The organism is Kitasatospora sp. NPDC048545 (assembly GCF_040651155.1).
Taxonomy (GTDB): domain Bacteria; phylum Actinomycetota; class Actinomycetes; order Streptomycetales; family Streptomycetaceae; genus Kitasatospora.
In genome coordinates, this window is sequence record NZ_JBEZIQ010000005.1 from 227,577 (window position 1) to 274,526 (window position 46,950).

Here is a 46,950-nt window from a genome sequence, read left to right on the forward strand (position 1 = left end):
CTACGACCTGCCCGAGGCCGGCGGCTTCCACAACTGCGTGATCGTCTCGATCGACAAGAAGTACCCCAAGCACGCCCAGAAGACGATGCACGCGATCTGGGGCGCGCACATGATGTCGCTGACCAAGCTGATCATCGTGGTGGACGCCGACTGCGACGTGCACGACTACCGGGAAGTCGCCTGGCGGGCCTTCGGCAACGTCGACTACAGCCGGGACCTCACCGTCGTCGAAGGACCGGTCGACCACCTGGACCACGCCTCCTACCAGCAGTTCTGGGGCGGCAAGGCCGGCATCGACGCCACCCGCAAGCTGCCCGAGGAGGGCTACACCCGGGACGGCGGCTGGCCGGAGATGGTGTCCTCGGACCCGGCCACCGCCGCCCTCGTCTCGCGTCGCTGGAAGGAGTACGGGCTCTGATGAGTACGGCTGCTGTCGAAACCCCGGGGCGCACGAAGGCGTTCCTGCGGCTGGTGATGATCGAGCACTCGGTCTTCGCGCTCCCCTTCGCGTACATCGCCGCGCTGACGGCGATGTTCCTCGCCGACAAGCGGGTGCACTGGGGCCAGTTGTTCGTCGTCACGGTGTGCATGGTCGGCCTGCGGACCTTCGCGATGGCCGCCAACCGGATCATCGACCGCGAGATCGACGCCCGTAACCCGCGCACGGCCGGGCGCGAACTGGTCACCGGCGCCGTCTCGTTGAGGACCGCGTACGTCGGCTCGGCCGTGGCGCTGGTGGTCTTCCTCGGCGCGGCGGCGATGCTCAACCCGCTCTGCCTGGCGCTCGCGCCGGTCGCCGTGGTGCCGATGGTGGTCTACCCGTACGGCAAGCGGTTCACCGACTTCCCGCAGGCGATCCTCGGCCTGGCCCAGGCCATGGGCCCGGTCGGCGCCTGGCTCGCGGTGACGGGCCGCTGGTCCTGGGAGGCCGTCGTCCTCGGCGTCGCGGTGGGCATCTGGATCGGCGGCTTCGACCTCATCTACGCCTGCCAGGACGTCGAGTCCGACCGCCACGGCAAGGTGCGCTCGGTGCCGGCCCGCTTCGGGGTCCCGGCGGCCATTCGGGGCGCGCGCGCGTGCCACGTCCTCACCACGCTCCTGCTGGGCTGGTTCGCGGTCCTGACGGACGCCGGAGCGGCGTTCTGGATCGGCCTCGTCGTCGTCGCGGGCGCCTTCGTCTACGAGCACACCATCGTGAAGCCGAACGACCTGTCGAAGCTCAACCGGGCGTTCTTCCAGACCAACGGCTTCGTGGGCATCTCGCTGTTCTGCTTCGCCCTGCTCGACCTGGTCATCCGCGGCCTCGGGATCTGATCCCCGGTCAAGCGGGCGGCGGAGTCACCTGGCAGATGACGACGAGTTCGAGTCGGGGGACCACGTAGTAGGCGACCAGGCCCCCGGCGACGTCGAGGTAACGCATGGGCTCGCCGCTGCCCTCGTGTGTGGTGCGGTCCAAGTGGAGCGCCTCGGCCACCCGGACGAGTTCGGTGGCCTTCTGCTCGATGGCCTTCTGCTCGATGGCCGTGAGGAATGCGGCGGGTGCTCCGCCGGCGACGAGTTCCTCGCTGGGCAGGTACTCCCAGCTCCAGCTCACCCGTTCGCCGCCGCGAAGGCGGACCGGTAGATCGTGGCGACGTCAGTGGCGTGCCGACGGCACTCCTCGACGGTCGCCGCGTGGTTGGCGAGGCAGTTCGCCCGGTGGTAGGCCTGTGCGGTGGCCGGGACCCGTTCGATCTCCACTACGGCGGCCCAGTGGGCGACGAAGGCGCGGATGGGGTTGATGCTCCCGGCCTCGGGGGCTCCGGCCATGGCCCTGGTCTGTCCTTCGGCCATCTCGGGAAGCCGGTCGGCGGCCACCACGGCGAGTGCGGCTTTGAGCGAGGCGGGGGTCTTCTCGGGCCGGGGGATGAACTCGACTCCGTCCGACACTCGCTGGCTCACGGGGCGCTCCTCTCGCCCCGTCCGAGCCTACTCGTCGACGGCGGACCGGCTCAGCGGAACAGTGCGGCGTGGTCCGTCGCCCAGGTGCGGAAGCTGCGGGCCGGGTGGCCTGTGACGTCCTGGACGGTGGTGGTGGCCGGTTCGGGGGCGGCGATGCGGGCGTGGATGAAGTCCAGCGTGCCGTCGATCGCGGCCCCGGGCCGGCCGGTGGCGGACATCCGGTGGCGGGCGGCCTCGCGGGGGATCTCCTCCCACTTCACCGGGCGGCCGGCGGCCTCGCCGATGATGCCCACCTGCTCCGCCTGGGTCGGCGACTCGGGGCCGGTCAGCACGTAGCGGGCGCCATCGTGGCCGTCCTCGACCAGGGCCCGGACGGCGACCGCCGCGATGTCCCGCTCGTCCACGGGGCCGAGCCCGGCCGCGCCGCCGTAGCCCCGCACCGCGCCCGCGGAGCGGATCTCCTCCGCCCACTGCAGCGCGGCGGCGAAGCCGTGCGCCCGCAGCACGGTGTGCCGCACTCCGCTCGCGGCGAGCAGTGCCTCGATCTCGCCCTCCGGCCGGTCGGGGACGGCGGAGGACAGGAACACCACCCGCCCGACCTCCCGGGCCAGCACGCCCACCGCGTCCGCCGCCGCGTCGGCGGTCGGGTACGGCCAGCCGAGCAGCACCGCGCCAGCGCCCTGGGCGGCGGCCTCCAGCGACATCGGGTCGAGCAGGTTCCGCTGCGTCAGGGGCCGCGCCCGCACTCCCGCGGCCGCGAGCTGCAGCCCGACGTGCCGTCCGACCGTCCCGGAGACGCCGACCACCAGCACAGGCGACGCGTCGTCAACTCGCTTTTCTGTCATGTCTAGAACGTATGTGACGAAGATGAGACGCCCAATGCGTACGGGTCTCGGGTCCATTCGTCATCGTCCAGGGGGCGTGCGCCAACTCGCCTGCGCCCCCCGGTGCTTCGAGCGCCGACCATCCGTCGATCCGGTTCACACCAAGAGTGGCCGGCGTGTTGCGTTCCGTGGCGAACGTGGGCAGGAGCAACCGCTCCCCGTGCGGATCCCTCGTGGCGCGCAGACGCGCTTCTTCTCGGTCCTTCCGAACGGACTCCTCCAGGACCGTCGCCTCGGCTACACCGCCCGCGGCCTCCTCGCCGACCTGCTCTCCCGCCCCGACGGCTGGCGCGAGGACGGGCGGCCCTCGTCGCCGTCCGCGGTCCCGTCCCGTGCCCCGGCCCCGCCTGAGCGTCGTGGTGCGCGGCCCCGGGCCCGGTCGGCGCACCGCGCACCACGACCCCGGCGTCAGTCGTGCAGGAAGCCCTCCAGCGAGGCCGCCAGGGCGACCGGGGCCTCGTACATCGGGTAGTGCCCGCTGCCGCCGAGCTCCTCCAGCTCCGCGTTGGGGTAGTGGCTGAGCCAGGTGCCGCGCATGACGTCGGCGGTCAGCGCGAGGTCGTGCGCGCCGACAATGACCTTGACCGGCACCGGGTTTCCGCTGATCCGGCGCTCCAGGTCGGCGGTGGTCCAGTCGCGGACGTAGCCGCCGAAGGCCTCGGGCGTGGACAGCCGCAGGGACTGGTCGACCATCCGGTCCAGCCAGACCCGGCCCGCCCGCCGGCCGGTGACCAGGTCGAGGATCGCGAGGCGCTTCTCCCGGTCCCCGGCGGCGCCGTGGAACAGCGCCTCGCCGGCCTCGTCCAGCGGGTACGCCCCGGCCGGCACCGGGGCCAGGCCGACCAGCTTGCGCACCCGCAGTGGCGCCTCGGCGAGCACCTGCTGAGCGGCCTTGCCGCCCATCGAGTGGCCGACCAGCGAGAAGCGGTCCCAGCCGAGCTGGTCGGCGAGGGCGAGCGCGTCGGAGGCGATCTCGGCGAGCGTGTACGCGCCGGTGACGTCCCGGCGCTCGCCGTAGCCGCGGTAGTCGAGGAAGGCGTAGCTGAAGGCGTGGCCGTCGAGGTAGTCGAGGAACGGGCCCCAGCCCGCGCTGGTGCCGAACCAGTCGTGCAGGACCAGGACGTGGTGGTCGCCGGTGCCGGTCGAGCGGTGAGGGATCGTCATGCCATCGGTCGTTCCCGCCGACCCGCCCGTCCGAACGGCCGGGTCGGCGGGAAACCGGAGTGCCGGGGCGGCCGCTGCTCCCCTTCGGAGACGTAGGCCCCGTACTCGGCCGCCGTGAGCAGGCCGTCCGGCTCTGTCGTCGTCGCCGTGATCTCGACGAGCCGGCCGTCGCCGTACGGGTCCTGGTTGATGAGCTCGGGGTCTTCGGCCGGCTCCGCGTTCACTGCGGCGATCGACCCGGTGAGCGGCGCGTACAGCTCGCTCGCCGACTTGACCGACTCGACGGTTCCGAACGCCTCGCCGTCCGTGAACTTCCTCCCCTCTTCGGCGAGTTCCACGAAGACGATGTCGCCGAGCTGCCGCTGGGCGTAGTGGGTGATGCCCACGCGGGCCCCTCCCTTCCCCGTGGTCGACACCCACTCGTGGTCCTTGGTGTATTCGAGGGTCGTCGGGATGTCGGACATGGCGGCCTCCGGAGGCTCGGCGTCATGACCGACTGACTGTCAGTCTCGGCGGGAAGGCTCCCGCAGTCGTCCGCTCCCCGCCGTGAGGTCCACCCGGACGAGTGAACTTCAGGTGTCGCGCCGGGCGAAGGCCGGAGCGTGTTCCGGCCGCGGGCCGAAGGCGATCATGCGGGAGAGCAGCAGCGGGAACCCGGGGGCGTAGCGGGCGAGCAGCACCAGCGGGGTCGGCGGTCCGACCCGGCGGCCGGTGAGGGCGGGCTCGAACATCACGCGGTGCAGGGTCCGCTGGAACCGCTGCATGATCACGGTCGGCCGCCACCGGCGGCGCTGCACCCGGGCGAGGGCCGCGACGGTCGGGCGGCCGCGCCGCAGGGGTTCGGCGAGCAGGGTCGCGGCCGCGACGGCGTCCTGGATGGCGAGGTTGATGCCGACGCCGCCGGCCGGGGACATCGCGTGGGCGGCGTCGCCGATCAGCAGCAGCCCGTCCTGGTACCAGCGGTCCAGCCGGTTCAGCCTGACGTCGAGCAGGTGGACGTCGTCCAGGCTCTCCAGGCGGTCGACCCGGTCCGCGTACTGGGGCAGCAGCCGGGCGATCCGTTCGCGGAAGTGCGCGATGCCCTCGGCGCGCAGCTGGGGGTCGCTGCCCTTGGCCCGGAAGTAGGCGACCTGGAAGTAGTCGGCCCGGGCGAAGCTCAGGGCGAGGTCGCCGGGGCCGAAGCCGGGGACGAGGCTGGGCGGCGCGGCCTGTTCGTGGGCGTGCCGGGGGAGCCGGAACCACCAGGTGTCGAAGGGCACGGGGTGTTCCTCGGGCACCAGCCCGGACTCCCGGCGCAGGGTGGAGTGCCGGCCGTCGGCGGCGACGGTGAGCGCGGCGCGCAGCTCGCCCTCCTCGCCGTCCCGGGTGCGGTACCGCACGCCGACCACCCGGTCGCCCTCCCGGAGCAGGCCGGTCGCCTCGGTGTTCATCCGCACGGTGAAGGCGGGCTCCTGTCGCGCCTCCTCGACCAGGAAGTTCAGCAGGTCCCACTGCGGGATCATCGCGATGTAGTCGTACGGGGCACGCATCCGGTCGTAGGCGCTCAGCGCGACCGGGCCGGCGCCGGGCACGGTCACCACCAGGTTGCCCAGGCGGCTCTGCGGCAGTGCGGCGAACTTGCGGCCCAGGCCGAGCTCGTCCATCAGCCGCACGGTGGACGCGTGGACGGTGTCGCCGCGGAAGTCGCGCAGGAAGTCCCCGTGCTTCTCCAGCACGGTCACCTCGATGCCTGCGCGGGCCAGTAACAGGCCCAGCATCATTCCGGCCGGTCCGCCCCCGGAGATCACGACACTCATGGCCGTCCTCCTTTCGTGTTCGATCGGTGTCCGGCTGGTCGCCGTCCGTGTGGAACTCGTATAGACAGATTCTCTGGAACCGTCTCAGGTGTCAAGTAGTACGATGCTCCACATGAAGGAGCTGGTGGCGGCCGCCCTCGCGGCGGCGAAGGAGCGGGGCCAGGACGTCGCAGACGTTCCGCTGACGGGGATCGCGGCCGCGGCGGGCATCTCCCGCAGCACGCTGCTGCGGCGGCTCGGCGGCTCCCGGGCGGCCCTGGACGAGGCCGTCCGGCAGGCCGGGGTCGACCCGGGCGGGCGGCCGCCGGTGCGCGAGCGCGCGATCGAGGCGGCGGCCCACCTGGTGGCCGAGCGCGGCCTGGCCGGGATCACCCTGGACGCCGTCGCCGACCGGGCCGGGTGCTCGCTGCCGAGCCTGCACACCGTCTTCGAGGGCCGGGACGGCCTGCTCGCCGCCGTCTTCGGACAGTACGGGCCGCTGCCGGACCTGGAGGCGCTCGCGGCCGACCCGCCGGAGGACCTGGAAGGCGCCGTACGGGCGCTCTACGAGACCTTCGCCGCGTCCTTCGCCCAGGAGCCGCGGGTCGTCCCGGCGGTCTTCGCCGACCTGTTCAGCCGCCCGGACGGCCCCGCCGCCGCAATGATGGGCGCCAACCTGCCACGGACGTACGACGGCCTCAACCGGCTGCTGCTGCCGCACATCGAGGCCGGGCGGCTGCGGCCGCTGCCGGTCCCGGTGCTGGTCCAGCTGCTGCTCGGCCCGCTGATCACGCACATCCTGCTGCGTCCGGTGCTGGAGCCCGCCTTCGGCGCCGGACTGCCCTCGGTGGAGCGGGCCATCGACCACTTCGTCGACTGCTACCTGCGCGCGGTCGCCCTGCCCGGGTCGTAGGCCCGCCGGAGCCGACCCGCCCTGGTCGCTGGGCGCGGACTGATCCACGCTGCACCTCGGCGGCGGTCCGGCGCTCTGCTTCCAGCGCGTCGCCGACCACCGCCCGCCGCGCCGGCCCGACCCGGAGCACCCCCAGTAGGCGCACCCGGACCTCGACGTCGAGGGCCTGGCCGCCGCCGGGCGGGCGGCGCTCGCCCTCGGTGCAGCGCACCTGTACGACGCGGGCCGGTGGAGCGTCTTCGCCGATCCGGCCGGGCAGCCCTTCTGTCCGATCGGCCCGCCGCGGCAACGGACCTGACGGAGCGTCAGCCGAGTTCGAGCCGGTCTCCGACCCGGAGCCGGCCCGGGGTGGCGACCGTGGCGAGCGCGTCGAGGCGGCCGTCGTGGGCGTGCACGACGGCCTTGAGGATCTCCGGCGCGTGCGGCAGTCCCGGCTGCGGGGCGCCGGTCATCGCGCAGCGCTCGCTGGAGGTGACGAAGGCGAGGTGGGCGCTGTCCGGGGCCTCGCCGCGGGCCTGGTGGCCGAACCAGGTGTCCTCGACGAACGGCGGGGTGCCGGGCGGGGTGCGCAGCACGATGTTGGGCCGGAACCGGCGCTCGTCGACCACCGCGAACGGGACGGCCTCGCGGACCCAGTCCAGGGTGGCGGTGGTGAGCAGGCTGACCGGCAGCCGGTCGAAGTGCGGGACGGCGTCCTCCCGGGCGAGTTCGACGTCCTCGCGCTGGAGGTAGGCGCGCAGGAAGGCGGTCGGCCGGTCGACCGGGCGTCCGAGTGGGTCGAACAGCTCAGGTCCGTCGATCCGGTGGCCGAGGCGGGCGGAGAGGCGGAGCAGGCCGTCCATCCGCCGGAAGCGGCGGGTGTTCTTGCCGGAGCCGAGCTTCCCGGTGGCGTCGCGGACGGCGTAGAGGCGGTCGCCGGCCAGGCCGCGCCCGTCCACCTCGACGGAGTCGAGCCGCTCGCCGCCGGTGGATTTCACGGGGTAGCGCCAGAGTCGCTCGATCACTCCGATGATCTCAGCCATGGGCGGACAGCGTACTGGCGCCACCGGGGGATGGTCTAGACCAAGTGGCGTACCGGTGGCGGAGATCGGCGCGGCTCAGCCCAGTCGGGCCACCGCCCGCACCGGTGCGCCGTCCGCCGCGACCAGCCGCAACGGGAACAGCGAGACCTCCACCGGCCGGCCGGCCTCCTGCGCCGCCAGCAGCGCCCGCAGGTCGGTCAGGTTCTCGGCGATCACCCCGCCGCCCGGCGCCCCCAGCAGCACCCGGTGTGCGGCGAGCGTCGGCTCGTCGGCGGCGCCCTGGTCGTGCTCGTCGGTGAGGTCGGCGAGCAGTGCCGCCACCGCGGGGTCGCCCGGGCCCGGGTCGGGCGTCGGGTCGACGCTGAGCGCGTCCACCCCGACCGTCCGGATCCCGGCGGCCACGATGGCCTCGGCGGCCTCCGCGGTCAGGCTGGGGTGGGCGAGGTAGGTGTCGGTGCCCCAGTGCCGGGCCCAGCCGGTGGCCAGCAGCAGGACGGTGCCCTCGCCGGAGTCCCCGGCCCGCTCCAGCGCGGGCGCCAGCAACTCCGGCGTGACGGCCGCCCGGGGCTCCAGCCCGCGCAGGTCGGCCAGCACGGCCGGACCGGTGAACCGCTCCAGCGGCAGCCCGTCCAGGGTCGGCCAGGTGACGTCCACGTGGTACGGCGCGTCCACGTGCGTCCCGGACTGCGAGCCGAGGTGCAGGGCCAGCACGTTCACCCCGGCGGTCGCGGTGGTGAGCGCGGGCGCCAGCACGACCGCCGGGTCGCCGGGGTAGACCGGCATCGCGGTGGTCACCTGATGGGTGAGGTCGACGAGGGTCGCTGCCATGCGCCCATCCTCCCAGTGCCGACCGCCGATGGGGCTCCGCCCGGTGAAGCCGGATAGAAATGGCCCATGGGACATGCGAAGCGTCAGCCGTGGGTGGTCGGGGTCTCGGGCGCGTCGGGGACGCCGTACGCGGCCTCGGTGATCCGGGGGTTGCTGGCCGCGGGTGAGGCGGTGGACCTGATCGTCAGCCGGGCCGCCCGGCTGACCATCCTGGACGAGACCGGCATCTCCTTCCGGGACGCCCACTGGCGCACCGACCTGGCCGCCTGGCTGGGTGTGGAGGGCTCCGGGGGCGGCCTGGACGACGTCCGCTACTGGCCCGCCGGGGACTTCGCGGCCGGCCCCTCCAGCGGCTCGTACCCGGCCAAGGGCATGCTGGTGGTGCCCGCGACCACCGGGGCGGTGGCCGGGATCGCGCTGGGCCTGAGCAAGGACCTGCTGCAGCGGGTCGCCAGCGTCACCCTCAAGGAGCGCCGCCCGCTGGTCGTGTGCGTGCGCGAGACGCCACTCAACGGGGTGACGTTGAAGCACCTGGTGGAACTCGACGCGCAGGGCGCGGTCGTCCTGCCCGCTTCGCCCGGTTTCTACGCCGGCGGCTCCACCGTGCGCGAACTCGTGGATTTCGTGGCCGGACGGGTCCTCGACGCCGTCGGCGTGCCACATTCCCTGTACCTGCGCTGGGAGGGGGAGTTGGGCGCGGCGGCCCGCCGGGCCGACCGGAATGAGGGCGTTCCGGCTGAGGGGGAGTAAGGAGACCGAGGGCGGGAGAGTATCTTCTCTGCGATATCCGGGTCGGTCGGCGCACGGCGCCTTTGAATCCGGATAATGATCTGTGGGTCTGGAGAGGTTCGGAAGGACGCGGACGGTATATGGACACGGTGGACAGACAGCTCATCCAGGCGCTCCGGGAGAACGGCCGTGCGTCCTACGCCGAGCTGGGCCGGCTGGTCGGACTCTCCGGCCCGAGCGTCACGGACCGCATCAACCGCCTGGAGCAGGCCGGGGTCATCACGGGTTACCGCGCGACGGTCAACCCGGCCTCGCTCGGCTTCGGCGTCACGGCCCTGATCGGCCTCCAGCTGACGGACGCGGCGGACCACGAGGACGTCGCGTTCCGGCTGAAGGACCTCAACGAGGTCGAGGACTGCTGGTTCATCGCGGGTGACGACTCGTACATGCTCAAGGTCCGGGTGGCTGACGTGGCCGGCCTGGAGTCGGTGGTGAAGCGGATCTCGGGGACGAAGGGCGTAGCCCGCACCCGCACCACCGTCGTACTCTCCACGAAGTGGGAGAACCGGGTGAGTGAACTTCCTCCTGTAGGAGAGTGACGCATGGCACTGGTCGGTCTGGAGGAGCTGCGCTCCGCTCGGCAGCGGATCGCGGGGGTCGCCGTGCGCACCCCGCTGGTTCCCGCCCCCTGGGCGGCCGAGGGGGAGCGCAGGCTCTGGCTGAAGCCCGAGAACCTCCAGCCGACCGGGGCCTTCAAGACCCGCGGCGCCTACAACCGGCTGGCCGCGCTCACCGCGGACGAGCGGGCGCGCGGCGTGGTCGCCCAGTCCAGCGGCAACCACGCGCAGGCGGTGGCGTACGCGGCGGGGCTGCTCGGCGTCAAGGCCGTGATCGTGATGCCGGACACCTCGCCGGCGGTGAAGGTGGAGGCCACCCGGGCGTTCGGCGCCGAGGTGATCCTGGTGTCGCCGGAGGAGCGGGACACCCTGCCGGGCGAGCTGGCCGAGCGGCACGGCTACGTCTGGGTGCCGCCGTACGACGACCCGTTCATCATCGCGGGCCAGGGCACGGTCGGCCTGGAGATCGCCGAGGACGCCCCGGCCGGGCTGGACACCGTCCTGGTGCCGGTCAGCGGCGGCGGCCTGATCGGCGGCACGGCGGCCGCGCTCAAGCTGACCCGCCCGGGCATCCGGGTGGTCGGCGTGGAGCCCGAGCTGGCCGCCGACGCGCAGGCCAGCCTGCGGGCCGGCCGCCGCCTCGCCTGGCCGGTCGCCGACACCTACCGCACCATCGCGGACGGTCTGCGCACCCCGTCCGTCGGCGTGCTGCCGTACGAGCACATCACCGCCTACGTGGACGACATCGTCACCGTCACCGAGGACGAGATCCGCGCCACCGTGGCCCTGCTGGCCCGCCGCGGCCGGCTGGTCGCCGAGCCGTCCGGGGCGGTCGCACCGGCCGCGTACTTCCACCGGGCCGCCGAGACCGGGGGCCAGTCGGTGGCCGCCGTGGTCAGCGGCGGGAACATCGAACCCGCACTGCTCGCAGAGCTGCTCTCGGCATAGGCGTACGCTCGTTCCGGCAAGGAATCGAATGTCGGAGGAGGCGGGTCACCGCATGGACGCAGGGCTCAAGCGCGAGCTGGAGGCGAAGGTCTACGCGGGTGAGCGGCTGACCCGCGAGGACGGGATCGCGCTCTACGAGAGCGACGACCTGGCCTGGCTGGGCGGGCTGGCCCACCACGTGCGGACGCGGAAGAACGGCGACGTCGTCCACTTCAACGTCAACCGTCACCTCAACATGACCAACGTGTGCAGCGCGTCCTGCGCGTACTGCTCGTTCCAGCGCAAGCCGGGCGAGAAGGACGCCTACACGATGCGCATCGAGGAGGCCGTCCGCCTGGCCAAGGCCATGGAGGTCGAGTCCCTCACCGAGCTGCACATCGTCAACGGTCTGCACCCGACCCTGCCGTGGCGCTACTACCCGCGCTCGCTGCGGGAGCTGAAGGCGGCCCTGCCGAACGTCTCGCTGAAGGCCTTCACCGCCACCGAGATCCACTGGTTCGAGAAGATCAGCGGCCTGCCCGCCGACGAGATCCTGGACGAGCTGATCGACGCCGGCCTGGAGTCGCTGACCGGCGGCGGCGCGGAGATCTTCGACTGGGAGGTCCGCCAGCACATCGTCGACCACGACACCCACTGGGAGGACTGGTCGCGGATCCACCGCCTGGCGCACGAGAAGGGCCTCAAGACGCCGGCCACCATGCTGTACGGCCACATCGAGGAGCCCCGCCACCGGGTGGACCACGTGCTGCGGCTGCGCGAGCTGCAGGACGAGACCGGCGGTTTCCAGGTCTTCATCCCGCTGCGCTACCAGCACGACTTCCACGACTCCAAGGACGGCGTCGTGCGCAACAAGCTGATGGCCCGCACGGAGATGGCCACCGGCGCCGAGGCGCTGAAGACCTTCGCGGTCTCCCGGCTGCTCTTCGACAACGTCCCGCACGTCAAGGTCTTCTGGGTGATGCACGGCGTCGCCACCGCCCAGCTGGCGCTCAGCCACGGCGCGGACGACATGGACGGCTCGGTGGTCGAGTACAAGATCACCCACGACGCGGACAACTTCGGCACCCCGAACAAGCTCGGCCGCGACGACCTGCTCGGCCTGATCCGCGACGCCGGCTTCCGCCCGGTCGAGCGGAACACCCGCTACGAGATCATCCGCGAGTACGAGGGCCCGGACCCGATGCGCCGTGAGTCCCCGCAGGCGATGCGCCTCTGACCCGCCCTCCGACCTGCGCACTTCCCCGCCGCCCCGGCCGCCCCGCGGTCCGGGGCGGCGGTGCCTTCACGGCCTCCGCACGCGACCCGGGTTTACCAACGGGTGTGGCGTTTGGCAGGATCGACGGCATGTCCGGTTCTCATCGCGCCACCGAGTACCCGCCGTACGAGCCGATGCAGGAACCGGTGTACGGGGTGCCGCAGCAGTCGCACGAGGCGCCGTACGGCACCTACGAGCCGTACCCGCAGGCGTACCAGGAGCCGGTCGGGCAGGAGTACGGCGACGGGGTGTACCGGTCGTACGAGCAGCCCTACGCCCAGCCGTACGGGCAGTCCTACGAGCAGCCGTACGAGCAGTTCCCTGACGGGTACTCCGAGGCCCACGGCCACCCGTCCGCGCCGGAACCGGCCGGCTACGAGCCCGCCGTCCACGAGTCCACCGGCTACGAGTCCACCGGCTACGAGCCCGTCGGCTACGAGCCCGGTCCCGCCGTTTACGAGCCGGCCCCCGCGCCGCTCGCGCCCCTCGCCCCCGTCGTGCCGGTCGCCGTCCCCGTCGAGGGCGGCCGGGCAGCAGCCCGGGGCCGACGGCGCAAGGTGAAGCAGAAACGTCACGGCAAGGCCGTGATGGCCGGCACCGCCCTGCTGGTCGCGGCCGCCGCCGGCTGGTACACCGTCGGCCAGGACGAGGCCAAGCCCGGCCTCGCGGCCGCCGACGGCCCCGGCCCGGACGGCGTCAGCAAGCCCGACCAGCCCGCCCCCGCCGCCGTCCAGGCCGCCTCCGACCGGCAGGCCGCCGCCCCGGCCGCGGCCCGCGGCGAGGCCCGCCAGGACGCCTCGGTGGCCGCGATACCCGGCCTCGGTGCGACCTTCACCGCGAAGATCCCCGCCGGGACCAACCAGGTCCTGGTCGCCTCCGGCGCGGACAAGAACACCGACAAGAACACCGTCGTCCTCTGGACCCGCACCCCCGAGGGCCGCTGGCTGGCCGGCGAGACCTGGCAGGGCCACAACGGCAAGAACGGCTGGACCGCCGACCACAACGAGGGCGACCTGCGCAGCCCGATCGGCGTCTTCGGCCTCAGCGACGCCGGGGGCCGCCTGGCAGACCCGGGCAGCAAGCTCCCGTACGACAAGGACCCGAACTTCGTGGTCTCCGGCACGGGCTTCTTCGGCGACCAGCTGGCCGGCTCCTTCGACTACGTGGTCGCGATCAACTACAACCGCGTCGCCGGCAACTCCCCGCTCGACACGCGCCGCCCGATGGGCTCCAAGAAGGGCGGCGGCATCTGGCTCCACGTGGACCACGACGGGCCCACCCACGGCTGCGTGTCGATACCCGAGGACAAGATGGCCCAGCTGATCCGCACCCTGGACCCGGCGGCCCACCCGGTCATCGTGATGGGCGACACAGCTACCCTGGCCACCTGACCTCGGCATACGCGCGACCCAAGCCCCCCAACGCCCATTGTCGATCCCCTACAGATCATGAGCGCGGATCCTGTCGCCGGTCATGCCCCGCGGACCAGCGGGTAACCCGGTTCCATGGCAGCATGAGCGGTTCGCGCATTGTGGCACTCGGGCACTACCAGCCCCCCAAGGTCCTCAGCAACGACGACCTGGCGGCGCTCGTCGACACCGACGACGAGTGGATCCGAAGCCGGGTGGGCATCCGTACCCGGCACATCGCCGAGGGCGAGACCCTGGTCGACCTCGCCGCCGAGGCCGCGCAGAAGGCGCTCGCCAAGAGCGGCCGGACGGCGGAGGAGATCGACCTCGTCGTGGTCGCCACCTGCACCGCGATCGAGCGCAGTCCCAACACGGCCGCCGCGGTGGCCGCCCGGCTCGGCGTGCGTTCGCCCGCCGCGTACGACATCAACACGGTCTGTTCCGGCTTCTCGTACGCCCTGGCCACCGCCGACCACGCGATCCGGGCCGGCGCGGCCCGTCGTGCCCTGGTGATCGGCGCCGAGCGGATGTCCGACACCCTCGACTGGACCGACCGCTCCACCTGCGTGATCTTCGGCGACGGCGCGGGAGCCGCGGTGGTCGAGGCCCAGGAGGAGGGCGACGAGCCCGGCATCGGCCCGGTGGTCTGGGGCTCCGAGCCGGAGAAGGGCGACGCCGTGGTGATCACCGGCTGGGACCCGGTGATCAGCCAGCAGGGCCAGTCGGTGTTCCGCTGGGCCACCACCCAGCTCGCCCCGCTCGCCCGGCAGGCCTGCGAGCGGGCCGGGATCGACCCGGCCGAGCTGAAGGGCTTCGTCCCGCACCAGGCCAACCTGCGGATCATCGACGCGATCGCCAAGAAGCTGGGCCTCGGCGACGCCGTGGTGGCCCGGGACGTGGTCGAGTCCGGCAACACCTCGGCCGCCTCCATCCCGCTCGCCTTCTCCAAGCTGGTCGAGCGCGGCGAGCTGTCGCCCGGGGACCCGGTCCTGCTCTTCGGCTTCGGCGGTGGCCTGGCGTACGCCGGCCAGGTCGTGCGCTGCCCCTAGTCGTGTGCTGACCCTGGTCGTGCGCTGCCCGTAGCCCGGGTGAGGGCGGTTCCGGGGCCCGGAAGGCCCCGAGAAGGACGAATGCCGGTGGGCGGGCACCCCTGCGAGGGGTGCCCGCCCACCGGCATGTCTGGCGCGCGTGCGGTACGTCGGCGGACCTCCCCCGAGGACACGGCCGCCGTCCGTCGTTCCCCGGACAGGAGGCCGGGGCTGCGCGCGGAGCGGATGGTGGGGTGGGTGGTAGGTCTACTTGGGCGGCTTCTTGCCGGTGACGCCCAGGTACACCAGGGGAGCGAGGTTGGGCTTGAGGTCCTTGACCTTGACGCCCCAGGAAGTGAAGGCCTTCTGGTGCTCGGCCGCCGAAGCGAGCAGCGAGACCAGGGCCCCGGCCACGGCGTTCGGGTCGAGCGACTTGTCGGCCTGACCCTTCGCCTGGAGTTCCTTGACGGCTTCCGCGAGTGGCTTGGCGACCGCGTTGAGGACCGTCATGCGGATCTTGAAGAACCGCTTGTCCCCTTCGGCGGCACCGAGCGTGACCACTCGGAGAATGGCGTCGTTCTTGCGCCAGAAGGCGAGGAATCCGTCGACCAGTTCTTCCGAAGTGGTCGGTCCGGACTTCCCTGCCCAGGACTTTCCGGCCACCAGCTCTTTGAGGGTGTCGGCGTCCTTGGCCATTTCCTCGGCGATTTCGAGGACTGCGCCCTCGACATCCGGGAAGTACTGGTAGAAGGTCGCGGGGGAGGTACCCGCCATACGGGCGACGTCGATGACCTTGACGTCCCGATAGGGCGACGTGCTGAGCATCTCGCGGAGGCAGTCGAGCAGCTTCTGCCGCGTCTCCTGTCCGCGTCGCCCGGCGACGCGACCGTCGACGGTGCGAACTTGTCCTGTCATGCCGTCAGCTTACCGTGGCACGATCTTGGCGCGATTCGGTGATGCGACTATTACTCCGCACGGGGGTTGGTATAGCGGCATCATCCGCTTCGGACGGATATTCACGGGCCCCTGTTGAAGCCCCCCCGTGTGCTTTTGATCTCACAGCGTGACGGCGAGTTCGCTGAGGGGTGGTCGGGTGACGGAGTGTGACGATGTGGGGTGGGTCCGGGACCATCCCGAAGAGGACGGTCCGGCCCGCAGATGCAAGCCGGGGCCGGAGCGGGCGTCAGAATCCGGCCGTTCCGTTCCCGCTGACCCGGGAGCGCTCCCGGGGCCCTCCCGGGACGGTCGCGCGGTGCTCTCCGGGCGGGGGAGGTTGGAGATGCGCCGGGCGGCATTGGAGAATCGGGGCCAGCACCACGCGGCGGGTGCGGACAACGGGGAGGTGGCAGCGGAGTGGACCAGCTGACGGCGCACGATCCGAGGCGGATCGGGCCCTTCGAGGTGCTGGGGCGGCTCGGCGCGGGCGGGATGGGCCTGGTCTACCTGGCGCGGTCCGCGTCCGGGCGACGGGTGGCCATCAAGACCGTCCGGGGGGAGCTGGCCGAGGACGAGCTGTTCCGGGTCCGCTTCGCGCGGGAGATCGCGGCCGCCAAGACGGTCGGCGGCTTCTACACGGCGGCGGTGGTGGACGCCGACGCGGACGCGCGGGTGCCCTGGCTGGCGACGGCCTACATCCCGGCGCCCTCGCTGGAGGACCTGGTCGAGGACTGCGGCCCGCTGCCGGTGGATGCCACCCGCTGGCTGGTCGCCGGCATAGCGGAGGCCCTGCAGTCGATCCACGCGGCCGGGCTGATCCACCGCGACCTCAAGCCCTCCAACGTCCTGGTGGTCGAGGACGGCCCGAAGGTGATCGACTTCGGCATCGCGGCGGGGGTCTCCAACACCCGGCTCACCATGACCAACGTCGCGGTCGGCACCCCCGCCTACATGTCCCCCGAGCAGGCCCGGGACAGCCGGACCGTCCGGGGCGCCAGCGACGTCTTCTCGCTCGGCTCCCTGATGGTCTTCTGTGCCACCGGACACCCGCCCTACCGGGGCTCCAACCCGGTCGAGACGGTGTTCCAGCTGCTGCGCGAGGAGCCGGACCTGACCGGCATGCCGCCCGAGCTGATGGACCTGGTCCGGGCCTGCATGCAGCAGGCGGCCGAGCACCGGCCCACCCCGGCGCAGATCCAGGCCGAGCTGGCCCCGCACCTCTTCTCCCGGGACGACGCCTCCGGCGAGGCCGGGGACTGGCTTCCGGCCAACGCGCTGGAGCTGATCGAGCGCAAGCGCGGCCGCCGGTCCGCGGCTGCGCGCCCGCCGCAGGGCCCGGCCGCCCCGCCGCAGCCGCCCCCGCAGCCGTACGCGGCCCCGCCGCACCCGCAGGTCCCCCCGCAGGCCCACGGGCCCGCCGACCCGCGCACCGACGCGGCCGGCCGGCACCTGCCGCCGCCCGCCGGGCCGGTGCACACCGCGCCGCCGTCCGGGGCCGAGATCCCGACCGCGAAGATCGCCTCCCCGAACAAGCACCGCGCGCCCACCGGCGGCGGCGGCGCCGTCGAGGTGCAGCTGTCCGGCGCCTCGGTGCGGATAGGCCCGGGGCCGCGGGCCGAGCACGAGCAGCCCGGACCGAGCACCGCCCCGGCCACGACCGACTGGGTCCGCCGGACGGCCCCCACGCCGCCGCCGCAGCCGGCCCCGGCGGCCCGCTGGCGCCCCTGGCGGTTCCGGATGTCCAACGACGTCTGGGGCACCCCGGTGGTCGCCGACGGCACGCTCTTCATCTCCAGCTTCGAGGTGCACGCGCTGGACATCGGCTCCGGCGAGCGCCGCTACAAGACCCGGGACGTCGCCTGGGCGCTCGCGGTGGACGCCGGCCGGGTGCACGCCGCCGACGGCCCGCACCTGTACACCGTGGACGCCGCGGACGGCACCGAGCGCTGGCGCACCACGCTGGACGGCTGGGTCTACTCGCTCTCCGCCGCCGACGGCGTGCTCTGCTCCGGCATCAGGGGAGGCGGTGTCCAGCTGCGCTCGGCGGCCAACGGCGCCGAGCTGTGGCGCGCCGACGACGCCCAGCAGGACTACGAGAACCCGCAGTCCGGTCCGGTCCTGGTGGGCGGCGCGGCCTACTACTACGGCGCCGGGCGGCTGCGCTGCGTCGACCCGCGCGGTGCGGGCCTGCGCTGGTCCTTCCCGGTCGGCGAGGACGTGCCCTCGCACCCGGTCGAGCGCGGCGGCGTGCTGTACGTCACGGCCGGCACCCGGGTGTACGCGCTGGACGCGGCCAGCGGGGTCGAGCGCTGGCGCTTCGAGGCACCGGTGGTGCTGTTCACCCCGCCCGCCCTCGACGCCGACGCGGTCTACGTGGCCGACTACCTGGGAACGGTCTACGCGCTGGACGCCGCCACCGGCCTGGACCGCTGGCGCGGGGTCACCGGCAGCCGCCAGGGCGCCGAGCCGGTGGTCGTCGCGGACGGCATGGTGCTGGTCGGCAGCGGCGAGGTGCTGTACGCCTTCGAGGCGGCGACCGGCCGGGAGCGCTGGCGCTACACGGCGCGCGGCGAGATCGTCGGCTCGCCGGCGGTGGCCGACGGGCTGGTGCACCTGGGCAGCCGGGACCACTCGCTGCACACCCTGGACCTGGTGAGCGGTCAGCTGCGCTGGGAGCTCGGCACCAAGGGCGAGCTCACCGGCTCGCCGGTGGCGGTCGGCGGGCGGGTCTTCGTCGGCTCCAAGGACCGCTGCGTGTACGCGCTGGACGCCTTCTACGGCACCGCGGTGCCCGCCCGCTGAGTCCCGTCGGCGGCGGGGCGCAGGCCCCGCCGCCGCACCGGGCCGTCAGGCCCTGCGGGCGCCCGGGTGGCGGGCGCACCAGCCCTCCCACGCGGAGGCGACCATCTCCGCCACGCCGTGGCGCGCGCTCCAGCCCAGCTCGCGGTGGATCAGGTCGGCTGAGGCCACCACCCGGGCGGGGTCGCCGGGGCGGCGCGGGGTCACCTCGGCGGTGGTGTCGTAGCCGGTGACCTCGCCGATCACCGCCAGCATCTCCTGGACGCTGACGCCCTCGCCGCGGCCGATGTTGAGCACCAGCGAGGTGTCCCCGGCCGGGTCGGCGGCCAGCCGCGCGGCGGCGGCCACGTGCGCCGAGGCGATGTCGGAGACGTGGATGAAGTCGCGCACGCAGGTGCCGTCCGGCGTCGGGTAGTCGCCGCCGAAGACCCGCGGGGCCAGGCCGGCGGTGAGCCGCTCGAAGACCATCGGGATCAGGTTGAACACCCCGGCGTCGGAGAGCTCGGGGGAGGCGGCGCCGGCCACGTTGAAGTAGCGCAGGGCCACGGTGGACATGCCGTGGGCCTTCCCGGCCGCGGCGACCAGCCATTCGCCGGCCAGCTTGGTCTCGCCGTACGGGCTCATCGGGGCGCAGGGGGTGGACTCGGTGACCAGGTCGACGTCCGGCATGCCGTAGACGGCGGCGGAGGAGGAGAACAGGAAGCGCTTGACCCCGCCCTCGGCGGCGGCCTCCAGGACGGTCTGCAGGCCGATCATGTTCTCGCGGTAGTACAGGAACGGCTGCTCGACGGACTCGCCGACCTGCTTCTTGGCGGCGAAGTGCAGGACGCCCTCGACGCCGTGCTCGCGGATCGCGGCGTCCAGGACGGCGCGGTCCAGGGTCGAGCCCCCGACCAGCGGGACGCCGTCCGGCAGGCGGGACGCGTCGCCGGTGCTCAGGTCGTCCAGGACGACGACGCGCTCACCGGCGTCGAGCAGCTGACGGACGACGTGCCCGCCGATGTATCCGGCACCGCCGGTGATCAACCAAGTCATGCGGCGAATCCTAGGTGTCGGCCTCGATCGGCTCTGCGGGCGAGTCCGGCCAGCGAACCGGACAAAACGGTGAAATGCTGACAAAGATGTGCGTGCTCTCATGCCCGGGCCCTCGCGGCACGGTGACGGATCGGAGGCAGCCAGGTGAGCCGTCAGAAGGAACACGCCCGCCCGCGGCCGACCGGACCCAGGCCGACCGGGCCCGTGACGGTGCTCGCGCGGCTGCTCCTGCCGGTCGCGCTGGTCGCCGTGCCGGCCCTGGCCGGGTGCAGCAGCGGCTCGTCCTCCTCCGCCTCCTCGACGCCCCCGCACGCCTCCGGCTCCTCCCCCTCCGCCACCAAGCCGGCGGCCTCCTCCACCCCTGGGCAGAGCGGGAACCAGCTCCAGGACGCGTACCAGAAGGTGATCGCCGACGTGCTGCCCTCGGTGGTGCAGATCGTCACCGGCGACAGCCTCGGCTCCGGGATCGTCTACGACGACAAGGGCGACATCGTCACCAACGCCCACGTGGTCGGCTCCGCGACCACGTTCACCGTCACCCTCGCCAACAGCACCAAGGCGCTCGACGCCGGCCTGGTCGGCAGCTACCCCGACTCCGACCTCGCGGTGATCCGGCTGAACAGCCCGCCGAGCGCCGTCAAGCCCGCGACCTTCGGCGACTCCGGCAAGGTCCGGCTCGGCCAGATCACCCTCGCCATGGGCAGCCCGCTCGGGCTCGCTGGCAGCGTCACCCAGGGCATCGTCTCGGCCACCGGGCGGACCGTCTCCGAGCCCCAGGGCGGCGGCTCACCGGGCGCCACCATCGCCAACATGGTGCAGACCTCGGCCGCGATCAACCCGGGCAACAGCGGCGGCGCGCTGGCCAACCTGGACAGCCAGGTGATCGGCATCAACACGCTCGCCGCCACCGAGCCCCAGACCAACGGCGCGGCCGCCCCAGGCATCGGCTTCGCCATCCCGTCGTCCACCATCACCAGCATCGCCGACCAGCTGATCAAGCAGGGCAAGGTCACCAACTCCGGCCGGGCCGCCCTCGGCATCACCGCGCGGACCAGCTTCGACCAGCAGTTCCAGCCGGCCGGCGCGGTGATCGTGGCGGTCAGCCCGGGCGGTGCGGCCGCCGCGGCGGGGCTGCAGCCCGGCGACGTCATCACCAAGATCGGCGACACCCCGGTCGACTCGCTGAACGCGCTCACCACCTCGCTCGCCTCGCTCGCCCCCGGCAGCACGACCACCGTCACCTACACCCGGGACGGCAACACCCAGACCGCCGACGTCACCCTCGGCACCCTGCAGTCCCCCTAGCCGCCCCCGGCCCCGGTACGGCGCCACCGGCCGCACGCCGTGCAAGGGTTCCGCGGACCGGCCGCCGTACCGCCTCGGCGCCGGGCCCCCGTCACTGCCTCGACGGGGGCCCGGCGCCTTCGTGTGCGTCCGGCGGTCAGCGGCGGGCCGCGCGGGTGCGCCAGGGCAGCTCGACGGTGACGGTGGTCGGGCCGCCCTCCGGGCTGTCCACCAGGAAGACCCCGTCCACCGCGCGGATCCGCTCCGCCAGCCCGGCCAGGCCGCTGCCCGGGTAGGGCGCCGCCCCGCCCTTGCCGTCGTCCTGGACCAGCACCATCAGCTGGTCGTCCGAGCGCCAGACGTCGACCGCGGCGGTGCGGGCGCCGGCGTGCTTGGAGACGTTGGTCAGCAACTCGCTGACGGTGAAGTAGGCGATGCCCTCGACCGCCGAGTCCGGGCGCTCGGGCTCGCCGTCCCGGCCGGACAGGTCGACGTTCACCTTGACGCCGCCGGGGACGGTGCAGCGGGCCGCGACCGCGGACAGCGCCGCGTCCAGACCGCGGTCGGTGAGCACCGCCGGGTGGATGCCGCGGGCGAGGTCGCGCAGCTCCTGCAGGGCCAGCTTCACCTCGCCGTGCGCGTTGTCGACCATCTTCGCGGCGGCCGCCATGTCCGCCTCGCTCTCCACCTCGCGCAGCCGCTCCTTCGCCATGCCGAGGTCCATCGCCAGCGCGACCAGCCGGGCCTGGGCGCCGTCGTGCAGGTCGCGCTCGATCCGGCGCAGGTCCGCGGCGGCGGTGTCGACCACGGTGCCGCGGTCGTCCTCCAGCTCGCGCACCCGCTCGGCGAGGGCACCCGGGAAGAGCAGCGTCTCGACCAGGATCCGGTCGACCGCGGCCATGCCGCGGATCACCCACGGCAGCAGCGGCCACAGCACCAGGACCGAGACCAGGGTCAGGGTGAAGCTGAGGATGCCCCAGGGCAGCATCAGCACGTTGTAGAGCGCCGTGCGCCAGTTCAGCAGGTCGGTGAGGTGCGCGATGGTGAAGCCGACCGTGCCCGGGCGGCGCGGGCGCACCGGCTCCGGCTCCTCGATCCGTGAGCCGTGGGCCGACCGCGCCCGGCGGCGGCCCTGGGCGCCGAGGAACCGCTGGGCGGCCAGTCCGGCGGCCAGCAGCGGCAGGCCGACCACGGTCACGGACAGCCCCAGGCCGACCGAGAGCGAGACGATCGCGAGGACGAAGCCGGCGATGCCGAGCGGCAGGTTCAGCAGCAGGTGCCCGGCCTGGCGCCACATCCGGGCGCCGTACAGGGGTGGGCGCTCCGTCCGGGCGTCCTGCTCCTCGGTGGCGTCCACGGCGCGGCGGTGCAGCGGCTTCATCCGGATCTACCGTCCCTCTTGATCGTGCGGCTGGACCAAGCTTCCCGAACGGGGGGCGGCGGGTGCCATGGGGGTGATACATCTTCCCGGCCGGGGGTTATCCCCACCCCCTGTCCCGGCCGCCGGGTGTTCACCGGGGTGTCCACGGGCCGTCTTGTGGAGTGGGCAGGGTTCGGGTGGAGCGGAGCCGTCCCCTTAGACTCACGCATTGGCCATGGTTGTGGCCGTGGTTATGACTGTGCGAGGAAACGTCGTAGAACTGCCTTGAGGGGCGGATTCACGGCCGAGGTGGAGGCGAAGGCATGGAGGGGCAGCACGCGGCTGCCGTCGCGGCCGACCCGGCGGCCGGCAGCGGCTACTTCGACGCGTACGCCGCGATGGGCCTGCTGGCCGTCGTCGGGGTGCTCTTCGTGACCGTGGCGTTCACCGCCAACCGCCTGCTGCGGCCGGTGGTCCACTCACCCGAGAAACTCCTCGCGTACGAGTGCGGCGTGGACCCGGTGGGGGAGGACTGGGCGCACACCCAGGTCCGGTACTACGTGTACGCCTTCCTGTACGTGATCTTCGCGGTCGACGCGATCTACCTGTTCCCGTGGGCGACCGTCTTCGCCACCGCCGGGTACGGCGCCGGAACGCTGGTCGAGATGTTCCTCTTCATCGGCTTCCTCGCGGTCGGGCTGCTCTACGCCTGGAAGAAGGGCGTTCTGGAATGGACGTGACCCACTCCCACTCGCACGGCACGCAGGGCGGTCCCGTCCCGCTCGGCCTGCCGGACCCCGCGCACCCCGGCGCCGTCGAGCGCCGCAGCATCGGGCCGCTGGCCCGACTCGCACCGGACCCGGTCAAGGTGGTGCTCAACTGGGGCCGCCGCTACAGCCTCTGGTGCTTCAACTTCGGCCTGGCCTGCTGCGCGATCGAGTTCATCGCCGCGTCCATGGCCAAGCACGACTTCATCCGGATGGGCGTCATCCCGTTCGCGCCGGGTCCCCGCCAGGCGGACCTGATGATCGTCTCCGGGACGGTCACCGACAAGATGGCGCCGGCCGTCAAGCGCCTCTACGAGCAGATGCCCGAGCCGAAGTACGTCATCTCCTTCGGCGCCTGCTCGAACTCCGGCGGGCCCTACTGGGACTCGTACTCGGTCACCAAGGGCGTGGACCAGATCATCCCGGTCGACGTCTACGTGCCCGGCTGCCCGCCCCGGCCCGAGGCGCTGCTCCAGGGCATCCTCAAACTGCAGGAGAAGATCGCCGAGGAGTCCCTGCCCGGCCGCTACGCCGCGCCCGCGGCGGCGCTGCGCCGACCGCTGGTGGCGGGGCCCCAGACCGGGGCCAAGGCCGGGCCCCAGTCCGTGGCCAAGCCCGGGCCCCAGTCCGGGTCGCCGGCCGGTTCCGAGACCGGAGCTTCGAACGAGGGAGGGGTCTCGTGACCACGGCCGAGCAGTGCGCGGCGTCGGTCGGGGAGTGGGCGACCGGCGCCGAGGCGTACGGGCTGATCACCGTCGACGTCCCGGCCGAGAACTGGATCGAGGCGCTCACCAACGCCCGGGACGTCCTGGGCCTGGGCTTCTTCGACTGGCTGAGCGCCGTCGACGAGCTCGCCGAGGGCTTCTCCGTGGTCGCGCACCTCGCCGCCGTCGAGGCGCCGGGCGTCCGGCACCTCGCGCTGCGCACCAGGGTGCCGCGCGACGGGGCGGCGCTGCCGACCGCCGTCGCCGTCTACGCCGGTGCCGCCTGGCACGAGCGCGAGACGCACGAGATGTTCGGCATCGACTTCCCCGGGCACCCCCACCTGGCCACCCTGCTGCTGCCGGACGGCTTCGAGGGGCACCCGCTGCGCAAGGAGTTCGTGCTCGCGGCCCGGGTCGCCAAGGACTGGCCGGGCGCCAAGGAGCCGGGCGAGTCGGACCACGGCGGCGGGCCCGCCCGGCGCAAGATGCAGCCGGCTGGCGTGCCGGACCCGAACGAGTGGGGCCCGCTCAAGGGCACCCTGCCACCGGTCGCCGAGCGGCCCGCCCGCGGTGCGCGGGCGGCCGGCGCGGCGGCGCGCACGCCCAGGGCGGCCGCTGCCGCCGCCAGTGGTGCCGCAGGTGCCGCCGCCGAGGGCGCGCCCGTGCGGGCCGACCGTCCGCGGCGCACCCGCTCGGTGGCGGAGGGCTCGGCGAGCCGGCCGGCTCCGGGCGCCGAACCCGCCGAGGGGGCGCCCGCCGAGGGTGCACCCGCCCCCGAGGCGACGCCCGCGGTGCGGACGGACCGGCCGCGACGGACCAGGTCGGTCTCCGCCGGATCGGTCAGCCAGACCGCCGACGAGCCCGGGCCGGCGCGTCCGGCCCCCGCCCGGCCCGCGTCCTCCGACGCGCCCTGGCACAACCCGGTGCCGGCCCACGACGCGAAGCCGACGGGCGAAGCGCCCGCTGAGCCGGCAGGTGACGGTCCTGCGGAGCCGACGGGCGACGGTCCCGCGGAGCCGACGGACCGGCCGGAGCAGAAGGACGACACGGCGGCCGCCCCGGCCGACCGGGACGGAGACGGCGCGTGAACCTGCTCGACACGGTGCTGCGCTGCGTCGCCACCCTCGTCGTCTTCCTGGTGTTCCCGCTGGTCATCGGCCAGACCGAGCACAAGGTCATGGCGCACATGCAGGGCCGGCTCGGCCCGATGTACGCGGGTGGCTTCCACGGCTGGGCACAGCTCGTCGCGGACGGCGTGAAGTTCGCGCAGAAGGAGGACATCGTCCCCGCCGGGGCGGACCGTCGGATCTTCCAGCTGGCGCCTGCCGTCTCGCTGCTGCCGTACCTCTTCGTGCTGCTGGCGATCCCGGTCGGCCCGAACGGCTTCGTCGGCCAGGCGGTCGACGCGGGGCTGTTCTTCGTGCTGGCCGTGCTGGGCGTCGGCGTGATCGGCAAGCTGATGGCCGGCTGGGCCTCGGCGAACAAGTTCTCGCTGCTCGGCGGTCTGCGTACGGCCGCGCAGCTGATGTCGTACGAGCTGCCGATGGTGCTGGCGGCGGCGTCGGTGGCGATGGCCGCCGGGACGCTCTCGCTGCCCGGGATCGTGGACTCCTGGCAGTGGTACTGGCTGCCCTGGCAGGTCATCGGCGCGTTCGTGTTCTTCACGGCGGGCCTGGCCGAGCTGCAGCGCCCGCCGTTCGACATGCCGATCGCCGACTCGGAGATCATCTTCGGCGCGTACACCGAGTACACCGGTCTGCGGTTCGCGCTGTTCCTGCTGTCCGAGTACGTGGGCATCCTCGTGGTGTCCGCGCTGACCGCGGTGCTCTTCCTGGGCGGCTGGCACGGACCGATGGCGGACCAGCTCGGCTGGCTCTGGATGATCCTCAAGACCTTCGCGCTGGCCTTCGTGGTCATCTGGCTGCGGGTCACCTACCCGCGCCTGCGCGAGGACCAGCTGATGCGCTTCGCGTGGGCGGTGCTGATCCCGCTCGCCCTCGTCCAGCTGGCCCTCACCGGCATCATCAAGGTGGCGATCTCATGAGTTTTCTCGGTGCCGGCCTGGCGAAGGGCCTGGCCGTGACGCTGCGGACGATGACGAGGAAGACCGTCACCGCGCAGTACCCCGACGTGCAGCCGGTGCTGCCGCCGCGTTCGCGCGGCGTCATCGCGCTGCTGGAGGAGAACTGCACGGTGTGCATGCTCTGCGCGCGCGAGTGCCCGGACTGGTGCATCTACATCGACTCCCACAAGGAGACGCTGCCCGCCGCCGAGCCGAACGCCCGGGCCCGCACCCGCAACGTGCTGGACCGGTTCGCCATCGACTTCTCGCTCTGCATGTACTGCGGGATCTGCATCGAGGTGTGCCCCTTCGACGCGCTGTTCTGGTCGCCGGAGTTCGAGTACGCCGAGACCGACATCCACGAGCTGACCCACGAACGGGACCGGCTCCGCGAGTGGATGTGGACCGTCCCGGCGCCGCCGGCGCTGGACCCGGCCGCCGAGGACCCCAAGGAGATCACCACCGCGCGCAAGGCCGCGGACAAGCTGGCGGCGGCCGCTGCCGCCGCCGAGGCCGCCGCTGCTGCCGCCGAGGCCGCCGCGCAGGCCCCGGAAGAGAAGGGTGACGACGCATGAGTACCGCCGCCACGCTTCTCGCGGCGACCGGCTCGCTGGAGCCGGCCGCCCGTTCCTTCCTGTCCCCGACCGGCCAGGAGATCGTCTTCCTGCTGGTCGGCATCGCCGTGTTCGGCTCGGCCCTGGTCGCCGTAACCACCAAGCAGCTGGTGCACGCCGCGCTCTGGCTGGTGGTCGCGCTCGGCGGGCTGGCGGTGGAGTTCCTGCTGCTGACGGCCGAGTTCATCGCCTGGGTGCAGGTGCTGATCTACCTCGGCTCGGTGGTCGTGCTGGTGCTGTTCGGGCTGATGCTCACCAAGGCGCCGATCGGGCGCTCGCCGGACGCCGACTCCAAGAACCGCTGGGTGGCCCTGGTCGTGGCGCTGGCCTCGGCCGGAACGCTCGTCACGCTGGTCGTCGACGCCTTCCGGACCTCCTGGATCGACCTCGGCGCGGGCGGCGGCTCCGCCGCCGTCACCGGGGCGAGCCTGTTCCGGCACTGGGTGCTGCCGTTCGAGGCGCTGTCCGTGCTGCTGCTGGCGGCGCTGGTCGGCGCGATCGTGCTGTCGCGCGGCGACCAGCGGCGGGTGCCGACGCCCCGCGCGGCCAAGCTGCGCGCAGGCCGGCCGGTCGGCTCCAACGGGACCGTCGCCGCGACCGCGCCCCGCACCGCTCCCGACCCGGCCGCCGCCCAGGCGACCGCCCCGGGCGCCGCCACTCCGGACGCGGCCGCGCCCGCGCCCTCCGCGTCGGAGGAGAGCTGATGCACCTCGCCTACCCCGTCGTCCTCGCCGCGCTGCTGTTCAGCGTCGGCGTGTACGGCGTGCTCGCCCGGCGCAACGCCGTCCTGGTGCTGATGTCGGTCGAGCTGATGCTCAACGCCGTCAACCTCGACCTGGTCGCCTTCGACGTCTGGCTGCGCGACTCGCTGCACGCCGGGCAGGCGCTCACCCTGTTCACCATCACCATCGCCGCCGCCGAGATCGGGCTGGGGCTGGCCATCGTCCTGCTGCTGTTCCGGGCCCGGGGCACCGCCGACATCGACCGGGCCACCGCGCTCGGCGACCCGGCCGAGCCGTTCGCCACGGACGAGACGCCGGTCGGAGCCGAGGCGCTGAAGGGCCAGGCCGCCGCATGAACCTCGCCCTGCCCGTACTCGTCCCCGCGCTGCCCGCGCTCGGCGCGGCCGCGACCCTGGCCGTCGGGAAGAAGGCGCCCGGGCTGGCCCGGCCGCTGGCGATCGTCCCGGTCGCCGTCTCGGCCGTGCTCGCCCTGGTGGTCGCCCTCCAGCTCGGCACCGGCCAGGCCCTCGACGCGGCCACCCGGCTCACCCCGACCGGCGGCCCCGACATCGCGCTCGCCGTCCACCTGGACGGCTTCAGCTCGCTGATCTCGGTGCTGGTCGGCCTGGTCGCCACCTGCGTCCAGGTCTACTCGACCGCCTACCTCAAGTCGGACCCGCGCTACCCGTCGTACGCGGCGCTGGTCTCGCTGTTCACCGCGGCGATGTTCCTGGTGGTCTACTCGGGCGACCTGATCATGCTGCTGGTCGGCTGGGAGGTCATGGGCATCTGCTCGTACTTCCTGATCGGCCACCACTGGGAGAGTGCGGACGCCCGCTCGGCCTCGCTCAAGGCCTTCCTGGTCACCAAGCTCGGCGACGTGCCGTTCCTGTTCGGGATCTTCCTGCTCGGCGCGGACGCCGGAAGCTTCCGGATCCCCGACGTCCTGGCCGCCGCCACCGAGGGCCGGCTCGGCCACCCGACGCTGATCGCGCTGCTGCTGCTCGCCGGGGTCGCCGGCAAGAGCGCGCAGTTCCCGCTGCACACCTGGCTCCCGGACGCGATGGCCGGCCCGACGCCGGTCTCCGCGCTGATCCACGCCGCCACCATGGTCGCGGCCGGCATCTACCTGGTCGCCCGGCTGCTGCCGGTGTTCCTGCTGTCCGGCGCGGCGCTGGTCGTGCTCGCGGTGATGGCCGCCGTGACGATGATCGGCTCGGCGCTGTGCGCGCTCGCCCAGGACGACCTCAAGCGGGTGCTCGCCTACTCCACCGTCGGCCAGCTCGGCTACATGGCCGGCGCGCTGGCCAGCGGCGACCGCGAGGCCTCCGTCTTCCACCTGGTCAGCCACGGCGCCTTCAAGGCGCTGCTGTTCCTCGCCGCCGGTGTGGTGATCCACGCCGCGCACACCAACTCGATCTCCGCGATGTCCCGGATCCCGGGGCTGCGCAAGCGCGTCCCCGACGCCTACTGGACGATGGGCATCGGCCTGGCCTCCCTGATCGGGCTGCCGCCGCTCTCCGGCTTCTTCAGCAAGGAGGCGGTGCTGACCGCCGCCGAGCACGCCGCCAACGGCGACGCGCTCACCAACGGCCTCGGCCCGTCCTCGGCGGTCCCGGAGGCGGCCGGGTGGATCGTGCTGATCTCCGCCGCCCTCACCGTGCTGCTCACCGCCGCGTACGCGACCCGGATGTTCCTGGTCGCCTTCCACAGCCCGGCCGGCGCCGCCGCCGCCGCGCCACAGGTGCTGCCCGCCACCGACCCGGCCACCGTGGTGGCCGACCACGAGGCGGACGCGCCCTACTCGCCCGAGCTGGACGAGGCCGACCCCGGCACCGCCGAGCCGCCCGCGATGCGCTGGCCGCTCTGGGTGCTGGCCGTCCCGACCATGGCCTTCGGCGTCACCGGCCTGCGCTCCGACTGGCTGCCCGCACTGCTGGACGGCGGCTCGCTGCGGCCCTCCGGGGTCACCGCCGTCACCGGCACCGGGCTCGCCGTGGTCGGCGTGCTCGCGGCGTACGGCGCCTGGCGCTCGGCCACCGCTCGGCTGGGCACCGGCAGGCCGGTCCCGGCCGTCGGCCGGGTGCCCGGGCCGGCCGGGGCCCCGGCCGCCGAGGTGATCGTCGCCGACCCCGGGCGCACCCTGCTCGGCCCGCTGTTCGGCCTGGCCCGGCACGGCTTCGGCGTCGACCGGCTGTACCAGGCGGTGTTCGTCCGGCCCGTGGTCGCCGCGGCCGGGCTGGTCCGCTTCCTCGACCGCGAGGTCATCGAGACCTACGTGCGCGGCAGCGGAGTGGGTGCCAACCTGCTCGGCCGGGCCGTCCGGCTCGCCCAGACCGGCAACGCGCAGACCTACCTCAGCGCCCTGCTGGCCGCCGTCGTCCTGCTGACCATCCTGGTGGCGGTGTAGCCGGTGCTGTCCTCCACCCCCGCCCCCTCGACCGCCGCACGTAGGAGCCCCCGATGAACGCGGTCCTCATCGCCCTCCTGGTGCTGCCGCTGCTCGGCGCCGCGCTCACCCTGGCCCCCGTGTTCGGGCCGGACCGGGCCGTCGCCGACCGGCGGGCGCTGCGGCTGAACACCGTCGTCACCGGCGCGGTGCTCCTGCTCGCCGTCGCCCTCGCGGCCGGCTTCGACCACGACGAACCCGCCCGGATGCAGGCCACCACCGACGTGGCCTGGATCCCGGCCCTGCACGTGCGCCTCCACCTCGGCGTGGACGGCGTCTCGCTGCCGCTGATCGTGCTGACCGCGCTGCTCACGTTCCTCTGCGCGGTGTACTCGGAGAAGCGGCTGCCGCACGGCGGGGCCCGGGGCGCAGCCCCCGACGGGCCCCGCCCGTCCGCGCAGGCCTTCGTAGGGCTGTTCCTCCTCCTCGAAGTCGGCATGCTCGCCACCTTCGCGGTCCTGGACCTCCTGCTCTTCTTCCTGGCCTTCGAGATCGTCCTGATCCCGATGTACTTCCTGATCGCCCGGTGGGGGAGCGGCGCGAAGGTCCCGGCCGCCAACCGCTTCATCCTCTACACCCTGCTCGGCTCGGCCGTGATGCTGCTCGGCTTCCTGCTGATCGGCAGCAAGACCGGCACCTTCGACATGCAGGCCCTGGCCGCCGCGCACGGCAGCGGAATGAGCCACACCACCCAGGTGGTCGCCGCGCTGGCGATCCTGGTCGGGCTCGCGGTCAAGGCCCCCGCCTGGCCGCTGCACAGCTGGCTCCCCGACGCGCACACCGCGGCCCCGACCGTGGGCTCGGTGCTGCTCGCCGGCGTGCTGCTGAAGATGGGGACGTACGGTCTGGTCCGCGTCCTCCTCCCGGTCGTGCCGGACGGCACCGCCACGCTCGCCCCCTACCTGGGCGCCTTCGCCGCCGTCGGCATCGTCTACGGATCGCTGGCCTGCCTGGCGCTGGCCCGCCCCGGTGCCAAGGGCGACCTGAAGCGCCTGATCGCCTACTCGTCCGTCGGCCACATGGGCTTCGTGCTGCTCGGCATCGCCTCCCTCACCCCGGTGGGTGTCAACGGCGCGCTGTTCGCCAACATCGCCCACGGCCTGGTCACCGGCCTGCTGTTCTTCGTTGTCGGCGCGCTCAAGGACCGCTACGGCACGGCCGACCTCGACGCCCTCTCCGGCGCCACCGGCGCCGCCCTGTACGGCCGGGCGCCGCGACTCGGCGCGCTGCTCGCATTCGCCGCCGTCGCCAGCCTCGGCCTTCCCGGGCTGGCCGGCTTCTGGGGCGAGGTGCTCGCCATGTTCGGCGCGTTCGACCCGGCCGCGGGCCTGTCGCGCCCCGCCTTCGTCACCTACATGGTGCTGGCCGGCCTCGGCACCCTCCTCACCGCCGCGTACCTGCTGATCGTGGTCAAGCGCGTCTGCATGGGCGACCCCGCGCAGCCCGCGCCGGTGGCCGAGGTCGCCGACGTGCGCCCGTACGAAGCCGTCAGCTGGATGCCGCTGGCTGCGCTCACCCTGCTGGCCGGCCTCTGGCCCGCGCTGCTGCTCGGCCTCTCGAACCCCGCCGTCAAGCACCTCCTCGGGGGTGGCTGACCGTGCTCGCAGCCCAGACCGCCGCACTCGGACCTCACTCCACGGGGCAGCACACTGTGACCTCCCTCGCCGTAGCCAACCCGGGCAGCCTGATCCAGTCCGTGGACTGGGTGGCGATCGCGCCCCCGCTGATCGCCGCCGTCGCCGCCCTCGCCGTGCTGGTCACGGACCTGTTCCTGCCCGAGCGGCACAAGAAGTGGCTCGGCCGCCTGACCGCGGCCGGACTCGCCCTCGCCCTCATCGCGCTCCTCCCCCTCACCGGTGGGTCACCCCGGGCGACCTTCTGTGTGCAGAACGTAGCAGCGGGCGCTGACACCCCGGCCCTCGGCGGCAACGCCGCGAGCGGCTGCTCCTACGTGGCCGACCACTTCGCCCTGGTGTTCCAGCTGCTCGCCCTCGGCGGCGCGCTGATCGCGGCGCTGCTGTCGGTCCACACCGTCGACCAGGACAGGCTCCCCCGCGGCGAGTACTGGTTCCTGCTGCTCTCCAGCGCCACCGGCGCCGCCCTGCTGCCCGCCTCCCGCGACCTCGCCACCCTGGTGATCGCCCTGGAGGTCGCCTCGCTTCCCGCGTTCGCCCTGGTCGCGCTGCGCCGGGACGGCCGGGGCGCGGAAGCCGCGCTCAAGTTCTTCGTCTCCTCGGTCACCGCGACCGCCGTGATGCTGCTCGGCATCGGCTTCGTCTACGCGGCGAGCGGCAGCCTGCACCTCGGCGCCGTCGCCCAGGGCCTGGAGCACGCCCCCGGGCAGCTCAAGCCGCTGGCCGAGGCGGGCGCGGTGCTGACCCTGGTCGGCTTCGCGTTCAAGGTCGCCGCCGTCCCCTTCCACTTCTGGGTGCCCGACACGTACACCGGCGCGCCGCTGCCGGTGGCCGGCTACCTCTCGGTCGTCGGCAAGGCGGCCGGCCTCTCCGGGCTCGCGCTCGCCACCACCATCGCCTTCCGGCCGTACGCCCACACCTGGGGCCTGGTGCTCGCGGTCCTGGCCGCCGTCACCATGACCGCCGGCAACGTCGGCGCCCTGCGGCAGCGCTTCGACACCCGCTACAGCGCGGTGCGGCTGCTCGCCTGGTCCTCGGTCGGCCAGGCCGGGTACCTGCTGGTGCCGCTCGCCGCCGCCGGGTACGCGCCCACCGGGGCCGACCAGCTGGGCGCCACCGCCGCGTACGCGCTGATCTACGGCGTGGTGAACCTCGGCGCCTTCGGGGTGGTCGCGGCCGTCGGCCGCCGGGCCGGGACCAGCGTGGACGACTTCCGAGGCCTCTTCACCCGCCGCCGCTGGGCCGCGCTGGCACTCGCTTTCTTCCTGCTCTGCCTGGCCGGGCTGCCGCCGGGCGTCATCGGCCTGTTCGGCAAGGTCGTGGTGTTCCGCGCGGCGGTCGACGCCGGGCTGGGCTGGCTGGCCGTGGTGATGGCCGCCAACGTGGTCGTCGCCCTGTACTACTACCTGCGCTGGACGGCACTGCTGTTCGATCCGGCCGCGGACCGGGCGGCGGAGCGCGCGGCCGGTGCCGAGGGCAGGCTGCCGGTGAGCCTGACCGCGACGCTCGGGCTCACCGCCTCGGTGGCGGTGGTCCTCTCCGTCGCGCCGCAGCTGGTGCTCCAGGTCGTGGGCGGTTCGCTGTTCTGAGCCGCACCCTCCGGCCGGAGGGCCGGAGGGTCCGAGCGGCGGGCAGGCGGGCAGGCGCGGCGCGCCTCCGCGGTGGCTCGGTTCGATGGCCCGGAGCGGCGGGCGGGCACGGTGGGCCGGCGCCGCGGTGTCGCGTCGGTCACAAGGGAACAAGGTCCCCGGCCCCACCCGTTGACCGGGCAAGAGGGACGAGGCAGAAAGGGCTTCCCCACCGCATCACTGGAGGGCCTGACGTGCATCGCCGGCACAACGGACTGAGGACCGCCGTCCTGCTCGGCGGCCTCTCGGCGCTGATCCTGGTGATCGGAAGCTTCTTCGGTCGCACCGGCTTCGTGATCGCCCTGCTGATCGCCCTCGGGACCAACGCCTACGCGTACTGGAACAGCGACAGGCTCGCGCTGCGGGCCATGCGGGCCCGCCCGGTCAGCGAGTTCGAGGCGCCCCAGCTGTATCGGATGGTGCGCGAACTCTCCACCGCCGCCCGCCAACCGATGCCGCGCCTCTACATCTCCCCGACCCCCGCGCCGAACGCCTTCGCCACCGGCCGCAACCCACGCAACGCGGCGGTCTGCTGCACCGAGGGCATCCTGCGGATCCTGGACGAACGCGAGCTGCGGGGCGTGCTCGGGCACGAGCTGAGCCACGTCTACAACCGGGACATCCTGATCTCATCGGTCGCCGGGGCGCTCGCCTCGGTCGTGATGTTCCTGGTGAACTTCGCCTGGCTGATCCCGTTCGGCCGCGACGAGGACGACGACGGACCGGGGCTGTTCGGGATGCTCGCCATCATGATCCTCGGACCGCTCGCGGCCGGACTGATCCAGCTGGCGGTCAGCCGCTCCCGCGAGTACCAGGCCGACGCCGACGGCGCCCGGATCACCGGCGACCCGCTCGCCCTCGCCGGCGCCCTCCGCAAGCTCGACGCCGGCACCCGCCGGCTCCCCCTCCCGCCGGAGCCGCAGCTCCAGACGGCGAGCCACATGATGATCGCCAGCCCCTTCCGCCCGGGCGAGGCCGGCGCCAGGCTGTTCTCCACCCATCCCCCGATGGCCGAGCGCATCGCCCGGCTGGAGCGGATGGCGGGGTACCGGCGGTAGCGGTTCCGCCGGGCCGCGGGCCGCGGGCCGACCTCGACGTCCGTCCGGGGCCGCCCGCGTCCGTCCGCGGCCGCCCACGGGCGTCCGGGTCCGCCCACGGTCGCCCGCTCAGCCCGTCGTCTCCTCGTACGCCAGGCGGAGGCGGTGGATGCCCTCGGCGACCTGGGCCGGGCTCTCGGCGGCGGCGTAGCTGAGGCGCACGTGCGGGGCGGGGGGTTCGGCGGGGTGGTAGGGGCGCCCGGGGATGATCTGGACGCCGTGGCGCAGGGCGGCGGCGGCGAGCGCGCCGTCGTCGGTGCCGTTCGGGAGGCGCAGCCACAGGTGGTAGCCGCCGGGGCGGTGGATGGTGAGGAGTCCGGGCAGCTCGCGGTGCAGGGCGGCGACGGCGGCGGTGCGGCGGTCGCGCAGTTCGGCGGCGAGGGTGCGCAGGTGGCGGGCCCAGGCGGGGTCGGCGACCAGTTCCAGCGTCGCCTCCTGGAGCGGCCGGGGCACGAAGAAGCTGTCGACCACCTGGGTGGCCCGCAGTCGGGCCAGGGCCGGGCCGCGGGCGGTGAGGGCGCCGACGCGCAGATTGGGGGAGGCGGCCTTGGTGAGCGAGCGCAGGTGCACCACGACCCCGTCCGGGTCGTCGGCGGCGAGCGGGCGCGGCAGCGCGGGCGCGTCGGTGTGGACCAGCAGCCTGGCGAAGTCGTCCTCGATCACGAACGCCCCGGCCGCGCGGGCGATCCGCAGGACCTCCGTCCGCCGCCGGGGTGAGAGCACCGCGCCGGTGGGGTTCTGGAACAGCGGCTGGCAGACGAAGACCCGGGCGCGGGTGGCCGCGAAGGCGTCCGCGAGCAGGTCGGTGCGGACGCCGTCCGCGTCGATCGGGACGGGGACGGGCCGCAGTCCGGCGGCCCGGACGACCGCCAGGGTGCCCGGGTACGTCGGCGACTCCACCAGGACCGGCGAGCCGGGCGCGGCCAGCGAGCGCATGGCGACGGTGAGCCCGCCCTGCCCGCCGGAGGTGATCAGCACGTCCCCGGCGCCGATCGGCCCGCCGTGGCCGCCGATGGCGCGGGCGAACCAGCCGCGCAGTTCGGTGAGGCCGTCGACGGGCGGGCGGTCCCAGGCACCGGGGCGCCGGCCGGCCCGGGCGAGGGCGGCGGCGAGCAGGCGTTCGGGCAGCAGGGTGGCGTGCGGGTAGCCGCTGTTGAGGTCGACGACGTCGGGCGGCGGCACCCGGAGGGTGGCGAACACCGGGGCGGCGACCAGGTCGCGCGGGCCGGATTCGGCGCTGAGCGCGACCTCCTGCCAGGAGAGGTCGCCGGTGCGGCCGGGTGGCGCGGCGGGGGCGGTCGGGGCGGCGGCGAAGGCCGCGGCCCGGAAGACCCCGGCGCCGGGCCGGGAGACCACCAGTCCCTCGGCGACGAGCACCGCGATGGCCCGGGAGACCGTCACCGGGCTGACCTGGTGGCGTTCCGTCAGGGTCCGGCTGGCAGGCAGCTTCCGTCCCTCCGGGTAGCGCTCCACCTCCAGTCGAAGGATGTCGGCGAGTTCGGTGACACTGCTACGCTCGTTCATGACGACACAAGGTAGCGCTACCCCCCTCCTGGCGATAGCGCCGAAGCGCGGCGCGGCTTCCGGCACCACCCTCGCCGCCCTCGGGGTGGCCTCCTTCTCGTTGAGCTTCCCGGCCACCGCGTGGTCCCTGAGCGGCTTCGGCCCGTGGACCACCACCGGGCTGCGCGGCGTCCTGGCCGGGGCCCTGGCCGCGCTCTACCTGCTGGCCGTCGGCGCCCGGTTGCCGCAACGGCGGCACTGGCCCGCCCTGCTCGTGGTGTCGGGCGGCTGCGTCCTCGGCTTCCCGCTGCTGACCACGCTCGCCCTGCGGACCTCCTCGACCGCCCACTCGGCGGTGGTGATCGGAGTCCTGCCACTGGCCACCGCGGTGGCTGCGGCGCTGCGCACCGGCCGCCGGCCGTCCCGGGCGTTCTGGACGGCGGCACTGGCGGGGGCGGCGGCCGTCCTGGCCTTCACCCTGCTGCAGAGCCACGGCCGGCCGAGCGTCGCCGACCTCTACCTGTTCGTCGGGCTGCTGGTCTGCGCGGCCGGGTACGCGGAGGGCGGACGGCTCTCGCGGGACCTCCCGGGCGCGCAGGTGATCGCCTGGGCGGTGCTGGTCGCGCTGCCCGTGATGCTGCTGACCTCGGCGTTCGGGCTCGCCACCGAGCCGCTGCGGGTCGGGCCGAAGGCGCTGGTCGGACTGGCGTACGTCGCGGCGGTGTCGCAGTTCGGCGGGTTCGTGCTCTGGTACCGGGGGATGGCCGCGATCGGAGTGCCGAGGGCCAGCCAGCTGCAGCTGGGGCAGCCGCTGCTGACGCTGGTCTGGTCGGTGCTGCTGCTCGGCGAGGAACTGCCGGCCGCCGCGCCGGTCACGGCGGTGGTCGTGCTGGTCTGCATCGCGGTGACCCAGCGGGCCCGGACCTGACCGGAGACCTGCACCCGGGCCCTGGCGAGGGCCCGACCGGGAACGGGCGCGGGACCCGTCGGGCCCTCGCCGGGAGCCGCCGGGAGCCGTCGGCCGTGCGTTCCGGAAGCCCTGCGCTGACCGGTCCGGTCCCGGCCCCCGCTCGTTAGGATGATGCCGTGCCCGTCGGTCCGGGCGCGGCATCCGGAGGGAGTGGGCCGTCATGGCAGACGAGAGGCACGCCCCGGCGGCCGGGGACGCGCCGGCCCGGCGACGCGGCCAGGGCGAGCTGGAGGCGCAGGTGCTGGCGGTGCTCCAGCAGGCGCCCGGCCCGGCCGCCGCAGGATGGGTCCAGGAACGCCTGGAGGGCGACCTGGCCTACACCACGGTGATGACCATCCTGTCCCGGCTGCACGCCAAGAACGCCGTCTCCCGCTCTCGCTCCGGCCGCTCCTACCTGTGGCAGGCCTCCTCCGACGCCGCCGGGCTGGCGGCGCTGCGGATGCGCCGGATGCTCGACGGGGAGGCGGACCGGGACGCGGTCCTGGCCAGCTTCGTCACCGCGCTGCTGCCGCACGACGAGGAGCTGCTGCGGGCCCTGCTCGACGCCGCGTCCGCCGATCCGGCAGCGACCGACCACAAGAGCTGACCCGTGGGCTTCTTCGTCTTCCTCCCGCTCGTCCTCCCGCTCACCGCGGTTCCGATCGCACGCCTGACCGAGCAGCACCTGCACCCGCGCGGTGCGGCCCGGCTGATGACCGCGATCAGCGCGGTGATGGCGGTCTGCAGCGTGCTCTGCCTCGGGCTGATCGGCGTGGTGGGCACCGCGCAGATCCCCGGCAACCCGCTGCCGGACAGCTGGTCCGACCCGGAGGTGCGGGCCGCGCTGCCGTACCACGAGACGGTCGGGACGGCTGCGATGTGGCTGCTGGCACTGGTGGGCTTCGCTTGCGCGCGCACGGTCGTGCGACACCTGCGGGTGCGCGCCCGGGCCCGCCGGGCGCTTACCGGGCTGCCGTCCGGCACCGGGTCGTCCGGTGACCTCGCGGTGCTGCCGGACCGCAGCCCGTACGCCTACGCGCTGCCGGGCTCGCCCGGCCGGGTGGTGGTCTCCACCGGGATGCTCGACGGCCTGGCGGCGGACGAGCGGGAGGCGCTGCTCGCGCACGAGCGGGCGCACCTGCGCCACCGTCACCACCGGTACCTGCTGACCACCCAGCTCGCCGCCTGCGTCAACCCCTTCCTGAGGCCGCTGCAGTACGCGGTGGCGTACAGCGCGGAACGCTGGGCGGACGAGGACTCGGCGCAGGCCGTGGGGGACCGCCGGATCACCGCGCGGGCGGTGGCCCGGGCAGCCCTGGTCTCGCACGCCGCCCCGACGCCCGGCTTCGCGGCCTTCGCCGCGCCGACCGCGGCGGCCGGCCCGGTGCCGCGCCGGGTCGCCGCGCTGCTCGGCCCGGTGCCGACCTCCCGCAACTGGCCGCCGGCCAAGACCCCGGCGGGCCTGGCGGCGATGGTCGCCGCAGTCGGTACGGCGGCGTCGGCGCTGTGCGCGCTCAACGCGGCCGTGGCCCTGCTGGTGGTGCTGAAGGCTGTCACCCCGCTGTAGCGCCGGACGGCGGTGCGGCCCGGCGCACCGGGCGCGGCTCAGAGCAGGGCGGCCAGTTCGTCGACGGCGGTGCCGGCCGCCGCCAGCGACTCGGCGGCGAGCGGCTCCAGCCCGTTCAGCGCGGGGACGTCCGCAGCCCGGGTGAGTTCGGCGGTGACGACGTGCAGGTGCTCCGCCGCGATCCCGAGGTTGCCGAAGTACGCCCGCAGGTAAGGGAGCTGGAAGTCGAGGTGCTCGCGCGGGGTGCCCGGCCCGTAGCCGCCGCCGCGGACGGCGACGACCACCACGCGGGTGTCGCGCAGCAGCCGCTCGCCGGTGTCCGGGTCGAGGTAGGCGCCGGGGAACGAGACCCTGTCGATCCAGGCCTTGAGGCCGGTGGAGACGGTGAAGTTGTACATCGGGCTGCCGAGCAGCAGGGTGTCGGCGGTCCGCAGTTCGTCGATCAGCGGACGGCTCAGCGCCCACTCGCGGGTCTCGTCCGGGCCGTCGGCGAGCGTCGCGACGTCCTGCAGCGGGAGCGGGCCCTTGCGCTCGGCCCGACGGCCGAGGGCGTCGTAGGCGGCGCGCACCGCCGGGACCGGATCGGCGGAGAGGTCGCGGTACCGGTACCGGGCGGTGCGGCCGTGCCGGGCGCGCCAGGCGGTGGCGAAGCGGTCGGTCAGGGCGCGGCTGACGGAGCCGGCCGGGCTGATGCTGGAGTCCAGGTGGAGCAGCGTGGCGGAGGTCATGGCGGTCTCCCGGTCACCTCGGAGGAGGACGGATCGTCATAGCGGTGACGAGCCGGGCCGAGGAAAGGTGACCGATGGACCGGGACGGGATTTCGGGGGCGTCGGCCGGCAGGGCGACGCACGACGGGACGACAGCCGACGGGACGACGCACGACGGGACGACAGCCGACGGGACGACGCACGACGGGACGACAGCCGACGGGACGACGCACGACGGGACGACAGCCGACGGGATGACAGCCGACGGCGTGCCGGCCGGAGGGGAGGTGACGGCCGAGCGGACGGCGGTGCGCTTCGAGGCCGAGCGCGGGCGGCTGCGGGCGGTCGCCCAGCGGATGCTCGGGTCGACCGGCGAGGCCGAGGACGCCGTGCAGGAGGCCTGGCTGCGCCTGGTCCGGACCGACCCGGCCGAGATCGACAACCTGCCCGGCTGGCTGACCACCGTGGTCTCCCGGATCTGCCTGGACCTGCTGCGGGCCCGCGCCGCGCGCCGAGAGGAGGCGACCGGCGACGCACTGCCGGACGCGGCGGGCGCCGGCGCCGACCCGGAGCGGGAGGCGCTGCTGGTCGAGTCGGTGGGCCGGGCGCTGCTCGTGGTGCTGGACCGGCTGGGCCCGGCCGAGCGGGTCGCCTTCGTGCTGCACGACGGCTTCGCGGTGCCCTTCGAGCAGATCGCGCCGATCGTCGGGCGGTCCCCGGTGGCCGCCAAGAAGCTGGCCAGCCGGGCCCGGCAGCGGGTGCGGGGCACGGCCGCGCTGCCACCGGAGCCGCTGGCCGGGCACCGGCGGGTGGTGGAGGCCTTCCTGGCCGCCGCCCGGGACGGGGACCTGGCCGGGCTGCTGGCCGTCCTGGCCCCGGACGTGGTGCGCCGGGCCGACCCGGCCGCGCTGCCGCCCGGCCGGTCCCCGGTGGCCCGCGGCGCGGCGACGGTCGCCCGGGAGACCGCGGTCCTCGGCCGCCGGGCCCGCCACGGCGCGGTGGCCCTGGTGGACGGGGTGCCCGGCATCCTGATCGCCCCGGGCGGGCGGTTGTGGCTGGTGCTGCGGGTGGCGGTCGCGGACGGCCGGGTGAGCGGCTACGAGGTGGTCGCCGACCCGGCCCGGCTCGCCGCCCTCGACCTGGCCGTGCTGCCGGGGTGACCTCGCGGCGTGCCCGCCCGGCCGTTCCGTCGGGTACGTCACCGCGCCCGAGCCGGCCGCGACGGCTCAGCCGTCGACGGGCTCGTCACCGCCACCGTCACCGTCACCGCCACCGTCACCGCCACCGCCACCGCCACCGCCGCCGCCACCGTCGGCGGCGGGCCCGTCACCGGCGGCGGGCCCGTTCCCGACGGCCTCCCGCAGCGTGCGGAACTCCCCGGCCAGCGCGTCCAGCGTGTAGTGCGCGTTGAGGCCGCTGGGGTTGGGCAGCACCCACACCTCGGTGTCACCGATGCGCTCCGGCTGGCGCCCGATCGCGGCCCGCCGCTGCCCGAAGGCCGTCCGGTAGGCGCCGATGCCGAGCACCGCCAGGACCCGGGGACGCAGCCGCAGCACCCGGGCGCGGAGCGCGGCGCCGCCCTCGCGCAGTTCCTCGGCGGTCAGTTCGTCCGCCTTGGCGGTGGTGCGCGGGGCGACGTTGGTGATGCCCAGGCCGAGCGCGAGCAGTTGCTCCTGCTCGTCCGGGCGGTACTGGCGCCCGGTGAAGCCGGAGCGGTGCAGGGCGGGCCAGAAGCGGTTGCCGGGCCGGGCGAAGTGGTGACCGGTGGCGCCGGACCACAGGCCCGGGTTGATGCCGCAGAACAGCACCCGCAGTCCGGGCCCGGCGACGTCCGGGATGGTGGTGTCCTTGGCGGCCAGCAACTGTTCGGCGGTCGGCTTCACCGGTCCGGCCGGCTGCGTGGGTGCGGTCGGCTTCACCGGTCCGGCCGGCTTCACCGGTGTGTGCGGCTGCGTGGGTGTGGTCGGCTTCGTCGGCGGGTGAGGCTTCACCCGGCCAAGTCTGCCGTGCCCAGTGCTGCCGCCGTGCGCCGGCCGCGCAGCCACCGCAGGCCGAAGACCACCACGGCCGCGTACGCCCAGCCGACGAAGACGTCGATGATGAAGTGCTCCGCGCCGTAGACCAGGGTGAACGTCATCGCGAGCGGATAGGCGACCAGGACCGCCCGCAGCCAGGGCCGGGCGGTCGGCCAGAAGAAGAACAGCAGCATCGCCGGGTAGGCGGAGTGCAGCGAGGGCATCGCGGCGACGTCGTTGGCGAACTGGCTGCCGTTCTCCAGCAGCGAGTCGGCCTGCGGCAGCCCGCTGGCCGAGATGACCTCCCAGACCACCCGGGACAGGTGCGGCAGGTTGCCCTCCTGGGCGACCAGCCACGGCGGGTCGGCCGGGTAGAGCAGGTAGGTGGCGAAGCCCGCGAAGGTGAGCGTCAGGTAGCAGGCGAGCAGCTGTCGGAACCGGTGGTGGGCGCGTCGCCAGAGCACGGCGAGCAGGAGGAAGACCACGAAGAAGTGCGAGAGGTAGACGCCCACCGCCGCGTAGTCGTACCAGTGCGGCGAGCCCGGGGTGTAGAGGGCGTACTGGAGCCGGACGGTCCAGGTCTCGCCGAAGCCGAGCACCTCGTCGAAGCGCAGCTGCGGCAGCCAGTGCGGGGCCCACGGGGTGTGCGCGCCGTAGCCGCGCAGCAGCGAGTACGCCCACACCACGGCCATCACCGGCACCCAGTCGCGCAGCACCAGGAGGAAGCCGCGGCGGCCGTGCCCGCTGTGGGCGGCGGCGGTGAGCAGGGCACCGATCAGCCAGAGGAACAGCACGTCGTTGGCGGCCGGGATGCCCTCGACGCTCAGGAACCGGACGAGGCCGGTCAGGTAGAGCGGCCACGCCAGGAAACGGAGTCTCGACCAGCCCGTCACGCGGGGGCGGGGTGGAGGCACCGGGCGCGGCTGTTCGGCCCGCACGGGGGGCGGGGCCGGGCGGAGGGTCTTGGTCATGCGCACTGAAACTAGCAACCCAAACTTGGAGGACTCTGGGTGGAGTATGACCGGACCGTAAGAACGCGGGATCCGGTCGGCGTCGTTCCGGGCGTCGAGCTCACACGACGATGCCCAGTTCGTGCGGGGTGTTGTTGAAACGGCGGCCGCCGGTCGGGGTGACGGTGACGATGTCCTCGATCCGCACCCCGAACCGGCCGGGCAGGTAGATCCCGGGCTCGATCGAGAAGCACATCCCGGGCACCAGCGGCCGCTCCTCGCCCTCCACCAGGTACGGCGGTTCGTGCGTGGTGGTGCCGATGCCGTGGCCGGTGCGGTGGATGAAGTACTCGCCGTAGCCGCCCTCGGTGATCACCCGGCGGGCGATCCGGTCGATCTCCTGGCAGCTCACCCCGGGGCGGACCGCCTCGAAGGCGGTCTGCTGGGCGAGCCGGACCAGGTCGTGCACCGTTCGCACCTCGGCGGGGACGTCCGGGCCGACGTGCACTGTCCGGGTGGTGTCGGAGCCGTAGCCGTCCTTGAGGCCGCCGAAGTCCAGCACCACGGTGTCACCCGGTCGGATGACCCGGTCACCGGCCTCGTGGTGCGGGTCGGCGCCGTTGGGGCCGGAGCCGACCACGGTGAAGTCGACCTGGCTGTGTCCGTACTGGATGAGCAGCGCGCCCAGGTCGGCCGCCACGTCGGTCTCCCGGCGGCCGGCGAAAACGACCTCCAGGATCCTGCGGTAGGCGGCGTCCGCGGCTCCGCCGGCCGCCGCCAGGCGGTCCAGTTCCTCGGTGTCCTTGACCGCGCGCAGCATCGGCAGGGTCTCGGTGAGCGAGGTGAACGAGGCGCCGGGCAGCGCGGTCTGGAAGCCGAGCAGGTGCATCGCCCAGGCGTTGTCGGAGACGCCATAGCGTCCGGCCGGGTCGAGCAGCGGGCCGGCGGTGGCGAACGGGTCCTCGCCGTCGGACCAGTCGAGCATCCGGACGGCTCCGGCGCCGACCGCCTTCGCGGCGTCCGGGCGCTCCAACCTGGGTACCACCAGGGCGGGTTCGCGCCCGGCGGTGAGGACGAGGGCGGTCAGCCGTTCGGTGATCGCGGTGGGCGTGTAGCCGCACAGGTAGGCCAGGTCGGGGCCGGGGGCGATGACCAGGCCGGCCAGCCCGGCGGCGGTCGCCTCGGCGGCGGCCCGGGCCATCCGGGCGGTGTAGTCCTCGACGGTGAACGGTCGTGGCACGGCGCTTCCTCCTCTGGGGCGGACGGGCTCTGCTGGGACTCGTACTCCTCGGATTCCCTCAGCGCCTCCCCGCGTTCGCGAAGTGCCGCAGGAACGACGCCTCGACCCGCGCCATGCGGGCGATCTCGTCCGGATCGACGCTCTCGTTCGGTGCGTGGATCAGGCAGCGGGGCTCCTCGACGCCCATCAGGACGATCTCCGCGTCGGGGTAGGCGGCGGCCAGGACGGGGCAGAGCGGGATCGAGCCGCCCTGGCCGAGGAAGGTCATCGGCGTGCCGTAGACCTCCCGCATCGCCCGGTCGAGCGCGGTGTACGCGGGCCCGCCGGTGTCGGCCCGGAACGCCGCACCGGTGCCCTCCCGTTCGACGTCCACCCGTACGCCCCAGGGGGCGGCGGCCAGCAGGTGCGCGACCAGCGCGTCCTGGGCGGCCCGGGCGTCGGTGCCGGGCGGCACCCGCAGGCTGACCCGGGCCCGGGCGGCGGCCGGGACGGCAGCGGCCGAGCCGACCACGGGCGGGCAGTCGATGCCGAGCACGGTGACGGCGGGGCGGGCCCACAGCCGGTCCGCCACGCTGCCGGAGCCGGTCAGCCGGACTCCGTCCAGGACGCCGGCGTCGGCGCGGAAGGAGTCCTCGTCGTAGCCGGCGCCGCTCCAGCCGCCGTCGTCGTCCAGGCCGTCGATCCGGGTGCCGCCGTCCGCGTCGCGCAACGAGTCCAGGATCCGGATCAGCGCGGCGAGGGCGTCCGGGGCGGGGCCGCCGAACATGCCGGAGTGCAGGTCGCCGGCCAGGGTGGAGACGGTGACCACGACGTCGGCGAGGCCGCGCAGCGAGGTGGTGGCGGTCGGGACGCCGACGGCGACGTTGCCGGTGTCGCAGATCAGCAGGGCATCCGCGTGCAACTCCCCGGCGTGCGGGGGCAGGTAGCGTTCCAGGCCGCCGGTGCCCTGCTCCTCGGAGCCCTCGACGAGCAGTTTGAGGCCGACCGGCACGTCCTCGCCGAGCGCGCGCAGCGCGGTGAGGTGCATGACGATGTTGCCCTTGCAGTCGGCGGCGCCGCGTCCGTACCAGCGGCCGTCGCGCTCGGTGAGTTCGAACGGCGGGGAGTGCCAGGCGGCTTCGTCCAGCGGGGGCTGGACGTCGTAGTGGGCGTAGAGCAGCACGGTCGGGGCGCCGGGCGGCGGCGGACGGTGACCGATCACGGCGTGGCTGCCGTCCGGGGTCTCCTCCAGGTGGACGTCGCGCAGGCCGGTCTCGGCGAAGGCGGCGGCGACCCACGCGGCGGCGCGCAGGCAGTGCTCGGGCGGGTACTGCCGGGGGTCGGCGACGGACGGGATGGCCACCAGCTCGGCCAGGTCGGCCCGCGCGCGGGGCATCAACCCGGCTATCAAGCCGTCGAGTTCGTCGGTCATGCGGTGGCTCCCTGGGTCGGCTGCGGACGGTCCCGTCGGCGGGCGGGTGACTACGCCGGGCGCCCCTCGGGTCCGTGCCGACGGTCCGCCGGCCCTGCGTCCGGTGGGCACCGACCCGGCCGGCGCCGCCGCAGGAGGAGGCGCGGGACGGGCGGTCCGGGGGCGCGGATCGGCACCGGTGCCGGGGCCCGGTGGTCGTGCGGGTGGTCCGGCCGGTGGACGACGGGGCGGACCCGCGTGGTGGTCGCCGGGAGGATCCGGGGCGCGCCGGAGACGAGCGGCACCAGCACGAACAGCAGGGTGGCGACGGTGGCGATCACGCTCAGGACCGGCCGGTCGAACGGCACCACCCAGCCGGTCGCCGACGCGGCCAGGACGGAGATCACCGGCACCGGGCCCGCCGCGGCCACGGCCGGGGTGCCCCGGCCGGGTGGGGGCGCGTGCGTGGAACTCATGCGGTCCTCCTCCGGTACGGTCCCGGTCGACTGCGGTCGGTGGCGATCGGCCGTGGCCGGCGCCGCCCGGTGGCGGGCTGCCGGTCGGCGCGGGGGACCGGGAGAGGGGTCCCGGTGCAGGCCGTACCCGGTCAGTCCACCCGGGGACCGGGGCCGCCGCATGCGGCACGCACCCGAGTGGGTGACCGGCCGCGGCCCCGGGGCGTACGGGTCGGGGCGCCTCTTGACGGTGCTCAGTCTGCTCTACGGTCTCCGACCGGGCACGGAATCATAAATTCCGGGCCGACTGTCGGTGCGGTGAGACACCATGTCCGGCATGTCCTACGAACTCCAAGCGCTGATAGGAACATTGGAGCTGCTGCGGGTGGCGGCGGCGGAGGTTCCGGCGGCCCGGGTGGTGCCGCTGGCGCAGGGGCTGGCGCTGATTCCGGTCACCTCCGGCGTCCTCGCCGCGCTCCAGGGCGACGGCAGCGTGCGGAAGCCCGGTGGCGGCTCCGGGTTCAGCTGGTACTCCGACGGTTTCGAACTCCGGCTGGCCGCCTGGTCGAAGGCCGGCCCGCTCGCCTGCGTCGAGGCCGAGTACTACGGCGGCAGCGGCATGCAGCGCGCCGTGGTCTGGGAGGACGGCCGGGTCGTCCTCGGCCCGCTCGCCGTCGGTGAGTTCGAGCCCGTGCCGCCGGAGGGCGCCCCGATCTCCCGGGCCCTGCGGCGGATCGGCGCGCGCACCGAGGAGGGGCGCTCGGACGAGTTCGACTCGGTCGGCCTGGGCGCGCACCGCAGCACCGGCAGCTGGGCCGGGACGGACCGGGTCGGTGTCGACTGAGCCGACGGCCGAGCGGCCGGGGGCTGCGTACCGGCCCCCGTGATGCGGGCGGCCCCGCTCCCGAACCGGGGAGCGGGGCCGTGCCGTCGGTCCCGCAGGCCGTGGGCCTGCGGGGGCCGAGGTCAGTCGTGGTCCGCGGTCAGCGGTAGTTCACGTACTGGATCGCGAAGTCCAGGTCCTTGCCCTTGAGCAGGGCCTGGACGGCCTGGAGGTCGTCGCGGCTCTTCGAGCTGACGCGCAGCTCGTCGCCCTGGACCTGGGCCTTGACGCCCTTCGGGCCCTCGTCACGGATGATCTTCGCGACCTTCTTCGCGTCCTCCGTGGTGATGCCCTCCTTGATGTTCGCGAAGATCTTGTACTCCTTGCCGGAGAGCTGCGGCTCCGCGGCGTCCAGAGCCTTCAGCGACAGGCCGCGCTTGACGAACTTCGTCTGCAGCACGTCGAGGATGGCGCGCACGCGCTCCTCGCCGTTGGCCTTCATCTCGATCTTCTCGCCGGAGCGGCTGATCTCGCCGCCCACGCCCTTGAAGTCGAAGCGCGTCGCGATCTCGCGGGAGGTCTGGTTGATCGCGTTGTCGACCTCCTGCCACTCGACCTTCGAGACGATGTCGAAACTGGAGTCGGCCATGGGTGTTGGTCTCCTTGATGCTCTGGCTTCACTGGCACGGCCCGCCCCACCGGGCGTCCGCCGCCCCAGCCTATCCAGCGCCGCCCTGCCCTCGCCCGCGGCAACCGCGTGCCGTTCCTTGATCATTTCGTGGTCTATCGAGTGGCGGAGCACCCCCCGGCATCGGGTATGGTTTACCACGTCGAACGGGGCGAACACCCCGGAAGACGAACATCCTGGCTGGTTGCCCGAGCGGCCAAAGGGAGCAGACTGTAAATCTGTCGGCATAGCCTACGTAGGTTCGAACCCTACACCAGCCACAGGATAGAGAACGGCCCCTGATCTGCGGAAACGCAGGTCAGGGGCCGTTTCGTTGCGCTCGAACACCGGTCACGCCGGATGGCCGTTTTACGTGGTTTGTCTCACCTCGTTTCGCCCGAATCCCAGTCCTGACCAGCGGTTCCGGACCGGGTCCTGACCAGCGGTTCCGGACCACGCGCGGACCAGGATCCCGGGCCGGCGGCACCGGGCGGCCTCAGTCGAACCGCCGGCGAGGAGTCGCCTCGGCCACGGGTGGTGGAACGGTCTCGGCAGTCCGCCCCGCCCCTGCCCCCGCTCCGGCCCCTCTTTCGCAGGGTTCTCCCGCGTCGCGACGCTCGGCGTCGACGGGCCGGCTATTGCACATTGCTTGCAATTACGCCCATCGGGCAGCAGAGTGGGATGCCGGGGGTGGGAGTCCTTCGACTGAGCTGATCGTCTTCCCAACCGGCGCCCGCCGGGACAACCGGCTCGCCCACCCCCGCCACCCCCTCTCCCCACCGGACGCCGGACGCCGGACGCGTCGAGGGCCCGTCAAGGGCCCGTCAAGGCCGCTCGGCGCCGCGTCAGGAACGCGTAGGGGCCACCGGAGGGCCGGGCGCGCGGACCGCAGGATCGGAGCAACTACCGACCGCGGAGGTTCCGTCCGATGTCCAGCGCCATCACCAGCCCGGCCGTCACGGCCGAACCCCAGCCGCCGGACGCGGGTGCGGGCGAGGAGCGGCACCGGTTGAGCGTCCCGGGCGGGTTGGCGGCGCTCTCGCTGGACGCGATGGCCTCGGTGGCGTACGGGCCGGAGTC

The 46,950-nt window shown here is 73.8% G+C and carries 46 protein-coding genes, 1 tRNA gene and 1 pseudogene (1 of these 48 cut by a window edge); 29 read left to right on the plus strand and 19 right to left on the minus strand.

Annotated elements, in window-relative coordinates:
- Positions 1 to 418 carry the 3' portion of a menaquinone biosynthesis decarboxylase gene (locus tag AB0D10_RS07810; RefSeq protein WP_360252999.1) on the plus strand. 1,040 nt of this gene lie to the left of the window's left edge, so only the last 418 of its 1,458 coding nucleotides appear in the window; its start codon lies off the left edge, out of view; the stop codon is at positions 416 to 418.
- Positions 418 to 1,314: a menaquinone biosynthesis prenyltransferase MqnP gene (gene mqnP / locus AB0D10_RS07815; protein WP_360253002.1), complete on the plus strand. Its 897-nt coding sequence runs from the start codon at positions 418 to 420 to the stop codon at positions 1,312 to 1,314. The genes AB0D10_RS07810 and mqnP overlap by 1 nt, the downstream gene beginning before the upstream one ends.
- Positions 1,315 to 1,321: 7 nt before the next feature.
- Here the strand turns inward: mqnP and AB0D10_RS07820 are convergent, their stop codons facing one another.
- From AB0D10_RS07820 to AB0D10_RS07845, 6 genes are all read right to left on the minus strand, one after another.
- Positions 1,322 to 1,594: a hypothetical protein gene (locus AB0D10_RS07820; protein WP_360253005.1), complete on the minus strand. Its 273-nt coding sequence runs from the start codon at positions 1,592 to 1,594 to the stop codon at positions 1,322 to 1,324.
- Positions 1,591 to 1,941: a hypothetical protein gene (locus tag AB0D10_RS07825; RefSeq protein ID WP_360253008.1), complete on the minus strand. Its 351-nt coding sequence runs from the start codon at positions 1,939 to 1,941 to the stop codon at positions 1,591 to 1,593. Before AB0D10_RS07825 ends, AB0D10_RS07820 begins: the two co-directional genes overlap by 4 nt.
- 50 nt (positions 1,942 to 1,991) lie before the next feature.
- Positions 1,992 to 2,786: a nucleoside-diphosphate sugar epimerase gene (locus tag AB0D10_RS07830; RefSeq protein WP_360253011.1), complete on the minus strand. Its 795-nt coding sequence runs from the start codon at positions 2,784 to 2,786 to the stop codon at positions 1,992 to 1,994.
- Positions 2,787 to 3,233: 447 nt separating this feature from the next.
- Positions 3,234 to 3,989 (minus strand): alpha/beta hydrolase, encoded by a 756-nt coding sequence (locus AB0D10_RS07835; protein WP_360253014.1) that lies wholly within the window; start codon positions 3,987 to 3,989, stop codon positions 3,234 to 3,236.
- A complete protein-coding gene (gcvH, locus tag AB0D10_RS07840) occupies positions 3,986 to 4,453 on the minus strand; it encodes a glycine cleavage system protein GcvH (protein ID WP_360253017.1) in 468 nt (155 codons plus the stop codon). The genes AB0D10_RS07835 and gcvH overlap by 4 nt, the downstream gene beginning before the upstream one ends.
- A 108-nt stretch (positions 4,454 to 4,561) precedes the next feature.
- Positions 4,562 to 5,785 carry an FAD-dependent oxidoreductase gene (locus AB0D10_RS07845; protein WP_360253020.1) on the minus strand — a complete coding sequence of 408 codons (1,224 nt, stop codon included), beginning with the start codon at positions 5,783 to 5,785 and terminating at the stop codon, positions 4,562 to 4,564.
- 112 nt (positions 5,786 to 5,897) lie between these two features.
- Between AB0D10_RS07845 and AB0D10_RS07850 the strand changes: the two genes are divergently transcribed.
- On the plus strand, positions 5,898 to 6,677 hold the full coding sequence (locus AB0D10_RS07850) for a TetR/AcrR family transcriptional regulator (protein WP_360253023.1): 780 nt from the start codon (positions 5,898 to 5,900) through the stop codon (positions 6,675 to 6,677).
- A gap of 154 nt (positions 6,678 to 6,831) precedes the next feature.
- Positions 6,832 to 6,975: pseudogene (locus tag AB0D10_RS07855) on the plus strand (VOC family protein); the annotation flags it as partial.
- 7 nt (positions 6,976 to 6,982) lie between these two features.
- Here AB0D10_RS07855 and AB0D10_RS07860 read toward each other — a convergent pair.
- Positions 6,983 to 7,699, minus strand: a complete 717-nt coding sequence (locus tag AB0D10_RS07860) for an MOSC N-terminal beta barrel domain-containing protein (RefSeq protein ID WP_360253026.1) — start codon at positions 7,697 to 7,699, stop codon at positions 6,983 to 6,985.
- 75 nt (positions 7,700 to 7,774) lie between these two features.
- Positions 7,775 to 8,527 (minus strand): cyclase family protein, encoded by a 753-nt coding sequence (locus AB0D10_RS07865; protein ID WP_360253029.1) that lies wholly within the window; start codon positions 8,525 to 8,527, stop codon positions 7,775 to 7,777.
- A gap of 66 nt (positions 8,528 to 8,593) precedes the next feature.
- Here AB0D10_RS07865 and AB0D10_RS07870 point away from each other — a divergent pair, with 66 nt between their 5' ends.
- From AB0D10_RS07870 to AB0D10_RS07895, 6 genes are all read left to right on the plus strand, one after another.
- The gene (locus AB0D10_RS07870) at positions 8,594 to 9,277 is read left to right on the plus strand and encodes a UbiX family flavin prenyltransferase (RefSeq protein ID WP_360253032.1); all 684 of its coding nucleotides are present in this window, start codon (positions 8,594 to 8,596) and stop codon (positions 9,275 to 9,277) included.
- Positions 9,278 to 9,396: 119 nt separating this feature from the next.
- A complete protein-coding gene (locus tag AB0D10_RS07875; RefSeq protein WP_030055719.1) occupies positions 9,397 to 9,855 on the plus strand; it encodes an Lrp/AsnC family transcriptional regulator in 459 nt (152 codons plus the stop codon).
- 3 nt (positions 9,856 to 9,858) lie between these two features.
- Positions 9,859 to 10,821: a threonine/serine dehydratase gene (locus tag AB0D10_RS07880; RefSeq protein WP_360253035.1), complete on the plus strand. Its 963-nt coding sequence runs from the start codon at positions 9,859 to 9,861 to the stop codon at positions 10,819 to 10,821.
- A gap of 52 nt (positions 10,822 to 10,873) precedes the next feature.
- Entirely contained in the window at positions 10,874 to 12,037 is a 1,164-nt protein-coding gene (gene mqnE / locus AB0D10_RS07885) for an aminofutalosine synthase MqnE (protein ID WP_360253038.1), read from the plus strand.
- Positions 12,038 to 12,165: 128 nt separating this feature from the next.
- Positions 12,166 to 13,467: a L,D-transpeptidase family protein gene (locus tag AB0D10_RS07890; RefSeq protein WP_360253041.1), complete on the plus strand. Its 1,302-nt coding sequence runs from the start codon at positions 12,166 to 12,168 to the stop codon at positions 13,465 to 13,467.
- A gap of 122 nt (positions 13,468 to 13,589) precedes the next feature.
- The gene (locus tag AB0D10_RS07895) at positions 13,590 to 14,534 is read left to right on the plus strand and encodes a beta-ketoacyl-ACP synthase III (RefSeq protein ID WP_360253044.1); all 945 of its coding nucleotides are present in this window, start codon (positions 13,590 to 13,592) and stop codon (positions 14,532 to 14,534) included.
- Positions 14,535 to 14,780: 246 nt separating this feature from the next.
- Here the strand turns inward: AB0D10_RS07895 and AB0D10_RS07900 are convergent, their stop codons facing one another.
- Positions 14,781 to 15,428 (minus strand): TetR family transcriptional regulator, encoded by a 648-nt coding sequence (locus AB0D10_RS07900; protein ID WP_030055725.1) that lies wholly within the window; start codon positions 15,426 to 15,428, stop codon positions 14,781 to 14,783.
- A gap of 438 nt (positions 15,429 to 15,866) precedes the next feature.
- On the opposite strand from AB0D10_RS07900, the gene AB0D10_RS07905 reads away from it, so the two are divergent.
- Entirely contained in the window at positions 15,867 to 18,251 is a 2,385-nt protein-coding gene (locus tag AB0D10_RS07905; RefSeq protein WP_360253047.1) for a PQQ-binding-like beta-propeller repeat protein, read from the plus strand.
- 45 nt (positions 18,252 to 18,296) lie between these two features.
- On the opposite strand, the gene galE is transcribed toward AB0D10_RS07905, so the two are convergent.
- Positions 18,297 to 19,283: a UDP-glucose 4-epimerase GalE gene (galE, locus tag AB0D10_RS07910; RefSeq protein WP_360253050.1), complete on the minus strand. Its 987-nt coding sequence runs from the start codon at positions 19,281 to 19,283 to the stop codon at positions 18,297 to 18,299.
- 204 nt (positions 19,284 to 19,487) lie between these two features.
- Between galE and AB0D10_RS07915 the strand changes: the two genes are divergently transcribed.
- Positions 19,488 to 20,588 (plus strand): trypsin-like peptidase domain-containing protein, encoded by a 1,101-nt coding sequence (locus AB0D10_RS07915; protein ID WP_360253128.1) that lies wholly within the window; start codon positions 19,488 to 19,490, stop codon positions 20,586 to 20,588.
- Between the two features lie 136 nt (positions 20,589 to 20,724).
- On the opposite strand, the gene AB0D10_RS07920 is transcribed toward AB0D10_RS07915, so the two are convergent.
- The gene (locus AB0D10_RS07920; RefSeq protein ID WP_360253130.1) at positions 20,725 to 21,864 is read right to left on the minus strand and encodes a sensor domain-containing protein; all 1,140 of its coding nucleotides are present in this window, start codon (positions 21,862 to 21,864) and stop codon (positions 20,725 to 20,727) included.
- 386 nt (positions 21,865 to 22,250) lie between these two features.
- On the opposite strand from AB0D10_RS07920, the gene AB0D10_RS07925 reads away from it, so the two are divergent.
- The 11 genes from AB0D10_RS07925 (at position 22,251) to htpX (ending at position 33,565) form a co-directional block, all read left to right on the plus strand.
- Positions 22,251 to 22,667, plus strand: a complete 417-nt coding sequence (locus AB0D10_RS07925) for an NADH-quinone oxidoreductase subunit A (protein ID WP_360253053.1) — start codon at positions 22,251 to 22,253, stop codon at positions 22,665 to 22,667.
- On the plus strand, positions 22,658 to 23,377 hold the full coding sequence (locus AB0D10_RS07930) for an NADH-quinone oxidoreductase subunit B family protein (RefSeq protein ID WP_360253056.1): 720 nt from the start codon (positions 22,658 to 22,660) through the stop codon (positions 23,375 to 23,377). The genes AB0D10_RS07925 and AB0D10_RS07930 overlap by 10 nt, the downstream gene beginning before the upstream one ends.
- Entirely contained in the window at positions 23,374 to 24,486 is a 1,113-nt protein-coding gene (locus AB0D10_RS07935) for an NADH-quinone oxidoreductase subunit C (RefSeq protein WP_360253059.1), read from the plus strand. Before AB0D10_RS07930 ends, AB0D10_RS07935 begins: the two co-directional genes overlap by 4 nt.
- A 2-nt stretch (positions 24,487 to 24,488) precedes the next feature.
- The gene (gene nuoH, locus AB0D10_RS07940) at positions 24,489 to 25,442 is read left to right on the plus strand and encodes an NADH-quinone oxidoreductase subunit NuoH (RefSeq protein WP_360253132.1); all 954 of its coding nucleotides are present in this window, start codon (positions 24,489 to 24,491) and stop codon (positions 25,440 to 25,442) included.
- Positions 25,439 to 26,035, plus strand: a complete 597-nt coding sequence (locus AB0D10_RS07945) for an NADH-quinone oxidoreductase subunit I (RefSeq protein ID WP_360253062.1) — start codon at positions 25,439 to 25,441, stop codon at positions 26,033 to 26,035. Before nuoH ends, AB0D10_RS07945 begins: the two co-directional genes overlap by 4 nt.
- Entirely contained in the window at positions 26,032 to 26,778 is a 747-nt protein-coding gene (locus AB0D10_RS07950; RefSeq protein WP_360253065.1) for an NADH-quinone oxidoreductase subunit J, read from the plus strand. The genes AB0D10_RS07945 and AB0D10_RS07950 overlap by 4 nt, the downstream gene beginning before the upstream one ends.
- The gene (gene nuoK / locus AB0D10_RS07955) at positions 26,778 to 27,152 is read left to right on the plus strand and encodes an NADH-quinone oxidoreductase subunit NuoK (protein ID WP_360253068.1); all 375 of its coding nucleotides are present in this window, start codon (positions 26,778 to 26,780) and stop codon (positions 27,150 to 27,152) included. The genes AB0D10_RS07950 and nuoK overlap by 1 nt, the downstream gene beginning before the upstream one ends.
- Entirely contained in the window at positions 27,149 to 29,206 is a 2,058-nt protein-coding gene (locus AB0D10_RS07960; protein WP_360253071.1) for an NADH-quinone oxidoreductase subunit L, read from the plus strand. The genes nuoK and AB0D10_RS07960 overlap by 4 nt, the downstream gene beginning before the upstream one ends.
- A 53-nt stretch (positions 29,207 to 29,259) precedes the next feature.
- Complete coding sequence (locus AB0D10_RS07965) at positions 29,260 to 30,840, plus strand: NADH-quinone oxidoreductase subunit M (protein ID WP_360253074.1); 1,581 nt, start codon at positions 29,260 to 29,262, stop codon at positions 30,838 to 30,840.
- Positions 30,841 to 30,896: 56 nt separating this feature from the next.
- A complete protein-coding gene (locus AB0D10_RS07970; RefSeq protein ID WP_360253076.1) occupies positions 30,897 to 32,468 on the plus strand; it encodes an NADH-quinone oxidoreductase subunit N in 1,572 nt (523 codons plus the stop codon).
- 233 nt (positions 32,469 to 32,701) lie between these two features.
- Positions 32,702 to 33,565: a zinc metalloprotease HtpX gene (gene htpX, locus AB0D10_RS07975; RefSeq protein ID WP_360253078.1), complete on the plus strand. Its 864-nt coding sequence runs from the start codon at positions 32,702 to 32,704 to the stop codon at positions 33,563 to 33,565.
- 108 nt (positions 33,566 to 33,673) lie between these two features.
- Here the strand turns inward: htpX and AB0D10_RS07980 are convergent, their stop codons facing one another.
- Entirely contained in the window at positions 33,674 to 35,128 is a 1,455-nt protein-coding gene (locus AB0D10_RS07980; protein ID WP_360253080.1) for a PLP-dependent aminotransferase family protein, read from the minus strand.
- On the opposite strand from AB0D10_RS07980, the gene AB0D10_RS07985 reads away from it, so the two are divergent.
- The 3 genes from AB0D10_RS07985 to AB0D10_RS07995 all read left to right on the plus strand — a co-directional run bounded on the left by AB0D10_RS07985 (position 35,127) and on the right by AB0D10_RS07995 (position 37,623).
- A complete protein-coding gene (locus tag AB0D10_RS07985) occupies positions 35,127 to 36,035 on the plus strand; it encodes a DMT family transporter (RefSeq protein WP_360253082.1) in 909 nt (302 codons plus the stop codon). The genes AB0D10_RS07980 and AB0D10_RS07985 overlap by 2 nt on opposite strands.
- Positions 36,036 to 36,237: 202 nt before the next feature.
- Positions 36,238 to 36,663, plus strand: coding sequence for a BlaI/MecI/CopY family transcriptional regulator (locus tag AB0D10_RS07990; RefSeq protein ID WP_360253084.1), 426 nt, complete (start codon positions 36,238 to 36,240; stop codon positions 36,661 to 36,663).
- A gap of 3 nt (positions 36,664 to 36,666) precedes the next feature.
- Positions 36,667 to 37,623 (plus strand): M48 family metalloprotease, encoded by a 957-nt coding sequence (locus AB0D10_RS07995; RefSeq protein WP_360253086.1) that lies wholly within the window; start codon positions 36,667 to 36,669, stop codon positions 37,621 to 37,623.
- Positions 37,624 to 37,661: 38 nt separating this feature from the next.
- On the opposite strand, the gene AB0D10_RS08000 is transcribed toward AB0D10_RS07995, so the two are convergent.
- Positions 37,662 to 38,351: an NAD(P)H-dependent oxidoreductase gene (locus tag AB0D10_RS08000; protein ID WP_360253088.1), complete on the minus strand. Its 690-nt coding sequence runs from the start codon at positions 38,349 to 38,351 to the stop codon at positions 37,662 to 37,664.
- Positions 38,352 to 38,584: 233 nt separating this feature from the next.
- Here AB0D10_RS08000 and AB0D10_RS08005 point away from each other — a divergent pair, with 233 nt between their 5' ends.
- Complete coding sequence (locus AB0D10_RS08005; protein WP_360253090.1) at positions 38,585 to 39,490, plus strand: sigma-70 family RNA polymerase sigma factor; 906 nt, start codon at positions 38,585 to 38,587, stop codon at positions 39,488 to 39,490.
- A 66-nt stretch (positions 39,491 to 39,556) separates the two neighbouring features.
- Here AB0D10_RS08005 and mug read toward each other — a convergent pair whose 3' ends face one another.
- From mug to AB0D10_RS08030, 5 genes are all read right to left on the minus strand, one after another.
- On the minus strand, positions 39,557 to 40,213 hold the full coding sequence (gene mug, locus AB0D10_RS08010; RefSeq protein WP_360253134.1) for a G/U mismatch-specific DNA glycosylase: 657 nt from the start codon (positions 40,211 to 40,213) through the stop codon (positions 39,557 to 39,559).
- A gap of 104 nt (positions 40,214 to 40,317) precedes the next feature.
- Positions 40,318 to 41,316: a phosphatase PAP2 family protein gene (locus AB0D10_RS08015; RefSeq protein ID WP_360253092.1), complete on the minus strand. Its 999-nt coding sequence runs from the start codon at positions 41,314 to 41,316 to the stop codon at positions 40,318 to 40,320.
- 100 nt (positions 41,317 to 41,416) lie between these two features.
- Positions 41,417 to 42,496, minus strand: a complete 1,080-nt coding sequence (locus AB0D10_RS08020; RefSeq protein WP_360253136.1) for an aminopeptidase P family protein — start codon at positions 42,494 to 42,496, stop codon at positions 41,417 to 41,419.
- Between the two features lie 97 nt (positions 42,497 to 42,593).
- Positions 42,594 to 43,946 (minus strand): dipeptidase, encoded by a 1,353-nt coding sequence (locus tag AB0D10_RS08025; protein WP_360253094.1) that lies wholly within the window; start codon positions 43,944 to 43,946, stop codon positions 42,594 to 42,596.
- A gap of 50 nt (positions 43,947 to 43,996) precedes the next feature.
- The gene (locus AB0D10_RS08030; RefSeq protein WP_360253096.1) at positions 43,997 to 44,401 is read right to left on the minus strand and encodes a hypothetical protein; all 405 of its coding nucleotides are present in this window, start codon (positions 44,399 to 44,401) and stop codon (positions 43,997 to 43,999) included.
- Between the two features lie 316 nt (positions 44,402 to 44,717).
- On the opposite strand from AB0D10_RS08030, the gene AB0D10_RS08035 reads away from it, so the two are divergent.
- Positions 44,718 to 45,224 carry a hypothetical protein gene (locus tag AB0D10_RS08035; protein ID WP_360253098.1) on the plus strand — a complete coding sequence of 169 codons (507 nt, stop codon included), beginning with the start codon at positions 44,718 to 44,720 and terminating at the stop codon, positions 45,222 to 45,224.
- A gap of 139 nt (positions 45,225 to 45,363) precedes the next feature.
- Here AB0D10_RS08035 and AB0D10_RS08040 read toward each other — a convergent pair whose 3' ends face one another.
- Positions 45,364 to 45,852 (minus strand): YajQ family cyclic di-GMP-binding protein, encoded by a 489-nt coding sequence (locus tag AB0D10_RS08040; RefSeq protein ID WP_360253100.1) that lies wholly within the window; start codon positions 45,850 to 45,852, stop codon positions 45,364 to 45,366.
- Between the two features lie 217 nt (positions 45,853 to 46,069).
- Between AB0D10_RS08040 and AB0D10_RS08045 the strand changes: the two genes are divergently transcribed.
- Positions 46,070 to 46,151, plus strand: a tRNA-Tyr gene (locus AB0D10_RS08045).
- Positions 46,152 to 46,950 lie beyond the last annotated feature (799 nt).

Coding starts and splice junctions, on each gene's coding strand:
- AB0D10_RS07895 (WP_360253044.1), top strand. CDS start 13,590: ATGAGCGGTTCGCGCATTGTGGCACTCGGGCACTACCAGCCCCCCAAG.
- AB0D10_RS07875 (WP_030055719.1), top strand. CDS start 9,397: ATGGACACGGTGGACAGACAGCTCATCCAGGCGCTCCGGGAGAACGGC.
- AB0D10_RS08030 (WP_360253096.1), bottom strand. CDS start 44,401: ATGAGTTCCACGCACGCGCCCCCACCCGGCCGGGGCACCCCGGCCGTG.
- AB0D10_RS07845 (WP_360253020.1), bottom strand. CDS start 5,785: ATGAGTGTCGTGATCTCCGGGGGCGGACCGGCCGGAATGATGCTGGGC.
- gcvH (WP_360253017.1), bottom strand. CDS start 4,453: ATGTCCGACATCCCGACGACCCTCGAATACACCAAGGACCACGAGTGG.
- AB0D10_RS07835 (WP_360253014.1), bottom strand. CDS start 3,989: ATGACGATCCCTCACCGCTCGACCGGCACCGGCGACCACCACGTCCTG.
- mqnP (WP_360253002.1), top strand. CDS start 418: ATGAGTACGGCTGCTGTCGAAACCCCGGGGCGCACGAAGGCGTTCCTG.
- AB0D10_RS07890 (WP_360253041.1), top strand. CDS start 12,166: ATGTCCGGTTCTCATCGCGCCACCGAGTACCCGCCGTACGAGCCGATG.
- AB0D10_RS08000 (WP_360253088.1), bottom strand. CDS start 38,351: ATGACCTCCGCCACGCTGCTCCACCTGGACTCCAGCATCAGCCCGGCC.
- AB0D10_RS07960 (WP_360253071.1), top strand. CDS start 27,149: ATGAACCTCGCCCTGCCCGTACTCGTCCCCGCGCTGCCCGCGCTCGGC.
- AB0D10_RS07880 (WP_360253035.1), top strand. CDS start 9,859: ATGGCACTGGTCGGTCTGGAGGAGCTGCGCTCCGCTCGGCAGCGGATC.
- AB0D10_RS08020 (WP_360253136.1), bottom strand. CDS start 42,496: ATGGCCCGGGCCGCCGCCGAGGCGACCGCCGCCGGGCTGGCCGGCCTG.
- nuoK (WP_360253068.1), top strand. CDS start 26,778: ATGCACCTCGCCTACCCCGTCGTCCTCGCCGCGCTGCTGTTCAGCGTC.
- AB0D10_RS07980 (WP_360253080.1), bottom strand. CDS start 35,128: ATGAACGAGCGTAGCAGTGTCACCGAACTCGCCGACATCCTTCGACTG.
- AB0D10_RS08005 (WP_360253090.1), top strand. CDS start 38,585: ATGACAGCCGACGGCGTGCCGGCCGGAGGGGAGGTGACGGCCGAGCGG.
- AB0D10_RS07900 (WP_030055725.1), bottom strand. CDS start 15,428: ATGACAGGACAAGTTCGCACCGTCGACGGTCGCGTCGCCGGGCGACGC.
- AB0D10_RS07930 (WP_360253056.1), top strand. CDS start 22,658: ATGGACGTGACCCACTCCCACTCGCACGGCACGCAGGGCGGTCCCGTC.
- AB0D10_RS07865 (WP_360253029.1), bottom strand. CDS start 8,527: ATGGCAGCGACCCTCGTCGACCTCACCCATCAGGTGACCACCGCGATG.
- AB0D10_RS07965 (WP_360253074.1), top strand. CDS start 29,260: ATGAACGCGGTCCTCATCGCCCTCCTGGTGCTGCCGCTGCTCGGCGCC.
- AB0D10_RS07920 (WP_360253130.1), bottom strand. CDS start 21,864: ATGTGGCGCCAGGCCGGGCACCTGCTGCTGAACCTGCCGCTCGGCATC.
- AB0D10_RS07850 (WP_360253023.1), top strand. CDS start 5,898: ATGAAGGAGCTGGTGGCGGCCGCCCTCGCGGCGGCGAAGGAGCGGGGC.
- AB0D10_RS07945 (WP_360253062.1), top strand. CDS start 25,439: ATGAGTTTTCTCGGTGCCGGCCTGGCGAAGGGCCTGGCCGTGACGCTG.
- mqnE (WP_360253038.1), top strand. CDS start 10,874: ATGGACGCAGGGCTCAAGCGCGAGCTGGAGGCGAAGGTCTACGCGGGT.
- AB0D10_RS08015 (WP_360253092.1), bottom strand. CDS start 41,316: ATGACCAAGACCCTCCGCCCGGCCCCGCCCCCCGTGCGGGCCGAACAG.
- AB0D10_RS07985 (WP_360253082.1), top strand. CDS start 35,127: ATGACGACACAAGGTAGCGCTACCCCCCTCCTGGCGATAGCGCCGAAG.
- AB0D10_RS07870 (WP_360253032.1), top strand. CDS start 8,594: ATGGGACATGCGAAGCGTCAGCCGTGGGTGGTCGGGGTCTCGGGCGCG.
- AB0D10_RS07950 (WP_360253065.1), top strand. CDS start 26,032: ATGAGTACCGCCGCCACGCTTCTCGCGGCGACCGGCTCGCTGGAGCCG.
- AB0D10_RS07990 (WP_360253084.1), top strand. CDS start 36,238: ATGGCAGACGAGAGGCACGCCCCGGCGGCCGGGGACGCGCCGGCCCGG.
- AB0D10_RS08035 (WP_360253098.1), top strand. CDS start 44,718: ATGTCCTACGAACTCCAAGCGCTGATAGGAACATTGGAGCTGCTGCGG.
- galE (WP_360253050.1), bottom strand. CDS start 19,283: ATGACTTGGTTGATCACCGGCGGTGCCGGATACATCGGCGGGCACGTC.
- AB0D10_RS08025 (WP_360253094.1), bottom strand. CDS start 43,946: ATGACCGACGAACTCGACGGCTTGATAGCCGGGTTGATGCCCCGCGCG.
- AB0D10_RS07860 (WP_360253026.1), bottom strand. CDS start 7,699: ATGGCTGAGATCATCGGAGTGATCGAGCGACTCTGGCGCTACCCCGTG.
- AB0D10_RS07925 (WP_360253053.1), top strand. CDS start 22,251: ATGGAGGGGCAGCACGCGGCTGCCGTCGCGGCCGACCCGGCGGCCGGC.
- AB0D10_RS08040 (WP_360253100.1), bottom strand. CDS start 45,852: ATGGCCGACTCCAGTTTCGACATCGTCTCGAAGGTCGAGTGGCAGGAG.
- AB0D10_RS07830 (WP_360253011.1), bottom strand. CDS start 2,786: ATGACAGAAAAGCGAGTTGACGACGCGTCGCCTGTGCTGGTGGTCGGC.